The sequence below is a fragment of the Microbacterium tenebrionis genome (genome assembly GCF_903645325.1).
Classification (GTDB): Bacteria; Actinomycetota; Actinomycetes; order Actinomycetales; family Microbacteriaceae; genus Microbacterium; species Microbacterium tenebrionis.
Genome location: NZ_CAHJXQ010000001.1, coordinates 618354 through 675535 on the forward strand (window position 1 = coordinate 618354; position 57182 = coordinate 675535).

Consider the following 57182-nt stretch of genomic DNA (forward strand, 5'->3'; position numbering starts at 1 on the left):
GCGGGCACAGCCCCGGAGACGGTCGTCGCGCTGGCCGGCGACATCGACAACTTCGACCCGCACACGAATCAGCTCAACATCTACGAGTACGCGATCAGGGAGCTGGTCTTCAGTTCCCTCGTCGACTACGACGTAGATCTCAACCTGCAGCCCGACCTAGCCGAGTATGAGGTCAACGAGGACGCGACGCAGTTCACGTTCTCCCTCGACGCCGACGCCGTCTTCCAGGACGGCACCGACGTCGACGCCGCAGCGGTCGTCTCCTCACTGGAGCGGGCGGCCGACGCCTCGAACTCGATCTGGTCGGGCCGACTGGCCGACGTCAAGAGCTACGAGACTCCCGATGACGACACCGTCGTGATCACACTGAACAGCCCGAATGCCGCGTTCCTGGCGGGCCTCGCCTCGATCGCGATCATCGCCCCGGACGCGACCGCCGACGTGGCCAAGAAGCCGGTCGGCTCCGGCCCGTACTCGTTCGTGAGCTGGACACCCAACAGCGAGATCGTGCTGGAGCGGTTCGACGACTACTTCGGCACCCAGGGTGCCAGTGAGAGGATCGTCTACAGGCCGGTCTCCGATCAGCAGGTCGCGCTGAACAACCTGTACAGCGGCGACATCGACATCATCAGCTCGATCACGTCGGCCACGAAGGGGCAGTTCGACGCCACCCGGGCTCAGCTCGTCGAGCCGAGCGCGAGCAACTCCATGTCGCTCATCGAGTTCAACTCGTCCGGTGCGCTGGCGGACGTGCGCGTGCGGCAGGCCCTCGCCTATGCGCTCGACAAGGACGCGATCCGCGAGATCGCGTACGGGGGTGCGGGCGCGAGCACGTGGAGCCCGCTGCCGGAGTCGAGCTGGGCGTACGCGGAGCAGACCGGTTATCCGTACGACCTCGACAAGGCCGAGGCGCTGCTCGTGGAGGCGGGGGCCGAGGGACTCAGTTTCACGTTGGAGATCCCGTCCGGGTTCCCCGACGCCGAGCAGATCGCACGCGTCTGGCAGTCGTCGTTGGCCGAGATCGGCGTCACACTGACGCCGAACGTGACCGAGCTCTCCGTCTGGCTGGACGCATACGTGTCCCGGTCCTACGACGCGACCTGGAACACGTTCAATGTAGGCGCCGACCCGAACTCGTACTTCGACATCATCATGCAGCCGCACCTCGCCGATGACTATCCGAACGCCCAGGTGCAGCAGCTCGTGTCCGACGCCGTCGCCGTCTCCGACGAGTCGGAGCGGGCGGAGATCTACGCGCAGCTGCAGAAGATCCTCGTCGACGAGCTGCCGGTCATGACCGTGCAGTCGACGCCGATCTACTCGGCGGCCGCGAACGGCGTGTCGGGATATGCCGTGAACCCCCTCGGCTGGTCGCTGCTGGCCGGGGCGTCGGTCTCCGAGTGATCCGGGGAGGGCGAGGAATATGAAACTGGCGAGACGCGCGGCGGTCGAGGCCGCCAAGCTCCTGGTCGTGCTCTGGCTCGTATCGGTGCTGGTGTTCCTCGCCCTCCGTCTCACACCCGGGGACCCCGCGGTCCTGCTGCTCGGCCCGCAGGCAGGGCGCCCGGACGCGGCGGCGACATTGGAGCGGCTTCGGCAGGAGATGGGGCTGGACCAGCCCTGGCCCGTGCAGTACGCCATCTGGCTTGGCAACATCCTGGGGGGAGACTTCGGGGAGTCGGCGCGTAGCGGCGAGCCAGTCGTCGCTCTCATCCTGCAGGCGTTGCCGTCGACGCTCTGGCTGATCGGGCTCACCGTCCTCGTGTCGGTCCCGATCGCGGTGCTCCTCGGGATGAGGGCCGCCTACCGGCCGACGGGGTGGCTCGCCCGGGTCGTCCGCGGCGGCACGACGGTCGCGATCGCCGTGCCGGGTGTCTGGCTCGGCCTGCTCCTCATCATCCTGTTCTCCGTGACTCTCCGCGCGCTCCCCTCCGGCGGCTTCGTTGATCCGTTCGACGACCTCGGCGGCTTCCTGTCGCATATGGTGCTGCCCGTGCTCACCCTCGCGGTCTTCCTCGCCGCCGTGCTCACGCGCTTCGTGTACGCGGAGGCCGTCGACGTGTTCCGCCAGGACTACATGCGCACGGCCCTGGCGATGGGGCTGTCCGAACGGAGACGCGTCTTCGTGTACGCGACGCGCAACGCCGTGCTTCCGATGATCACCATCGTCGGCGTGCAGATCGGTGCGCTGATCGGCGGGGGAGTCCTCGTCGAGGCGGTCTTCGGCCTCGGAGGACTCGGGCAGCTGCTGCTCAGCAGCGTCTTGAACAGGGACTATCTCGTCGTACAGGGCGCGGTGCTCCTGACGACGGTCTTCGTCCTACTGATCGGCTACCTCGCCGACATCGCGTACCGTCTCGTCGACCCGAGGATCAGCAAATGAGCACATCGACCCTTCGCGTCCCCGTCCGCGAGCGCGGCGGCATCTGGGCGCCCGTGCGTCGTCTTGGCCCCGCCCGCCTCGTCATGATCGTCTTCGGGGTGGTCGTGCTCCTCATGGCGCTGTGGCCGGGCCTCTTCTCGCCGCACTCGCCGACGGCCATCGATGCCACGGCGATCCTGCAGCCGCCGAGCCTGGCGCATCCGATGGGCACCGACGAGGCGGGTGCGGACATCTGGGCGCGGATCGTGCACGCCGTCCGGCTCGAGATCCTCATCGCGGCGGGCAGCGTGCTGATCGCCCTCCTCATCGGCGTGCCCACCGGTCTCATCGCCGGCAGCTCACGCCGCTGGCCGGACTGGGCCCTCTCCAGCACAGCCTCGGCGACGCTGGCCTTCCCCCTCATCCTCTTCGCCATCCTCATGGTCGCGAGCTTCGGGGCGAGCGGGACAAGCCTGACGGCGATCATCGGCTTCCTGTTCTTCCCCCGTGTCTTCCTTCTCGTCCGGGCTCAGACCAGGTCGCTGCGGGAGCGCGATTTCATCACCGCCGTCCGCGTGGTGGGGGCGGGCCCCGTCCGCACGCTCGTGCGTCACATCCTGCCGAACGCCGCCGGCCCTCTCGCCACCCTCGTGCCGCAGCTCATGTCGGAGGCCATCCTCATCGAGGCCGGTCTCAGCTACCTCGGCCTGGGCGTACCGCTTCCTCAAGCGACCTGGGGGACGATCCTCGAGTCGTCGAAGGACTACTACATGACGGCGCCGTACTATGCGGTCGCCGCCGGCGTCGCGATCACTCTCGTCGCCGCGGCGCTCATGTACGCGGGCGAGCTCATTGCGGAGTCCACCAATCCGCTGCGCCGGAGGAGGACCGCATGACCGGGTTCACGATCCGCGGAGCGCGTGTGGTCGACGGCACCGGTGCACCCGCCGTCACCGCCGACGTCGTCGTCCGTGACGGGCGCATCGCGACGATCGGCGAGGGTGAGTCCTCCGGCCGTCGCGTCGACGCCGACGGCCTCGTCCTGGCGCCGGGGTTCATCGACATGCACGCGCACTCCGACCTCTCCCGGTTCGCCTATCCCGGCGGGGAGACGAGGGCGCTCCAGGGGATCACCACGGAGGTGGTCGGCAACTGCGGCATGAGCCCGGCGCCGGCGTCCGACCCGGGCTTCCGCGACACGATCGGCACGATCGACGTCGCGCCCCTCGGGGACTTCGCCTGGAGCACCCCGGTCGAGTACCTCGACGCGGTGGCCGAGGTGGAGGCCTCGACGAACATCGTCGCGCTCCTCGGCCATGGGGGAGTCCGTCGCGCCGTCCTCGGCGCGGACACGGCCCCCGCGGGGGAACGGGAGCGGGCGCAGATGGCGGCGATCGTCGACGATGCGATGGCCGCGGGCTACGCGGGGCTGAGCCTCGGACTGATGTACGCCCCGGGGGAACTGAGCGACGCGGCAGAGCTCGTCGCCCTCGCGGAGGTCGTCGCCAGGCGCGGAGGGTTCCTCGCGACCCACATGCGCGCGTACGACGCCGCAGAGTTGCCCGCCGCGATGCGCGAGGTCCTGGAGATCACCGCCGCCGCGCACGTGCCGTTGCAGATCTCGCACCTCCGTTCGATCGCAGACCCGTCCGGGGCGGGGCTGGACGAGGCTCTCGCACTGCTGGACGACGCCGGTGCCGACGTGGAGGCCGACGCCTATCCCTATCTCGCCGGGCACACCACGGGACTGCAGCTGCTGCCGTCGCGTCTGCGCGCGCTCGGACCGGGAGAGGCGCTCCGGCGACTCCGCGAGGAACGCGCCGACGTCCTCGCCAGCTCTGCTCGGAGCGGGCCTTCGGCGCCGACGCCATCACGGTGGCACGCACCGGCGTGCGCCCGACGGCGGACGTCGGGCGCACGCTCGCGGAGATCGTCGCGGCGGACCCCGGGCGCGGGGACTGGGCCGGCATCCTGCTCGATCTTCTCCTCCTGCACGACGGACTCGTCGACGTCATCGTCGTCGGGACCCGCCCGGAGGATGCGAGGCGGGTCATGCAGCATCCGCGGGTCGGCATCGCCTCGGACGGTGTCGCACTCGGGCTCGACCACGACCTCAATCGCCCCCATCCCCGTTCCATCGGCACGTTCCCGCGCGCGATGCGGGAGCTCCTCGACGACGGCATGGGCATCGAGGAGATCGTCTGGAAGATGACGGGGAAGGCGGCGCGGCGGCTCGGGCTGGTCGATCGCGGGAGGATCGAGGTCGGCGCGGTCGCGGACCTGGTTCTGTTCGACCCCGACCGCGTTCACGATCGCGCGACCTATGCGGATCCGCTCGTCGTCCCCGCCGGCATCGAACGCGTGTGGGTCGGCGGCCAGGTCATCGCCGAGGACGGCCACATCACCGGGCGGCTGCCCGGGGGACTGCTGAGGAGGCAACGGTGACAGGTGCACTGCTGGAAGTCGACGGACTCGCCATTGACTACGGGACCGGGCGCAACATCGTCGAGGGCGTGTCCTTCGCGATCGAAGCCGGACGCACCCTCGGCATCGTCGGAGAATCCGGATCGGGGAAGTCCTCGGTGGCTCGCGCCGTGCTGGGACTGACCCCCTACGCGGGGTCGGCACGGTTCGACGGACGCGAGCTCGCCGCCCAGTCGAGGACGGTCTGGCGGGCCACGCGTGCCCGGCTGCAGATGGTCTTCCAGGACCCCTACTCGACGCTGGATCCGCGGATGCGCGTCGGCGCCCAGATCGCCGAGCCGCTGCTCGTGCACGGTGCCGCCGACGCACGAGCGGCCCGCCTGCGCGTGGGGGAGCTACTCGAGCGCGTCGGGCTCGACCCGGCGATGGCGACTCGGTATCCGCACGAGTTCTCCGGGGGACAGCGTCAGCGCATCGCGATCGCTCGGGCCGTGGCCCTCAACCCGGATCTCATCGTGTGCGACGAGCCCACCAGCGCGCTCGACGTCTCGGTCCAGTCGCAGGTTCTCGATCTGCTCCAGGACCTGCAGTCCGAGTTCGGCATCGCCTACCTGTTCATCGCGCACAACCTCGGCGTCGTGCGCCGCATGTCCCACGACGTCGCCGTGATGAGCCAGGGGCGCGTCGTGGAAGCCGGCGCGGTCGACGAGGTCTTCGACCATCCCACGGATCCGTACACGCGTGCGTTGCTGGACGCGGTCCTCGAACCGGACCCGGTGGAGCGGCACCGGGCGCCGTCGATCCCCGAGGGGCTGACCAGCCCCCTGCACACCCTTTCTTCCGAGGAGGGGGAGGAGCGATGACCCTGCTGTCGATCGAGAACCTGAGCATCACGTTCGAGGGAGCGCCCGCACCGGCGGTCACCAGCGTGTCCATCGAGGTCGAGCCCGGAGCGCGCGTCGGCATCATCGGCGAGTCCGGGTCTGGGAAGTCTGTCACCGCGATGAGCGTGCTGAGGCTCAACGACGAGTCGATTATGGTGTACGGAGACGCGTCGCGTGTGATGTTCGACGGCAAGGACCTGCTGCGCGCAGACGACCGTGCACTGCGAGAGATCAGGGGTCGGCGCATCTCGATGATCTTCCAGGACCCGATGTCCGTCCTCAACCCCGTGTTCACGGTGGGTGCCCAGATCGTCGACGTGCTGCGCGCGCACTCCTCGACGACCAGGAAGGCGGCGCGCAGTGCCGTCGTCCGCAGCCTCGCCGAGGTCGGCATCCGCGATCCCGACCGCGTCTTCGATCAGTACCCGCACGAGCTGAGCGGCGGGATGCGGCAGCGCGTGATGATCGCGATGGCCATCGCGTCCCGTCCGCGGCTCCTGATCGCGGACGAGGCGACCAGCGCCCTCGATGTGACGGTCCAAGCTGCCGTGCTCGGCACGCTGGATCGCCTGGCCGTCGAGCGCGACATGGCGGTCCTGATGATCACGCACGACATGGGCGTGGTGGCCAGGTTCTGCGACGTCGTCTACGTGATGTATCGCGGGGACGTGGTTGAGCACGGTCCCGTCAGCCAGATCCTGCTCGCGCCGCAGCACGAGTACACCCGACGTCTGCTGACCGCCGTCCCTCGCCTTCGGGGATGACGGTGCGGACATGACAAACAAGAGAGAGGACCCCATGATCTCCAACGTCTCCAGCCCGGATGCTCCGCCTCCCGCCGGACCCTACGCGCAGGCCGCCCTCTCGGGGGGATTCGCCTTCCTCGCGGGCCAAGGGCCCTTCGATGAGAACGGGCAGCGGGTCGGTGCGACCTTCGCAGATCAGGTGCGACGGACCTTCGCGAACCTCGAGACAGTCGCGCAGGCCGCCGGCTCGAGCCTCGCCAACGCGGGGCGCTACGGCGTGTATCTGCGCAACCCCGACGACTTTGCCGAGTTCAACGAGATCGCGCGCGAGTTCCTCAGCGAGCCGCTGCCGGCCCGGACGACGATCGAGGCCGCGCTGCGCGGATTCGACATCGAGATCGACGCGATCGTCGTCGTTCCTGGTGATCGCTGATGCGCCTGTGCGTGCTCGACGGCCGCTCCACGCTACTCACGGCTGAGGGTGAGGTCGACGTCGAGACGGCGAGCGGCGGGCGGTTCTCCCGCGATGTCGCGCGCCTCTACACCGAGTGGACGGTCTTCCGTCTCTGGGCGGATGGATTCGAGGACGCACCGGGGGACGCCCAGCCCGAGCTCGACCGTCTCGGCGCGCTCTCTCCGTCGCCCTCACAGGTGCTCGCGATCGGCCTCAATTACGTCGACCACGCCGCGGAGTCCGGTTTCGCCGTCCCCGAGGTCCCGATCGTCTTCACCAAGTTCCCGTCGTCCGTCGCCGGGCCGGGGGAGGACGTGCGTCTCACGGGCGACGAGGTCGACTGGGAGATCGAGATCGTCGCCGTGATCGGTACCGGCGGGCGGTCGATCCCCGCCGAGCGGGCGTGGGAGGCGATCGCGGGTCTCACGATCGGGCAGGACTACTCCGATCGGGCCGTGCAGTTCGCGGGCGCACCGGTGCAGTTCTCGCTCGGCAAGTCGTTCGCCGGCTTCGCGCCGATCGGTCCTGTGCTGGTGACCCCCGACGCGCTTCCCGATCCCGCGGAGGTTGTCCTCGAATGCGCGGTGGCGGGGGAGATCATGCAACGTGCGCCCCTCGCCGACCTCATCTTGCCGATCCCCGCACTGATCGAGTTCCTGTCGGACGTCGTCGAACTGCGACCGGGCGACCTCGTGTTCACGGGGACGCCGCCGGGCGTGGGCTTCGGGCGTGAGCCTCGGCGATACCTCGCCGCAGGCGAGACTGTGCGCTCGAGCGCGACCGGGATCGGCTGGATGAGTCAGACGTTCCGCTGAGGGCCGTCGTCGGCTTCCTGGCCGAGGGACGGGCAGGTGGAGGCCGATCCGTGCGGAAGGCGGGACTTGAACCCGCACGCCCTGAGGCACAGGAACCTAAATCCTGCGTGTCTACCGATTTCACCACTCCCGCGCAGGGTTCAGTCTAGATGCCCGCCGGCAACCGCCGCAGACGGGAAGCCGTCGCGATCGTGACGGGGATCCTGACGCCGCCTGTGGATAACTTTCACGGCCGATTCGGGATTCTTGCGAGGATGCCGGGGTGAGCCAGCCGTCCCTCGTCGTCGCCGAACGCGTGCGCCGTCGTCTGCGCGCCGAACGCACCGATCCCGCGCTCGCCCCCGACGAGGCCAGACGCATCGCGCAGGCCGAGGTCCGCCGCTACAACGACCTCGCCCTGTCGCGCGGCGACGCGATGATCGACGACGAATCGGCGCTGGTGCGCGACGTGCTGGCGTCGGTCAGCGGATTCGGCGTTCTGCAGCCGCTGCTGGACGATCCGACGATCGAGGAGGTCTGGCTCAACGGCCCCGATCGCGTCTACGTGGCTCGGGGCGGCGTCTCGGAGCGCATCGAGCTAGGGCTCACCGATGCCGTGCTGCGCGACCTCGTCGAGCGGATGCTGCAGTCCACGGGCCGACGCGTCGACATCAGCCAGCCGTTCGTCGACGCGTCGCTGCCGGACGGGTCAAGACTCCACGTCGCGATCGCGGATGTCGTCCGCGGGTCGTGGGCCGTGAACATCCGCAAGTTCCTGCCCGGCTACCGCACCCTGGAGGCGCTCGTCGAGCTCGGCACGATGCCGGCCGACGTCGCCGAGCTGCTGCGGCGGGCGATGCGCGACGGATCCAGCATCATCGTCTCGGGCGCGACCCACGCGGGCAATACCACATGGAATCTCTGACGCCACTACTGAGTACGCGCAGCGCGAAGCGTACGGCGGGCGAACGCTCATGAGAGCGACTACGAAGTAGGGTCCACCTGCATCTGCGATCTAAGCTCTTGCCCGATTGGTGCCCGAGCTAGCGAGGGCCACACTGCTTGTCCCAATGCCGCCGTGGCGCTCCAGTTCTCCGGTCCGAGCGCCCCTAGCGAGATTTCGAGGGCGGTCCCGACCTCGCCGTCTCGTAGCCCTGCGGTCGTGAGAGGCAGCGCTGCTGGCAGTGTTGCGAGTAGTCGCTGTCGTCCGGCGTCCCAAGCGGCCGTGAGAGCCGTATCGCGAAGCTCGTTGACGATGCTGTCCAGCGATTGGCGAGCGGTGCCCGACAGTCCGAGCTCGGATAGCTGGGGCTCAATGAGGTCGGCCAACAGGGCGTTCGACCCGGTGGTCTTGACGCCGGACTGCTTCTCGCGGGAGGTTTGTGCCTCCGGTATGGGTGCGCCGAACTGGCCTATGGTCAAGATGGAGTGCGCGATCGTGCGCGCGATGGGGGTTCCCGCGAACGCAGTTTTGAGCGCGTTTCGGATGTACATCAGGTCATTCCCCACGCTGGCATTTGAGAGGCCTATTGCGACGGCGCGATTGTCTTGGGGGACCGGACCTGAGAGCGCTCTTAGCGCGACGTCGATGAGCCGTCGCTGCCATCGGGGAGTTCGCGCCGCTAGGCCATCGTCGAGGAGGTAAGCCGCCAGTTCCGGTCCGATTGCGCATAGCCAGCCTGGCCAGTTAGCGCTCTTGTCCACGTTCTCCACGACTTCGGTGACGAGGTTCCGGCGATGGTCAGGGCCTTCGGCGAATGTCCGTCCCGCCACGAACACCCATGTATTGCGCCAGTGTGGGCTAGGAGCGGTTGTTGAGAGGTGGGCGTGTAGTTGCTCGTCGGTGACGTTGCTCAACGCGCGGGCAGCCATTAGTTCCTGAAGGCTGCGTATTTCAAACGAGACGCCGTCGTCTTCTGCGGGCACCAACAGCACCAGACGTTCGGTAGTTGCCTGCACAATCCGATCGGCGATCCTGTCCACCTCTGGGCCGAGCTGGTGACCGACCTGAACGAGACGTTGGACGGCAAGTTGGCGGAGTTCAGCTTTGGTAAGGATCGAGCGCGCATCGGTCGAGGTTTCGGCATGGATCTGTAGCGAGAGCCCGACGGATTCGTGCAAGTCTGTGATCGCTGGTCGATGTTCCGTGAGGAATGGTGCGAGGTTTGTGGGCTTTGCTGACTCTCGCTGATAAATGGTTTCGAAGTAGCGCCAGAAGAGTTGATATCGGTCGGCGGGGAGGACGCCGAACTGTTCAAGAATCAGGGTCATGATGAGGACTTGTAGAGGCGTCTTCATGAGTCGCAGCATGGTCGCGTCGGAGGCCTGCTTCTCGAAGCGGCTAATCACCTGATCCCGCCGATCCAGGTCATCGGACAGGCGGCGAGACGTGATGTGGCGCCCGTAGCTGATTGCGGTCGGAGCATCCAGGTACTTCAAATCGAGCTGGGTGAAGAGCTCGGGCATGATCTGTTCCGTGTAGCCCATAGGCCGCGTAGTGACGACCACGAGAAGGTCTGCATCGTCCTGGTGCGCTTCCTCGACGAACGTTCTGATCTCGTCCAGGACGCGGGGGCGTACTTCTGGCGCGGTGACTTCATCGAGCCCATCAAAGACTACAAGGCAGGGCCAGTGTTGAATCCACCTCTTCAACGTGTGCGGCTTGATATCTAACTCGGCGCGCGCGGTCACGCGTTCGCTAAGCCATCTCAAAAGGCTCTTGTCGCCACTTGGACCAAGCTCGTCGGCATAATGCGCGAGGTTCACCCGAATCGGCCAGCGATGGTTCTTTGGTGGTCGTACGTTGATGCGTTTCAGAGCGGCCGCGGTCCCATCGACGATGGCGGACGTCGTTGGGGTCAGCGATTCGTCGGCAGCGAATCCGGACCGATACATCTGGGTCAAGAACGACGTCGTTGTGCTCTTGCCGCTGCCCGGCTGTCCTGTTAGGACGAGATGGGGTGGCGTGGGATGGAAAGATGGCTTCAATACTGAGTCGCCGCGATCAATCACCTCGTGCATCAGCGTCATGTTCTCGGCACGAGTGCCATCAGCCTTGAGATCGATGATGACCTCGTCAACGGACTGTCGAGTTGTTCCGCCCGCATCGCTGAAGTTCACCCATCGTTCCACACCCAGAGTTCTCATTGCGTGAGCCTTCAGTACAGGCTCGAACTGAGAAGGCTCAAGTAACCCGCCAAGCGCACCGAGTCGAGTGAGGATATCTCCGACCGTCAGCATTCCCTTGAACGCGTTTCGGATTCCGTCGTTCACAGTCAGCAGGCCGTTGAGTTGGTCACGATGCCAGACCTTTGCGGCGCGAAGGCCGCGGGCTGCGAGCGAGTCTTTACCGTCTGAGCCCGGCACTGGCGCGCTGATTCGCTGCCGGATGCTGGCATTGATCTGGTCGATTCCTCCAGCGTCCGCGACGCTGCTTAGCCTCGCGTTCGTCACGAAGACTATGTATTGAGGAAGCCGGCCTCGCTTGCTGTCATTGGCCAACCAGGAGTCGAACTCTTCGGAAACCTGCTTCAGCAGCCAAGAGGCGTTCTGCGCCGGAGTGCCGAGGGTTTCCTTCTGCTTCGCTTGAAGGACGACATACCCGTCCCACGAGTCGGCACCGAACCCCGTTGTCGCGGACCAATTCACTGGGCCCGTGTACGTCGCTTCGCGGCCGCCATCCGGACCCGACCCGAAGGCCTCGACTCCATGCCCGAGTACCTTAAGAGCCAACGCGACCGTGAGTTGTTCGAACGCACGCGGACTGAGTTCTTCCAACGGGTAGTCCTGCGCCATCGAGCCGCCTCCCGTGAGTAGTCCTTCTACATAATCCCATCGGGCGCGGGCATCGACGCAGAGGCCGCCCGCGTGGCCTCGATCTGGAGTGTCCGGCTGCCTGCCCGGCGTGAGCCATTCGCAAGCGGAGTGCGTCGATATGCTGATACCACGACGACGTGAGGGGGCAGAGTGACGGATCAAGCTCCGGTGCAGTTCTCCGAGGACCGCCGCCAACATCTGGCCTTCATTCAGACGGCGATTGGGCGGATGTCCTCCGCATCGGCCGTTGCCAAGGGATGGGCGCTGACAATCGCGACCGCTGCATACGGCTACGCCGGCACGAACTCATCGGCTGTGGTGGCGTTGTTGGGTATGTTCGCGGTGCTGCTGTTCGCCGCCGTTGACGCCCGTTATCTTCGCGAGGAACGCAAGTATCGGTTGCTGTTCGACGCGGCCCGAGATGAGGCCGTTGACGTCTACGAGATGAACGCGACCCGGTACTGCGGAACCCTCACTCGCGCCCAATGCGAGTCGATCGGATGGGGCAAGGTGGTGTGGTCATGGTCCGTGCGTGACTACTACGGCATCATCCTGCTGGTGGGCCTGGCTGTCTTGGTGTGGCTTCACTGCCGATAGCCCGACAAGCCGCCCGCAACACCTCCCAGGCATCGTCTTTCTGCGCCTCGCTGTAGTTACTCTCCGGGGGCCAAATCCGTCCGATGCGATCACCCTCGGTGCGCGGCACCAGGTGCACATGCACGTGCAGAACACTCTGGCTGGCCGCCTCACCGTTTGACTGGATGACGTTCAACCCGTCCGGGTGCAGGCTGTCGCGGATCGCGGTCGCGATCCGCAGTGCGGTCACGCTGAGCTGCTGGGCCTGGACGTCTGTGAGATGCCAGATGTCGGGAACATGTGCACGGGGGATGACCATAATGTGGCCTAGTACGGCTGGCTCGGTGGGGAAGAAGGCGACCGTGTGCTCATCCCGGTAAACCTCGCGGGCGTCCGGATCGTCACGGTCAACAATCTCGCAGAACGGGCACTCTTCCTCCCCGCCGGCCGTGCTCATGAGCGGGCGTACGCCTGGTCGACCCAGCTGGACAGATTTGCTTTGATGCTTGCGTGAACCTCTTTGCTGGTCGAACCGCCGGGAGTGATGACCTTCACATAGTCGGAAATCTTGGTTCCATCCTTCAACGAAACCTTCTCGAAGGGGTTCACGCCTGCGGTGGCGGTGTTGCCAGACGAATCGGCGAGGCCATTGATGCGGATGCCAATGAGCGGCTTCTTCGCATTCCACGCCTTACGAATCTCGTAGTCCACCCACGGGCGGTCGGCCGTCTCTGACCCGATCAACACGACCACGGCCTTCTTGTAGGCCATCTGGTCGTCTATCCACTTCTCAATCGCGGCCTTGCCCTTCTTCTTCACCTCCTCCCATTCCTGGGAGTTCAGCAGCGGCTGACCCTCGACAACACCCATGTTGATGATCTGCTGAACCCGCCACGCATCGTTGTCGTAGTGGAAGCTGTAGAACACTGACTTGGCCATTTCGTCCTCTCTATGCGACCTCGTTGGCGCCCTTCCAGGCTACCGGCGGGAAGTGACATGCGAAGGGGGCAATGCGTCGTCGGTGGCTGGCCGTCGAACTCTGATGCGCGCAGAACGGTGCGTGACCAGCGATGTCCTGCCCCTGCCCCTGCCCCTGTCCATGCCTACGCCGCAGATAGATGCAGCGTGAGTCGGTAGCGTCGTGTTCATGACGATCGCTCCGTGCCCCTTCTGCGGTTCGCTGGGCCGCAAGTCCAAGGAGCATCGCATCCCGGAGTCGTGGAAGCCTTACTTTCACCTCGTGTCCGAGGTCGTCCACAGCACGTCGATTGCGGGCGAGGTGCAACCTCCGCGTTCAAGTAGTCGCACTCAACTCGACTTCCAGTACGGAGGTATCTGCGAAGCCTGCAACAACGGGTGGATGCGTGAGATTGATGAGGCTGCAATGGTCCGTCTGGTCAATCTGGCGTGGGCGAAGACGACGGAGATTCCATCGTCTGAGGTCTTGACGGTGATGCGGTCCGTCGTGCGTGCGGCGCTGGTCACGGCGTGGGGCAAGCGGCGGATCGGTGGTCATCCGGAGGCCTCAGCGGAGGAGTTCTATCGGACTCGCCTGCCGCCGCCCGGAACCCATGTGTTCATGGGTTTCTCCGACTGGATCTTCCTACACGCGGCCGGGCATCACGCGGTCTGGCCTGTCGATCCAGATGTCGTCGGAGGCGTTCACATCGTGGCGTGGGGCCTTGAACGTCTTTACACGATCGTGGTGTTTCCGAAGGACGGCGACCTGGTGATGGCCGGGCAGACTGCCGCCGCGATCCGTCGTACAAGCAAGGGGGTTCTTCGCGAAGTATGGCCGCACGCGCCTGGTCGGCCGATTGTTGTCCCCCTTGCTCGATCTGGGGAACTTGATCGAGTATTCGCCGCCCGTGTAACCCAGGCGCGGCCGCTGTTGCTGAACGAGGCGCCTGTGATCCCTTCCGAAGACCCTCCGAACATCGTGGCTCGGAATGAGGGCCGTGATCCGATGGACTTGCTTGCTGAGTATGTTCGCCCGCCGACGAAGGCCCCGCCGTCGCTTCCGACATGACGATTCACCGAGTGTCGGCGAACGGGTCCACGACGGTGTGGACTCCGTGGGCGGGACAGATGAATGAGACCCGGATGCCAGCACCGGCGCTGTCGAATGGTGCGGGCTCGCAGTCGAGCCCGCATTGAGGGCAGATGCGGTAGTCGTCTCCATCGGGGATGAACACGCTTCGAGCGTACTGACCCGCCCGAAGACGGGCCTTCTCATGCGGGCTTCTATGCCCCGATAGTTGCGTAGCGTGCGGACTTCATCGCGTCGCTTTGCCGGCGGACACGGCGGCGTTCGGCGGCTTCGTGGATGCGGGCGCGGATCAGGTGGGTGAGGCTGACGGGCCCGATGAGGATGAACTTGAGTGCGTTCCAGATGAACAGGATCACGAGGAGGTTGAGCCAGCCGGGTCCGCCGTCTGCGATGAGGTTGGTGCAGATGTTCGCGGCGAGCAGGTAGGGGGCGGCGAGGAGCATCGCGGGCAGGCCCCATTTGAGGCCGCGGCGGGTGCGGATGCGGTCGAGCAGGATGTTGGTGGGCATGTAGCGGCGCAGGAAGTAGCGGGTGCGGACGCTGGCCGCCCAGAGCAGTCGGAACATGGTCGGGCCTCTCATCAGGACGTGTTTCTCCGTCGAGGAGGCAGGAACTGTGATGAGTGGCCCCGAAGGGACTGTCCCGAAGGACCCGCAGAGATGTGAAACGCTGCCTCCCTTCCAGGGTACGACTTCCCGGCGACATTCGTAAGGGCAGTCGCGGGTTCCGTCCGATGGCAGGGCGCTACAGTCTCGGCCCGAGCGGTCGCGTCGCGGTGCGTCGAGGCTGTTCGCGTTCGGTTCGGCCGGTGCCGGCCAGCGCGAGGGCCCGGTCGAGTGCCGCCCGGGCGCGGGCGGCGTCGATCTTCTGCGCGTCGTCCTCGGCCGGCGCGCCCAACGGTGAGGCATCCGTGATGCCGTAGCGGTCGCGGTACGCGGTGACGGTGCGGGCGGCCTGCCGCCACGCGGCCGCGGTGCGGGGCTGCTTCGGTGGAGCGCCGAGAGTCTTGGTCCAGCCGTCGTGTTCGGTGAGCGCCGCGTCCAGGAGTGCGTCGGTTCGGGCCTCGATGAGGTCGCGGCGCTCGGTGAGCGCGTGGTGGAACTCGGCGCTCATGGTGCCGGTGGCCTCGGGGATCAGCCCGGCGATCAGCCGCGGTGTCTTCCTGACTCGCCCCGATCCCGCCGGCCGCTGCGCGGCGTGGGCGAGACGGTAGTGGAGGACGGCGGCGATGTCGTCGGCGTCCCGGAACCCGCGCGCTCGCACCAGGCGCGGCACCAGGCTTTCGATGTCGTGATGGTTCGCCTCGGCACGGCGCAGCTCTGCGGTGAGCGCCCCGAACGCCGGGGAATGGATCGCGGCCTCTGTCTCCTCGTCGGTGAGCCCGGAGGAGGAGACGAGCGTGACCCAGCGGTCACGTTGCGCGGCGGCGGCGATCGTCTCGTACTCGGCGGCGAGCTGGCCGATGTTCGCCCAGGCGTCCTGCTCGGCGGTGATGGTCTCGTGGGCGGAGAGCTCGGCACCGACGTGTGAGAGCACTCCGAACAGCACGCTTCGGGCGGTCGCTTCGGTGTTGTCGCCGGGGTGCGGGCCGTCGTGGGAGTCATCGGGCTTGTCGATGGCGACGTAGGCAACATTCGTCTGCCGTCCTCGGGTGAGCGCGACATACAGGTTCTCCCTGGTCATGCTCCCGTCGACCAGCACGTGCGCGGCGTCGACGGTGATGCCCTGCGCCCGGTGAGAGGTCACCGCGTAGCCCAGGTCCAGGTCCTCGGCCACATAGTCGGCGGGGAGGACGACCGATCCGCCCCAGCGGGCCGTGGCGCGGCGCAGCGTGAGCGACCCGTCGTCGCGGACCTCGGTGACCGTCCACCTGTCCCCGTTGCGCACCCACCCGCGTCCCGCGCGCAGGCGGCGGTCGTTGCTGCGGGTGATGACGGAATCGCCGACTGCGGCGCGGGTGCTGTCGTGGAGCTCGACTTCGCGGCGGGGGTTCACGGTGCCGTCGAGGATCAGATCGGTGCGGGCGCGCTGGTTGAGGGCGAGGACGGATTCGTTCGAGTCAGAGACCAGCACTGTCGCCCGGCCCGCTTGCCGGTCAGCCCGCCAGGCGGCGTAGGCGGCATCGACCATCGCCTCAGTCTCCCCGCCCTGGATGCGGTCGTGGTCGAGATAGGTGTCGATGACTTCGGTGCGGCCATGCCGCAGGCCCAGGGAAGCGGTCTTCTCCCACTCGTTGACGAACCTGTGCACGTCGACCAGCTCGGGGGCATCCTCGCGGTCGTGGACGAGCAGCGAGAACGCACCGCCGGCATCGACGGACTGGAGCTGTGCATGGTCGCCGGCCAGCAACACCTTCGCCCCCGCGCCGGCGGCAAGGCTGGTGATGCGGTCGAGGGAGAGGGTGCCGGCGAGGGAGGCTTCGTCCACGATGACGAGCTGCCCCATACCGAACGTGTCGCCGTACATGAGGTGGTTCTGCCACCACTTTGCGGTGTTCTCGGTCTGGATGCCGAGGTCGTCGGCGAGGACCTGCGCGGCGACCGCGGACGGCGCGAGCCCGACCACGGCCCCTCGTCCGTGCTCGTGTTCCCACGCACGCCGCAGCGCGGACATGGCCGTGGTCTTGCCCGCGCCGGCGGGGCCGACGAGGACATCGACGAGTCGGCCGGAGACGGCGACCTTTGCCAGCGCGGCGGCTTGGTCGTCACCGAGGGTGTGGCCCTTCTGGTCCGGCCGCGCCGCGATCTTCTCGACGGTGGAAAGCGGAACGGTCGGGCCGGTGGTCGTGTGGGCACGCTCGAGGAGGCGGTCTTCGGCGGCCAGCAACGAATCGGAGGAGAACACTGCCGAGTGCTTCGGCCGGAACACGCTGGTCCCGTCCGGCCGGCGGAACACGGCCGGGCTCGATGCGAGCTCGGGCGGGGTCAGCCGCAGGGAGGCGGCTTCGGCGGCGTCCACGACCATGCCGACGATCGCTTCCCGATCCGTGGTGGACGCGAACCTGTAGCGCATCGTCTGCCGGGCCGCCTCGGCCGTAAGGTTCCACCGCCGCCACGTCGACCGCTTCTCACCGACGACATCCACGACCGACTGCCCGAGCGTGCCGATCACGTCCAACGGCACGTCATCCGCGCGCAGCAGCAGAGGCGCGTCGTTCGCCGTCACGATGCGCGCCCAAGAAGTTGCGTTCTGCCCGAGGATGTGCCCCGCCCGCTCCCGCCACTCGGCAGTCAGGTCCGCGAGGGAGCGGACCTGCTTCTCCGGGCGGGTGCTGAGCGTGGCCTGCGCGCGCAGTTTGATGATCGTCGCCGCAGACGGCTGCCGACCATGCCGGGCGACATACTCGGCGATCAGCCGATCCTTCTCGACCTCGATGTGCCGGGACCGGGACGAGAACTCCGCGACCAGCTCCTCCGGCACCGAGGCGACCGCCCAGGCCGGGTTGCGGTCGCGACCCATCTCCCGCGCCTCCCACTCCACACCAAACGTCCGGGTCAGGTGGTCGGCGAACACCGCCTCGTGCAGCTCGGAGAGCGCGACGGTGGCGGCGTGCATTGGACGCCCGTCGAGAGAGCGCCATTTGCCGTCGAGGACGGTCTGCACCTTGTTCGAGATGACGACGTGCGTGTGCAGGTGCGGGTCACCGGCTCGGGAGTCGTAGTGGTCGAACGCGGTGGCGATCAGCCCGTGGACATCGACCTGCGCAACCGCGCCGGCGCGGCCGGTTGCACCGGAGCGGGTGGCTGCAACCTCCCGCTCCATGAACGCAACCACCTCTGCAACCGCCGCATGGTGCGCGTCCGCGATCAGCGCTTGCGTCCCGGCGTCGGCAACCGCCCACAACACGGAGGCGGACTTCGGCACTGAGAACGTGAAGTCGTATCCCGCGACCGCGCGGCGCGTCCCGCGCGCCGCCTCCTCGGCCTGGATCGCTGCGACCGCCTCGGTCCGGGTGGCCGGCCCGATCGTCGGATCGAGGGCCGAGACACGCTCCGCGACGCGCTCGGCCACCGGCCGGTACTCGGGGTAGGCGCGACCCAACGGTGCCCCGGTGATCGGGTCACGGCCCATGCCGACCAAGAGCTGGAGCTGGGCTTCGGAGACCTGATCGCCCTGGGCGATCTGCCCGCCACCGAGAGTCCCCACGCCGGAACCGAGCCAGAAACCGGGCGGGCTTCCCTCCTCGGCGTAGTAGCGCGTCAACGGCGTCGAGAGCGACCTGTCCCCGTCGCCCGCCGCGACGGTGCGCAGCAGGTACTTATAGCCGTCACCCGCCGACATCACACGCATCGAGACCGTCACTCAGGCCGCCTCCCTCCCGCTCGATGAGGAGGTGGGCGGAGGCGGTCTGTCGCATCAGATTTGACGCGGCGAATCGCGCGACGCCCTTGATCTGCAAGACGCGTGGCAGCTCAGAAGCGGAGACGTAAGCGACGGCGCCGGGATTAGACGGCAGGCGGGGTGACGGGGTCCGGGGAGCGCGGTGAGCACCTGGCAGATGACCAGCCCGGCGTTGAACTCGTGTGCAGAAGATCGCCAGGATCACCCGATCGGCGGAGTCCGTATGTCAGAAGTCGAGAACACCAACGACGGTCGCCTACGGGTAGGGTCGCTGTTCTCCGGCTACGGCGGGCTCGACCTCGCCGTCGAGGAAATCTTCGACGCCCGCACCATCTGGTTCTCCGAAATCAACCAGCCCATCGCCCGCGTCTTCTCCCACCACTGGCCCGACGCCCCCAATCTCGGCGACATCACCACCATCAACTGGAATACCGTCCCGCCGGTGGACATCCTCTGCGGCGGCTTTCCTTGCCAGGACGTGTCGACGGTCGGGAAGATGGCCGGCCTCAAGCCCGGCACTCGCTCCGGACTCTGGTCTCACATGGCCGCAGCAATCGATGCTCTGCAACCGGAGTGGGTCGTGATCGAGAACGTCCGCGGGCTGCTATCTGCACCCGCGATCCGCACGATCCCCGAAGGAGACAACGATGAGCAACGCAACCCCAGAGGTGCAACTCCCAGCGGCGCAACCCCTCGCGGTGTGGAATCCGACTCGTGGCATTTGGGAGAAACCGCAGCTCGACCTCTTCGGGCAGCAGGAGCAGTTCTGGGAGACCTGGCCGACCTCCGGTATGACGCGCAATGGATCGGTCTACCCGCTTCCCACGTCGGCGCACCCCATCCCCGATACCGGGTCTTCATCCTCGCCCACCGCACTCTTCCGAACCCCACTGGCGTCGGACGCTTCACGCGGCGGGGAGAGCTTGCAGCAGGTGAAAGCGCGCCGTGGCACGATTGCACTGAGCCATCAGATCATCGACCTCGCCCTCCACGGGCCGAACGGCTACCCGCGCCCGGAAGAGTCCGAGAGCCTGTGGTCGTTGATCGGGCAGCTCTTCGACGCTGGGGACGATACGCCGAAGCTGTGACCCGCTGGGAGCAGATCAGTCGCCGCGCTGCTCCGTCACCGGCGATTCTGAGCGACGAGACCGGCCCGCGTCCAGCACCCCTATTCGTCGAATGGCTTATGGGGCTACCGTCCGGATGGGTGACCGATGCGTGTCATGCGCTGACCACCAACCAACAACTTGCTTCGCTCGGGAATGGTGTTCTCCCGAGGCAAGCTGTCGCGGCTTTGAGAACGGCCTGGGAGATGCTCAATTCCTGACAGACTCCAGCACTGCAAGGACCCGCTCGTTGCCCGCATGCTCACCAAGGCTGAGCGCGGCTAAGCTGCTCCCGGTGCCGCATTCGATCGAGACGCGACAGTCAATGGATGGAAACAAGTAGTGGCTCCTGCTGCCTCCGGCGGCGCGGTGCTCGGGCTTTGGTGTTGGGAATGCGTTAGGAACCCGCGACGATCTGCGGGCTTGCTGCATGAGCTCCGTATGGCGCTCTCGCGGTGGCCTCGTGATCGGGTGAGCATCAGTGCATGTCTCTTGTAAGTTCCACACCCGGCCGGGCGCCACAGCCCAGCGGCTCTCGGCTGCCACGACCCGTGCGCTGGGGCTCCATATATCACGCTGTTGCGCGTCACGGGGTAGGAACGTCCCGGCTCATCGTTTATTCGCCGGTGTCGTCGGAGCATGAACGGTTCTGGGCACGGTCGGCGAGTGCTTTCGCGCCGATGTCCCTGAGCGTGGGTCTGCTGCTGTGGCTTCTGCTTGTCGCGATTGGCGCGTCTCCTGAGGCGTCGGCGGTCGGGATCGTGCTGGTGGGGGTGTCGACCGGAGCGTTCCTGTGGTGGAAGGCACGTCCCCTTCGTGGACGCGTGGCAACGGCGTGGTCGAGCCGGTTCGTGCTCTGGCCTCATCGTGATGATGAGGATCGTGAAGAGATGATCACCACGCTGTCGTTGCTGATGGAGCGCGCAACACAGGATCTTCGCCACGGGAGAATCACGCGAAGCGTGTACGACCATGTGTGGATGGCCGTCTACGAGGAGACGCATGCACTGTCTCCCGGGCGAGATAAGTAAGCACCCGGATTCGCGCTGGGAGCCCCCACCCGTGACCATCGATGGCTCCACGGGTAGGGGCTTCCACGACGCTAAAGAAGTGCTTCTGCGGCGGCGGCGGCAATGGATCTGTGTGCGATCTGATCCCAGGAGGTCGCGTAGTGGCTCTCGAGAGGTGTGGTGGTAACCCTCTGGTGTACGCGTTCGGTGAGTGCTGCGGGGTCGGTGCGGCAGGTGGTGACGATTCCGGTGATGCAGATGTCTCGACCGTGGCGCATTTCGATCTCGGCGTGGTGTGCGCAGATTGCTGCGGACAATGCGTTGACGGCGCGGTCAGGGGTCGGTGAGTCAGACGGGACTTCGACGATGTAGAAGATGTGCCGCACCAGGGGGTGCGTGCGCAGCGGTTTCGCGAGGATGTCATGCGCTGCCCGGAGCTGACTCCGGAGCGCTTGCCGAGGGTGGTTCGTGTCGGGCACGCGGACTCCCACAATCATGGTTCGCGCCCTCCGATCGTCGAGTGCGCCGTGATTGTGAGGAGCGGCCGCGGCAAGATACGCGAGGCTGTCGAGCGAGTCGCCGTAAAGGAGCAAACGAGCCTGCCCAGGCTGCGGGCCTACCGGAGACGAGCGGATGGTGTGTCGGGTGGTGTCCATTATTTGAGGCACCTGCCTTGCCACTGCTCGCCGTCACTGCCGGGGTGGATACGGGTGGGGTGGCTGGTGATCTGCCCGAGTGTGATCGTGCCATCGCAGGTGAGGGCGAGGAGGTCACCGGGGGCGCAGGTCTGCGGAAGCAGCACCCTGATGGCGGTCTGCGTGTGCGGGGAGCGCAGCAGGGTCGTCTTACGGCGCCGCGCGTTCGGGCACTGCACGGGCAGGACGTCAAGGACGCGGGAATCGAGGGCGGACAGGTCGCAGTCGACCGTCAGTTCCATGGGGTGTCGGAGCCCGCGGCGCGGTGTGCGGGCGAGGATTGCCGTAATGACGACGCTGCGGTAATCCTCTCCTCGCGCCGACGCGTTGCTGGGCGCGATCAGGAGGCAGGGGGTGCCGCGTTGTGCGGCGAGGGTGGAGAGTGATTGCGCGCCGATGCTGATGTCGCGGTCGGCGAACGTCGTGTCTGCGGGCCAGGGTGGGCAGTCCTCGTACAGGGCAGCAAGCGCCATCGCACGGGAAGAGATCAAGGTGTGCATGATGCTCATCTGGCCACCGCGAGTTCCCGTGCCTGTTCTGCGGGTACGAAGGCTTCCTGCGGACGCGGGCGCACATCGCTGAGTGTGACCGCTCCGGCGCAGGGGACGGTGAGAAGGTCGCCTTGGTGGATGTCTGCGGGAAGGGTGACGATCGGGTACGGCCAGGGCGCAGACCCGGTTTCGCCCGGGATGAGTTCTATGGTGGTGTTCTTCGCCGTCGAGGTGCGGCCGATGAGTCGGCACTCGTCCCAGTACGGTGTTACCCGGTCAAATCCGCAGTCGGTGAGGGCAACGCGTTTATCGCTGTCAGTGTCGATGCGGAGGGTGACCTGGAAGACGAGGACGGTGACATCGTTGCCGATCCCCTGGGCGCGCGCCTGGGCCGGTTTCGGGTGCGGCAGGTCCCCGGTGAGGAGCGCCGGCGTGCCGCTGATCTCCACCAGTCGCCTCAGGGACACTCCGCCGATCACGACATCCGAGACCGTGGGGACGGTGTGCTCGGGCCAATGCCGGGGTTGGAGAGGGTCGGGGATGGCGTCTGAGGGTGGGGAGAATGGCGGTGAGGGTCATGCCTCCACTTCTACGCGGCAACCACCGGGCAGGGAACAGCCCCTCACGGAACTCATGCGCCTTCCCGGCCTGCCGCTAACAGCACCACGCAGAGGAGGGTAGCGACCCGCGTCCGTGCCCGCGGCGCGCTTTGCGGGCCCGTCGTGTTAGCGGCGCGTCAGAGTCCGCCCGATCCTCGTATGGGTTCTGTTAGGACGCCTGTTTCGGTGGTGTGGGTGGGTGTTTGATCGTGAGTTGCGCCCGCTGTTTCGGGTTGCGCGGCTAGTGGTCCTGCTGTCGCTTGTTATCCGAATGGAGCTTGTTGTGCTTGACATCGTCTACGTGCTCGGCGTGATCGCCTTGTTCGTCGTCGTCGGGCTGCTGGGGAAGGCGGTGGAGAAGCTGTGATCGTTTTTGAACTTCTCGCCGCCGGTCTCGGGGTCGCGGCGATCGTGTATCTCGTGTTCGCTCTCGTGAAGCCGGAGCGTTTCTGATGGAGTGGTGGATGCTGATCGCGAGCGTCGCAACGCTCGCCCTCGCCCTGGGTCTGCTGTACCGGCCCGTCGGCGATTACATGGCCTGGGTGTTCACGACCCGGAAGAACTGGAAGGTCGAACGCGGGATCTATAAGGTCATCGGCGTTGACCCGTCGAAGGAGCAGTCCTGGCAGGTCTATCTGCGGTCGGTGCTGTACTTCTCGGTCGTCGGCGTGCTGCTGCTGTTCCTGTTGCAGCGCACGCAGCAGTGGTTGCCGTATTCCCTGGGGAACGAGAACATCGACTCGGGGGTGGCTTTCAACACGGCTATCTCGTTCGTCACCAACACCAACTGGCAGGCGTACTCCGGTGAGGACCTGTCGTACACCGTGCAGTTCGCCGGCCTGGCGGTGCAGAACTTCGTCTCTGCGGCGACGGGTATCGCCGTGGCCGTGGCACTGGTGCGCGGGTTTGCGTACCGCCGCTCGGGCACCATCGGCAACTTCTGGGTCGACCTGGTCCGTGGCACGTTCCGTATTCTTCTTCCGCTCTCGATCGTCGGGGCGATCGTCCTGATCGCCGGCGGCGTCGTGCAGAACTTCAACGGCTACGTCGATGTCACCACCATCACCGGGGGCACGCAGACGATTCCGGGTGGGCCGGTAGCGTCCCAGGAAGTCATCAAGGAGCTCGGCACGAACGGCGGTGGCTTCTACAACGCGAACGCGTCACACCCGTTTGAGAACCCGACCGGGTGGATCAGCCTCTTCCAGTGCTTCTTGATCCTGCTGATTCCGTTCTCGCTGCCACGTACCTTCGGCAAGATGGTCGGCGATAACCGGCAGGGGTACGCCATCCTCGCTGCGATGGGCACGCTTTACCTGGCCTCGGTCGCGGCGCTTGCGGCGTTCGAGTTCGCCGGCGACGGCACCGCCCCGCAGTTGGCGGGCGCCGCCATGGAAGGCAAGGAGGCCCGTTTCGGGCTCGCGCAGTCCGTGATCTACGCCGGCACGACCACCCTCACCTCCACCGGGTCGGTGAATTCCATGCACGACTCGTACACGGCTCTGGGCGGGATGATGCCCATGGTCAACATGCTGTTGGGCGAGATCGCTCCAGGTGGTGTCGGTGCGGGTCTGTACGGGATGCTGATCATCGCGGTAATCGCCGTGTTCGTCGCGGGACTGCTCGTGGGACGCACTCCCGAGTACCTGGGCAAGAAGATCGGCCCGCGGGAGATGAAGCTGGCGAGCCTGTACATCCTGGTGATGCCGCTGCTCGTCCTCGGTGGTGTCGCGCTCAGCTTCGCGATCCCCGCGCTGCGAGACAGTATCGTCAACGAGTCGCTCACGAACACCGGATCGCACGGCCTGTCCGAGGTGATCTACGCGTTCGCGTCGGGCGCGAACAACAACGGGTCCGCGTTCGCGGGACTGACCGCCAGTACCCCGTGGCTGACGGCCGCGATCGGTGTCGCGATGTTGTTCGGCCGGTTCATCCCGATCGCGCTGGTCCTCGCCCTGGCAGGCTCCCTCGCCGCGCAGGACAAGATCCCCGCGACCGCAGGAACCTTGCCCACGCACCGGCCGCTGTTCGTCGGGCTCACTGTCGGCACCGCAGTCCTGGTGACCGCACTCGTTTTCTTCCCCGTTCTCACGCTGGGTCCCCTGGCGGAAGGGCTGCTGTAAACCATGTCAACTCTCACACACACCCCTGTTCCCGAGGCGCCGAAATCGTCGGCGCCCGCACGGCGCAAGACCCTGACCTGGGCGCAGATCCAGGCCGCGCTCCCCGGTGCGCTCCGCAAGCTCGACCCTCGCGCCCAGTGGCGCAACCCGGTGATGTTCATCGTGTGGGTCGGCGCCGCGCTCACCACGCGCCGCCGTCGTCGAGCCCTTCCTCGGCGGCCCCGCGGAGTCGGGTGGCACGAGCGTGCCCTGGTCATTCACCTGGATCATCGCCGTTTGGCTGTGGTTGACGGTGCTGTTCGCGAACCTCGCCGAGTCGATCGCCGAAGGCCGCGGCAAGGCGCAAGCCGACACGCTGCGTAAGACCCGCACCAGCACCACCGCGCACCGGGTGGTCAGCTACCACCCCGGCACCGATCCGGCAGCGGAGCAGACCCCGGCGGCGGACGTGTCCTCGGCGGATCTGCGGCTGGGCGACATCGTCGTGGTGTCCGCCGGGGAGCTCATCCCCGGCGATGGGGACATCGTATGGGGCATTGCGAGCGTGGACGAGTCCGCGATCACCGGTGAGTCGGCCCCTGTGGTGCGTGAGTCCGGCGGTGACCGGTCCGCCGTCACCGGCGGCACCCGGGTGCTCTCGGACCGGATCGTCGTGCGGATCACGTCCAAGCCGGGCGAGACGTTCGTGGACCGGATGATCGCGCTCGTGGAAGGCGCGGCCCGCCAGCGCACCCCGAACGAGATCGCGCTGAACATCCTCCTCGCGTCGCTGTCGATCGTGTTCGTCGTCGTCGCGCTGACGCTGAACCCGATCGCCTCCTACCCGGCGAGCCCGGCGAGTATCACCGTTCTGGTGGCGCTGCTGGTCTGCCTCATCCCCACCACGATCGGAGCGTTGCTGTCCGCGATCGGCATCGCGGGCATGGACCGTCTCGTGCAACGCAACGTCCTGGCCATGTCCGGGCGGGCGGTGGAAGCGGCCGGAGATGTGACCACGCTGCTGCTGGACAAGACCGGTACCATCACCTACGGCAACCGCCGCGCGACCGCGTTCGTCCGGTTGGACGGCGTCCGCGAGCGGGAGCTCATCGAGGCCGCCGCACTCTCGTCCCTGGCCGACCCGACCCCGGAGGGCAAGTCGATCGTCGATCTTGCCCACGTAGAGGGAGTCGACGCGGAAGCCGCAGGGAACGGGGAGATCGTGCCGTTCACCGCGCAGACCCGCATGTCCGGGCTGGACATGCCCGACGGGTCTCAGATCCGAAAGGGCGCCGGCTCGGCGATCACCGCCTGGCTGGAAGAGGACGGCACGCGCCTTCCCAGCAGTGTGCTCGCCGAGTTGGATGAGCACGTCGAGCACATCTCCTCCTCCGGCGGCACCCCGCTGGTGGTGGCGGTCAAGACCGGGACAGGACAGCGACGGGTGCTTGGAGTGGTCCACCTCAAAGACATCGTCAAGGAGGGCCTGACCGCGCGGTTCGCGGAACTGCGCGCCATGGGCATCCGCACCGTGATGGTCACCGGCGACAACCCGCTCACCGCAGCGGCGATCGCGAAGGAGGCCGGCGTGGACGACTTCCTCGCCGAGGCCACCCCCGAGCAGAAGCTCGCCTACATCCGCAAGGAGCAGGAGGGCGGCAGCCTGGTCGCGATGACCGGTGACGGCACCAACGACGCGCCCGCGCTCGCGCAGGCCGACGTGGGCGTCGCGATGAACACCGGCACGTCGGCGGCGAAAGAGGCCGGAAACATGGTCGACCTGGACTCCGACCCGACCAAGCTCATCGACATCGTCGCGATCGGCAAGCAGTTGCTGATCACCCGCGGCGCGCTGACCACGTTCTCGATTGCGAACGATATCGCGAAGTACTTCGCGATCATCCCGGCGATCTTCATGGGCGTGTTCCCGGGCCTGTCGGTGCTGAACGTCATGGGGTTGCACTCGCCCGCATCGGCGGTGCTGTCGGCGGTGATCTTCAACGCGATCGTGATCGTGTTCCTCGTGCCCCTCGCCCTGCGCGGCGTGAAGTACCGGCCGATGAACGCGTCGAAGATCCTCGGCCGCAACCTCGCCGTCTACGGCCTGGGCGGCATCATCACCCCCTTCATCGGCATCTGGCTCATCGATCTCCTCGTGCGCCTGATCCCCGGATTCTGACCTGCGAAAAGGAACACACCCCATGAACACTGCAACACGCAGCAGCGGACGGACCCTGTGGGTCGCTACCCGTGCGCTGCTGATGTTCACCGTCGTCCTCGGCATCGGCTACACCCTGCTGATCACCGGGATCGGACAACTCGCCTTCCCCGCCCAGGCCAACGGATCATCCCTCACGAACAATGAGGGCGACGTCGTCGGGTCTTCGCTCATCGGCCAGTCCTTCACCGACTCCGACGGCAACCCGTTGCCGGAGTACTTCCAGAGCAGGCCCTCCGCTGCCGGAGACGGCTACGACGGGCGCTCCTCGTCGGGAACGAACTGGGGCCCGGAGAACGAAGACCTGATCGCGGCGATCACCGAGCGTAAGGCTCAGATCGCGGAGTTCAACGGCGTCACCGAGGCCGACGTGCCCGCGGACGCGGTGACCGCGTCGTCGTCGGGACTGGACCCGCACATCAGCCCCGCCTACGCGCAGATCCAGATCGACCGGGTCGCCGACGTGCGCGGGATCCCCGCCGAGCAGGTGCGGGAACTCGTCGCGGCACACACCCAGGGCCCCGACGCCGGGTATTTGGGAGAATCGAGGGTGAACGTTCTGGAACTGAACCTCGCCCTGGACGAGTTGGAGGACTGATCATGCCGAAACGGGGGCAGCTTCGGGTGTTGCTCGGCGCTGCCCCCGGCGTCGGCAAGACCTTCACCATGCTGGAAGAAGGGCGACGCCTCCTCGGGAACGGGAAAGATGTCGTCGTCGGGATCGTGGAAACCCACGGCCGCGCAGCAACAGCGGCGATGACCGCGGGAATCCCGGCCGTACCGCGCACACGCATCGAACATCGCGGGGTTGCCCTCGAGGAGATGGACCTGCAGGCGGTGCTGGACCGTGGCCCCGAGATCGCGCTCGTCGACGAGCTCGCGCACACCAACGCGCCCGGCTCGAAGAACGACAAACGCTGGCAAGACGTCGAAGAACTCCTCGCCGCAGGCATCGACGTCATCTCCACCCTCAACATCCAGCACATCGAATCCCTCAACGACGTCGTCGAACAGATCACCGGCGTCCCGCAACGAGAGACCGTCCCCGACAGCTTCCTCCGCGGTGCGGAACAGATCGAGGTCGTCGACCTCGCCCCGCAAGCGCTCCGCGACCGGCTCAGCGGCGGATTCGTGTACCCGGCCGAACGCATCGACGCGGCCCTGTCGAACTACTTCCGCCTCGGGAACCTCACCGCGCTACGCGAGCTCGCCCTCATTTGGCTCGCGGACGAGGTCGACCAGGCGCTGAAGGGATACCGCAAAGACCACGGCATCGACAGCACCTGGGAAGCCCGCGAACGCGTCGTCGTCGCCCTCACCGGCGGCCCCGAAGGCGAGACGCTGCTGCGCCGCGGCGCGCGGATCGCGGCCCGCTCCGCCGGCGGCGAGCTCATCGCCGTGCACATCACCAGCCAAGACGGGCTCCGCACCGGGAACCCGGCGACCCTTGCCGAACAGCGTGCGCTCGTCGAAAAACTCAACGGCACCTACCATCAGGTCATCGGGGAAGACATCCCCACCGCCCTGGTCGAGTTCGCCCGCTCCGTCAACGCCACCCAGCTCGTCCTCGGCGCCAGCCGCCGCGGACGCGTCACCGCCGCGTTCACCGGACCCGGAATCGGCGCCACCGTCGTCCGCGAATCCGGCGACATCGACGTGCACATGGTCAACCACGCCGCCGCCGGCAAACGCTTCACCCTGCCCCCTCTGACCGGAGCGCTCACCCGCAAACGACGCATCCTCGGCTTCGTCGTCGCGCTCCTGGGCGGGCCCGCGCTTACCGCACTGCTAAGCCTGTTCCGCAGCGAAGACTCGATCACCACCGACGTCCTCAGCTACCAGCTCCTCGTCGTCATCGTCGCGCTCGTCGGCGGCATCTGGCCAGCCCTGTTCGCCGCCGTCCTGTCGGGCATCACACTCGACTTCCTATTCATCGAACCGCTGTACACGATCCACATCCACCAGCCGCATCATCTGCTGTCCCTGATCCTGTACGTCCTCATCGCGAGCCTGGTGAGCTTCGTCGTCGACCGGGCCGCCCGTTACACCCGAGCTGCCCGACGCTCCGCCGCCGAATCCGAACTCATCCAGACCATCGCCGGCAGCGTCCTGCGCGGAGACAACGCGATCCAAGCACTCATCGACCGCACCCGCGAAGCCTTCCAACTCCCCGGCGTGCGGCTAATGCGCGGCGAAGACGTCCTCGCCCGGTCCGGGGAACCGCTGCCCGACAACCATCACGCCAGCCTCCGGATCACCGACGACACCACCCTGGAACTGCACGGCCCCGACCTCGCCGCATCCGAGCAACGCCTCCTTGCCGTCGTCACCGCACAACTCGCCGCAACCCTCGAACACGAGCACCTCACCGAGACAGCGAAACAGATCGAACCGATCGCGGCATCGGACCGGGTGCGCGGTGCGCTCCTGTCCGCGCTCAGTCATGATCTGCGTCGCCCGCTCGCGGCTGCATCCGCCGCGGTCGGTGGGCTGAAAGCGGCGGGACCCGACCTGGCGTCCGCGCAGAAGAGGGAACTGCTCGACACCGCCGAGGAGAGCCTGGGTGCACTCGCGACCCTGGTCACCGATCTCCTCGACGTCAGCAGGCTGCAGGCGGGCGTTCTCACTATCGCGGAGGTCCCGACCGATCCCGCCGAGACCATCGCGCCCGCCCTCGACGAACTCCACCTCGGCCCCACCGACGTGACTCTCGCGCTGAATCACGGTGACGCGGTGGCGCACGCCGACCCGGTCCTCCTCCAACGTGTGCTCGTCAACCTCCTCACCAATGCGCACCGCTACAGCGCGGCCGGCACCCCCATCCACGTCAGCACCAGCACCTTCGGAGACCGTCTCGAAATCCGCATCGTCGACCGCGGACCCGGCATCCCACCCGAGAAACTGGACGATATCTTCCTGCCGTTCCAACGCCTCGGCGACACCGACAACACCACCGGCCTGGGCCTCGGCCTTGCCCTATCTCGCGGATTCATCGAAGCCATGCACGGCACCCTCAACCCCGAAGACACCCCCGGTGGCGGACTCACCATGGTCATCTCCCTCCCCACCATTTCCACGAGCCAGGAGCCGTCATGAAGATCCTCATCGCCGACGATGACCCCCAGATCCTCCGCGCCCTGCGCATCACTCTCACCGCCAAGGGGTACGAGATCTTCACCGCCGCCGACGGCGCCCAAGCGATTACGGCAGCCATCGACCATCACCCGGACATCTTCCTCATCGACCTCGGCATGCCTGAACTCGACGGCATCGAAGTCATCCACGGCATCCGCGGGTGGTCCCAGGCCCCCATCCTTGTCGTGTCCGGCCGCGCCGGCGCCGGCGACAAGGTCGAAGCCCTCGATGCCGGCGCCGACGACTACATCACCAAACCCTTCGCCGTCGAAGAACTCCTCGCTCGCATCCGCGCCCTTACACGGCGTGTTCCCCAAGACGATGCCACGCCCGTGGTGCACCTCGGCAACGTCACCATCGATCTCGCCGCCCACAGCGTCACTCGCGACACCTCCGATGGGCGGAAACAGATCCGACTCACCCCCACCGAGTGGCAGTTCATCGACATCCTCATCCGCAACGCCGGGAAACTCGTCACCCGCCAAACCATCCTCACCACCATCTGGGGCACCGAACACGCCGAAGACACCGGCTATCTTCGCCTCTACATCTCCCAGCTCCGCCGCAAACTCGAAGAAGACCCCAGCAACCCCGCCCACCTGCTCACCGAACCCGGCATGGGCTACCGGCTCGACGGCATGACCACCTAGCTTCAACCCACCCCGCAGCGATGAGCATCACCGACATCATCGGAATCGTCGGCGAAATGCTGTCCTGGATCGGTGCAATCATCGGCATCCCCTTCCTGATCGCAGCGCTCATCATCGCCGCCATCGACGGTCCGCGCACCCCAACGAACGTCACCATCGTCGAGGACCTCGAACAGCAGCAGATCGCGATATGGAGCGCGAAGGAACGCACCTATACGCGCCCCCTCACACCCCGCGATGATCTTCGCGACCACGATTCGACCACCGTCACCGGATACGTTCCCGAACGCCGGCCCGACCGACTCCACCTGCACAAACGCTCCCACCCGGAACGTCTCTGCCGCACCCTCGCAATCACCATGCTCTGCACCGCAGCAGTAGGATTCCTCGCATCTCTCCTCCCGATGGTCTGGTGACCTTACCTCGGCGCAAACTGCACGCAAACTGTTCAACGTGAGGTAGCCGTTAGGGTTCTGGCAAGCGTCATATGAGTACCGTTAGGGGTACTCGATTCTCAGACGCGAGTGCCCTTCGATTGCCAACTATGACTGGCGATGTTCGGTGGGAGGGGCCTACGGAGTCTGCTGGTGTGCCGGTGGCGCCGGTGGCCGCGTTCTCGCCGTTGCTCGCCCGAACGCAAGTCGCGCACGCGCCGGTTGAGCCGATCGCTTTCGATTGCGTCAAGTTCATTGTCATACGGGCGGGTCGGGCTCGACTCTTCAGCGAGTTTGGCGCGCACTTTGTCAGCGTCGGTGATGTTGTTGTTCTGGCGGCGAACACTCTCTGTGGTGCTGAGCCCGATGGGTGGGTAGCGACCACGACGCTCTATCTCGACCGAGACTATGTCATTGATCAAGTGTTTTGGCAGTATGCTTCACGGTTCCAGGAGCGGCTCGACGCGAGCCAGTTCCTCGATACGCATTATGCGGAACCCACCCAGGTTCTGCGCATCGGTAAGCACCGGGCGGGGCTGATGATGCCGTGGCTTGACGAGTTGGCTGCCTTGAGTGTTGAGGGTGTTCCTCCTGATCGTTTCTATCGGGCGCAATCGCTCGTCTCTGCCGTATTCGATGTCTTGGTTCCGTTTCTCGTGGTCGCCAATGAGGGAACCGCTGTCGCGCGGCGAAACGCGTCGGTTCCCACCGTGCCACGTCATCGCCTCTTCCGCCCTGTACGTCCTGAGGTGCTGGATATTGCAAAGTCCTTGCGTGTGGAGTTGGATCGCCACTGGACGGTGACCGAGCTCGCGGCGCGAGCGCATTTGTCGGTGTCTCAGCTGCGTCGAGTTTTCGTCGACGCGTTTGGGAAGTCACCGATCTCGTACCTGACGATGCTCCGTGCCGAACGAATGGCCCACCTCCTGCGCGTGGAGGATGCACCTATCTCGGACATCGCCGCCAGGGTGGGTTGGAACGATCCTGACTTCGCTGCACGTCAGTTCCGCAGGAGCATCGGCGTGTCCCCGTCGGAGTATCGGAGAATCAGCAGTGGTGCTCCGGCACGCTCAAACCCTGACTGAACGCGCGTATGCCCAGGCGAAACGCTCATGTTTTGGTGCTCAGATCGCCAGGGCGCCAGCGGATGATGTAGACCGAGTTTGACCACGTCGGGTTCAGCGCTGCGCCTGGCGGTCGCCAACTTTGCCCGTCGTCCGTCTCGACCTTCGCTGTTCCTCTTGGCGCACCTTCTGGTCGCAGGAGTCATCCGCCGTGTGCGGTGTGACACGCCGGGAGGAGGACACCGATGGCCGCGACCGAAGATCAGCGGGCCGCGCGGGATGCGAAGCTCGACGCGCTGCATGAACGGCTGGCGGCTGCGGTCGGTCAGCTTTCCTCCGGGGACGACTGGCGTCGCGCGCTCGAGTTCGCAGCCCGGTTCCGGTCGCGGTCGTTTGGGAACACGCTGCTGATCTGGGCTCAGCATCTCGACGCTTTCGAGCAGGGGCGGGTGTCGGCGCCGGAGCCGTCGTATGTCGCCGGGTACAAGCAGTGGCAGACACTCGGCCGTCAGGTGGAGAAGGGCCAGCCGGGGTACATGATCTTCGCCCCGGTGACGGGCCGGTTCGCGTCCTCGACCCCGCAGGACTCGTTGTCGTGGCGCCGGCTGGGGCGGTTCGAGAAGCCGAAGCCGGGCGAGGCGGTGCGCTCCCGGATGGTCGGCGCGAAGCCGGCCTATGTCTGGGACGTGTCGCAGACGACGGGTGATCCGATCCCTGAGCGCGCTGCGCCGGTGCTGCTGGAAGGCGCCGCGCCCGAAGGGCTATGGGAGGGCTTGGCCGGCCTGGTGGAAGCGGAAGGATTCGCGGTGCTGCGGGTCGAGCACGCCGGGCTGATCCACGGCGCGAACGGCCTGACCGACTACACGAATCGCACGGTCTCGGTGCGGATGGACATGGACGATGCCGCGCAGGTGAAGACCCTCGCGCACGAGCTCGCGCATGTGCGCCTGCACGGCCCCGACAACCCGGATGCGACACGGCATCGCGGGATCGGGGAGGTGGAGGCGGAGTCGGTGGCATTGATGATCGGCGCCGCGCACGGCATGGACACCAGCTCGTACACGATCCCGTATGTGTCGGGGTGGGCCGGGACGGTGAAGGACAAGGACCCCGCCGAGGTGGTGCAGGCCACAGGCGAGCGGGTCCGCAAGACCGCCGGGGCGATCCTCGATGCCCTCCCGACCGTGCAGCTCGGCGGAGGCGACCCGCCCGGCCTGAACCGCGACGCCCCGCGTACCGAACGCCCTGCGCGGGCGGAGCGGCCTGCGACGGCGGCGCGGGTGGAGCCGGCGCGGGCGTCTCGGGCGGCGGATACCGCGGTGAGGGGCTTGTGATGCGGGCCGCGTCGCTGTTCACCGAGGCCGCGGGCCTGCCGTTGCTTGCGGCCGCGGCACGGTTCGCGGACGCTGGGGTGCCGGTGTTCCCGTGCGTGCCGGACGGCAAGCGCCCCCTGACCGGGCACGGGTTCCACGACGCGAGCACCGATCCCGCCCAGGTGTCGGCGTGGTGGCGACGCTGGCCGGGCGCGAGCATCGCCGTCCCGACGGGTGCACCGTCTGGGCTGGTGGTGGTGGATGTGGACGTGCACGGCCCGGTCGACGGGCGGGCGAGCTTCCGCCGTGCCCGCGACGCCGGACTGGTTGAGGGGTGGGAGTTGCTGGTGCGCACCCCCACGGGTGGCATGCACGCCTACTACCCGGCGACACCGGGCGCCGCACAACGATCCTGGCAGGCTGGGCGCGCGGGAGTCGATTTCCGTGGTGACGGCGGCTACATCATCGTCCCGCCCTCGACCCGACCCATCGGCGGCGCCACGACCGGATACCGCATCGTCCAGGCGGCCCCTGAGCCCGGACGCGAGCTGGACGCGGGCAAGTTGCGGGACTTCCTCGACCCCCGCCCTCCGATCCGCCCTCGTCCGTTCGGCGGGCAGCGGGTGGGTCGGGAGGATGCGGAGCGGTTGGCGCGGTGGCTGGACCGGCAGGACACCGACCGCAATCTCAAACTGTTCTGGGCCTCCTGCCGGTTGGCCGAGGGCGGCGTCCCCCTCGCTGATGCGCTCGATGCGGTACTGACCGCCGCGAAATCGGACTTCGGGCCGCGGGAGATCACCGCGACCGTGCGCTCCGCCTACCGCGCCGTCCACCCCGACCCCTCCCGGCGCGCGACGGCCTCCGCGACGCAGGGCGCGTTACCGGCAGGGGCCGGCTGGTTCGACCGCCGGCCTGGGCCGGCTCGCCCGGCCGTGCCGGGGAGGGGGTTGTGATGGCGACGCAGGCAGGGAGGCGGTGGGCGGTGGTGACCGCGGCGGGCGGGACGGTGTTCATCGCCGCGGGAGCGTTCTGGCTGTCGTTCACCGCTCTGGCGGACCTGGCCCGGCGTTCCGGGATCGAGGCGGGGCAGGCGTGGGCGTGGCCACTGATCGTGGACGGCATCATCGTCGTCGCAACCGTCGCCGTGGTCGCCCTGGCCGGGCACCGGCAGGCCTGGTACCCGTGGGGGCTGCTGGCCGCCGGCGCGGTGGTGTCGGTGACAGCGAACGCGATCCATGCCGTCGTCGCCGCCGACGCCGACGTGCCGGCCGTGCTCGCCGCGTCCGTCGCGGCGGTGCCCCCGCTGGTGCTGCTGGCGATCACCCACCTCACCGTCATCCTCACCCGCCCCACCCGGACGCCTGTATCCGATCTGTCTACCGAGCGGCCGACAGCGCCTGTGGCCGACTCGGGCCAGGCGGTGGTGGCGTCCGTCCCTGTGGCGACGGTGGCGGTCTCGCGGGGTGCGGGGCGTGAGGCGGCGGTGCTGCTGCGGGAGGCGGAGGGGTGGTCGAACAAGCAGATCGCCCGGCACTTGGGCGTGCACCCGTCCACGGTGGGCCGGTGGTTCGCCCGGCCGGCGCTGACCGGCCCCGACTCGGAGGAGGAGACATGAACGACGACAACCAGAACCTCGCCACGCACGATCAGCCCCCTGCGCTCTTCCGCGACGGTCACCGGGATGAGTCTGCGGCGGCGACCGAGGAGCCGCGTCGAGGAGGGGACGGGGAGGTGTCGGAGCTGGCCCGGCACGGCGACCCGTCCGTGACGAAGCCGAAGGCCGACGTGGAGGCGGGGAGGCGACGGTCGGGGGTGGAGTGGGTGCGGCCCACTGATCTGCTGGCTGCGCGGACGGGCAGAGTGGCCGGGCAGGGCATCGACTTCCATGCCGAGCTCGCCCGCCGCACCCGCCAAGCACCCGGACAGGCCTACCCGGGGGTGCGCACCGTCGCCCGCTCCGGGGCACGGGCGGTCAGCGAGCGGGCGCGTCGCCTGCCGCCGGTGACCGTTCGGTCGCGGCGGGAGCGCCCGGCACTCGTGGGTGTCGCGGTCCGGAATCGGGTTGGGGTGAGCCGGCGATGCACAAATCCCGAAAACCGAGGTACCCGATCACGGGTGGGAGTCCCGTGCACCTGCTGTGCAGGAGGTGCTGTGATGACACCGGAAAGCACCCGCGAACAGCGGGCGAGATTCGAGGACTCGGAGGCGCTGCGCGCGCTCTTGAACCGGCTGCACGAGGCGGGCACGGGCGCGTGGCGGCACGACCCGGAGGCCGCCTTGCTGATGCGGCATGCCGCCGACAAGTACGCCGCGCTCGCGAAGAAGCACGGCCTGGACCCGTGGGAGGCTGCCTCGGCCGCGTTCGAGGCCATGCGGGGAGCGGCGACCCGCCGGGCGGATGACCCGTGGGCGGTGGTCACCCGCGCGGTGCAGGTGACCTGCATCGGCGAGGAACGCGGTGATCGGGAGAACCCGCTGCCCGACTACCACCCCGCCTTCCATATCGCCCCCTTCGCCGACACCGACGAGGAGCAGGACGGCGATGAGGTGGTACCGGAGCGTACGGTGAACGTCACCGTCGCGGTGGAGGACACCATCGCGCTGCTTTCCTGGGTGGGCTGGGAGCCGGTGACGGCGCGGGCGGCGGTGGAGTACATCACCGGCCGGCTTGCGGAGTCTGTCTCGCGGGCGTCGGCGTTCGAGACGCTGCGCCGTGACCGGCAGGCCCGCGCCCTGCTGGATATTCCCGGCTCGTCGTGGACGACGCTGCTGCGGATCGTGCTCGGCCACCCCGACCCTGCCCTGTCCGGCACCAACACCGGGCGCGGCCTGTTGCTGCGGCTGCTGAACGGCGAACCCCTCCGCGCGCTGCTGCGCGACGACGACCTCGTGCTCACCGCAGGGCTTGCCGCCCCCGACACCGGGGGCGATCTGCCATGAGCACCCCGCCGGGCGGCCACATCGAGCTGGAACGGGCCGTGGATTCCATCGGCGTCGGGTCCCGGCACCGGCAGGACTACGGCGACCTGGCACCGCTGGTCGAGTCGATCCGCCGCAATGGGCTGCTGCAACCGATCACGATCACCCTCGGCGGGCACCTGATCTGCGGTGCCCGCCGCCTGGCGGCGATCCGGCAGCTCGGGTGGAAGACCGTCAACGTGTGGGTCCGGTCCGGGGTGTCCGACCGGCTCGGGCAGCTTCTGGCCGAGCAGGACGACAACCTGCTGCACAAACCGCTCACCCAGCTCGAAGCCGCCGCCCTCTACCGGGAGCTCAAAGTCCTCCTGACCGAAGGGGCCACGCTGCGACAGGAGGCCACCCGGTTCCAGGCCGCCGACGCAGGCGGGGAGGACGGTGCCGTTAACTTAACGGCACCGTGGGAGGGTTCCGGGGAGGCGGCGGTGCAAGCCGCGCAGATGGTCACCGGCCGCGACTCCCACACCACGATGGAACGCATCGTGCGCCTCGAAGACCTCGCCGCCGACCCCGCCCAGCCCGACGCTGTCCGGCAGCGTGCGGCGGAGGAAGTGGAGCGGATCAGAGCCGGCGGGAAGGTCTACCCCGCCCACCTGCGCATGAACGCGGAACTGTCCCTCGCCGAGCTCGACCAGCTCGCCGCCGACCCCACCCAGCCGTCCGAGCTGCGCGAGCAGGCACGGGCGGAGGCCGCCGGCGTCCGGGCAGCGGAACGGGACGCTCGCGCCGTGGAGCTGGAGCACCTCGCCAAAGACGCGCTCGCCCGCGTGCAAGCGGCGAAGAAGACCGGCCGCAACCCCCGCCCCCGACTGACGGCGGTCGAACCGGGCGAGGCGGTGCCATACCCGCTGACCGTCTTCCTCGCGATCTGGGACGACCTCGCGAACTGGTGGGCGCACCACGACCCCGCCGAGGTCGGCCCGGCGCTCACCGACGAGCAATGGTCGCGGTTCGAGGACACCATCGCCGGGACCGTCGCGTTCGCCGACGCCGCACGCGCGTCCCGGCAGGCCGAGCGCCGCGCGAACACATCGCCTAACCGTCGCCGCCCTGGCCGGCGCCGATGTGATCGGCCTTCGGGGTGGCGGGGTGCACCTTCCTGGCGACCACTTCTGTCGCCTTCTGGGAGGAGCCCGCATGGACCCCACCGCCCCTGCCGATGATCGTCGCCGCCGCCGTGTGCTGATCGCCCTGATCGCCGCAGGGCTCGTCCTCGCCCTGCTGGTCGGTGTCGGCATCTACGGGCTGCTGCGCGGCCCCGCACCCCGCACCGAACCCGCCCCCACCGGCACACAGGCCCCGACCATCACGGCCCCGCCAACCGGAACCTCCCCGGCCGGGCCAGCGCCCGTGTCACAGCTCGGCGGGCCGGAGGCGTTCGCCCGGCAGGTCGCCCAGGCACTGTTCGGCTGGGACACCACCAGCGGGTACGGGCCGGCCGACTACGCCCAGGTCATCGTGGATGTCGCCGCCGGCGAGGAGGCGGACGCGCTGGCCGGCGATGTCCGCGCCTACCTGCCCGGCGCGGAGGCGTGGGCGCAGCTCCGGCAGCACCAGACCCGCCAGTGGCTGACCATCGACACCGCCACGATCCCGGAGGCGTGGGTGACCGCGACCTCGCAGGCAGCACCCGGCCAGATTCCCGAAGGCGCCGTTGCATACACCATCGAGGGGACCCGGCACCGGGACGGCACCTGGGGCACCGAACCCGTCGAGGCCTCCCGCCCGGTCGTCTTCACGGTGTTCATCGTCTGTACCCCGGTCGTCGCCAACCGAGGGATCACCGGCACGCACTGTGAGCTGCTGCGGCTGTCCCAGCTCGACAACCCCCTGCGATAGACGGCGGTGTCCTGATGTGGAAGAAACTCGCCGCCGCCGCGGTGGCCCTGCTGTTCCTGGCCCCCTCGGTCGTGCTCGTCGGGGTCGCCGCGGTGGTCAACCCGGCGATGACCGCCTGCGCGCCGGGATCGCTGATCGTCGGCCCGATCCCGGACTCCCTGACCGCCACCACCCGCAACGGGGAGACCGTCACCCTGAACAAGACGCAGCTCACTCACGCGGCGACGATCATCGCCACAGGCTCCCAGACCGCCGGGGTGGGCCGGCCCGGCGTGGTGATCGCGCTGATGGCCGCGCTTACCGAATCGCACCTGCGGATGCTCGCCAATACCGGCACCTACCCCGAATCGGCGGACTACCCGAACGACGGCAACGGCAGTGACCACGACAGCCTGGGTCTGTTCCAGATGCGCCCGCAATCCGGCTGGGGCACCGTCGCCGACCTCATGGACCCGACCTATCAGGCGCGCGCTTTCTATGGCGGACCCACCGGCCCCAACTACCCGAGCCCCAGAGGGCTGCTCGACATCCCCGGCTGGCAGCAACTCGACCCCGGTGAGGCCGCGCAGGCCGTCGAGGTCTCCGCGTACCCGGACAGGTATCAGAACTATCAGCCGGTCGCCGAAGCGATCCTCGCCGCACTCACCCGCCCCGCACCCACCGGGGCCGGCGGTGATCCGGTGGTGCCGGAGACCACCCGCATCGTGTTTTCACTGCCCGAAGGGACGTGGGTGGACACCGGCAGTTTCGGGTGGCGCACCGACCCGTTCACCGGGGAACGCGCCTTCCACGCAGGCTCCGACCTCGCCGCCGCAGACGGCACCCCGATCCTCGCCATCGCCGACGGGGTGGTCGTGCACGCAGGGTTCAGTGGCGGGTTCGGCGGGCTGGTCATCATCGAGCACACCGTGCGAGGTGAGCGGGTCGCGTCGTACTACGCGCACATGTGGGAGACCGGCATCCACGTCGCCGAAGGGCAGAGCGTGACCGCGGGACAGCACATCGGCGATGTCGGCTCCTCCGGCCGCTCCACCGGACCCCACCTGCACCTGGAAATGCACCCCGGCGGGCGCGGTTCCGACCCGGTGGACGCCACCGCCTGGCTCGCCGAGCACGGCGCAGAAGGCGTCACCGGCGGGGACACCGCCCTCGCCGGCTGCACCACGACAGGGGGTGCGTGATGGATGTGTTCCCCGATTTCGGCGGCGTCGGTGGCGCCTCAGACCTGCGCGCCATCGTGGGCGCCCTGTTGATGTTCGTGCTGATCGTTGCGGTGCTGATGCTGATCGTCTGCGCCATCGTGTGGGCGATCGCATCCAGCAGTGGCAACTACCAGGCCGCCACCAAAGCCCGCACCGGCCTGTTCGTCTCCCTCGGCGCCGCTGCCCTGGCCGGTGCCGGGGTTGCGTGGGTCAACTTCCTCCTCGGCGTCGGCGAACAGCTCTGACCGCGATGCGGCCGATCAGTCCGAGGCGGGCCGGGTTCGGCGGGCGATGATCGCCCCGTGCGGCCGGGCGCCGGGGTCCGTGCGCGTGTGCCGCGCGGTCACTGTGAACCCGGCCTCCTCGACCCTTTCTGCGAGCGCGTCGACGGGCCAGACGTACGCGGTGGTCACCGTGTGATCGAACGTCGCGACCACCGGGCCGTCGAAGAATCCGAGCGTGAGCGATCCGTCCAGGGTGAGGGCGCGGGCGAACCCGCCGAGCACGGCCGGGACACGGGCGGGGTCGGTGTGGATGAGTGAGTACCAGGCCAGGATGCCGCCGAGACCGGCGTCCGCGACGTGCAGATGCTCGGCCTGTCCGACACGGAACGGGACACCCGGATAGGTCGCCGTGGCGTGGTCGATGAACGCCGGCACCGGGTCGACGCCCTCGATGTCGTGACCTCGTTGGTGCAGCCAGGCCGTCCAGTGTCCCGGCCCGCACCCGACATCGAGGATCAGGCCGGGGACGTCCTCCGCCCATGCGCCGATTAGTTTCCGGTCCTGCTCGGCCGTGGCCTCGATGAACCCCAGGGCGTCGATGTACTCGCCCGCACGCTTCGCATACGCGGCCACCACTCGACTCACCACCACCTCTCCACGATACGAGCCACCGGCCGCGCTGCACGGATGCCGCCACGGGGTGATCGGGCGCACCTGACCGTCGAGAACACGTCCCCGTGAACAGTCAGGAGCATCCTCGTGATCGACATCGACCCCAACAGCTCAGGTCTCCCCGGTATCGAGCAACTGCGCATCATCGTCGGTGCGGTGATGACCGTGGGCCTGATCCTCTCCGTCCTCGCGCTGATCGTCTCGGCGATCGTGTGGGGCTTCGGCGCCAACTCCTCTAACCCGCACCTCGCCAGCCGGGGCAAGGTCGGTGTGCTCGTGTCGTGTGGGGCGGCGATCATATGCGGTGCCGCGGTGACCCTCATCAACTTCTTCTGGGGCGTCGGGCAGGCCGTCTGATGACCACTCCGACAACGCGCCGCCTGTGGGGGTGGGTGCGGTGAGTATCTGCGATGTCCCGGTCATCTCCTCCGTGTGCGACGCGGTCGGTGAGGGCACCGCGTCGCTGATCGCGGCGCCGTTCGACTGGCTCGGGCAGGCGATGGCCGGTGCTGCGGCGTGGCTGTTCGAGGCGGTGTGGTGGGTGTTCGACACCACCACGCTCGTCGATGTCACCAGCCCGGAGTACATCGGTGTCTATAACGTGCTGTTCGGCGTCGCGATCTTCGTGATGCTCGTGTTCTTCTGCCTCCAGCTCATCACCGGCCTCATCCACCGCGACCCGACCGCCCTGTCCCGTGCCGCGCTGGGCCTCGCCAAGAGCGTGCTCGGGTCGTTCCTGGTCATCACGCTGACCGCGCTACTGCTGGAAATCACCGACCAGCTCGCGGTCGGGATCGTTCAGGCCACCGGGAACACGATGGAAGGAATGGGAACCCAGATCGGGCTCCTCGCCACCGGGCTCGCCGGGATCAACATCGCCGCCCCCGGCGTCGGCGCGATCCTGACCATCTTCCTCGCCGGTCTCGCCATCAGCGCAGCCGCGATCGTGTGGTTCTCCCTGCTGATCCGCAAAGCCCTCCTGCTGGTCGCGATCGTGTTCGGACCCATCGCCCTCGCCGGGGCGACCTGGGATGCGACCAAGGGATGGTTCGCCAAGTGGGCGGCCTTCGTGATCGCCCTCATCTTCAGCAAGCTGGTGCTGGTCGTCATCTTCCTCGTCGCCATCGGCCAGGTGTCCGCCCCGATCGAGGCAGACCTCGCCTCGATCAGTGATCCGATCGCGGGGGTGGTGCTGATGTTCATCGCCGCGTTCGCCCCGTACATCACCTACAAGTTCCTCTCGTTCGTCGGCTTCGACATGTACCACGCCATGTCCAGCGAGCAGGAGGCGAAGTCGGCGCTGAACCGGCCCGTCCCCGTCCCATCCGCCCCGCAGGGCGACACCGCCAAGAAAGTCCTCGACGGCGGCAACACCGGCACCAGCGCCAGCGGTGCCGGTGGAGGTGGAGGCGGAGCGGCCCCGAAGGGTGCCGCCGGGACCACGGCCGGCGCGGGAACGGCCGGGACCGCCGCAGGCACAACCGCCGCATCGGGCGGAGCAAGTGCCGGAGCCGGCGCGGGCGCCGGCACTGCGGGTGCGGGTGCTGCGGGGCTGGGGCGGCGGCCGGTCCGGTCGGTGCGGCCGTGGTCGTCGGGGGCGCGGTTGTCAAGGGCGCCGCGACCGCCGGGCCGAAGGCCGGGACCGCCGTCGGCGGAGCCGCCGAGGGCCACGCCGGGGCAGCGAGCGGAGCAGGCCGCCCCTCCGCCGGTCCCTCCCGCCACCGCGAACCCCGCCCCGACCGTCCCGGCGGCAGTCCCCGTCGGGGTCGGTGCCGCGCCGTTCCCAGCCGGCCCCGCCGCCGTCGACCAAGCCTGCCGCTTCTGGGAAGGAGTGACCCCTGATGGTCACCACGACGCATGCTGATTACCCGCTCGCTCCGGTGCAGTTCTCTCGTCTCGCTCGCCGCGGAATCTTGCTGGGACTGTCGTTGCCGCAACTGATCGTCCTCGGCATCGCGATTCTCACCGTCGTTGCCTCTCTCTACGCGGCAGGCGGTATGGGTATGGCCTGGACCTCCCCGGTCTGGGCCGGCGCTGCGCTTCTCGCGGTCATCCCCGCCGGCGGGCGGAAGGTGATCGAGTGGGTGCCCATCCTTGCCCGCTGGGCGGCGCGGACCTATCTCGGACAACTCATCCACCGCCGCCGAGTCATCGCCCCGCGCCCAGCCGGAACCCTCGCCCTGCCCGGAGATGCCGCGTCCCTGCGGGAGTGGGAGGACCCGGAGACCGGGGCGGGCATGATCCACGACCCCCACGCCCAGACATTGACGGTGATCCTCGGCGTCTCCCATCCCGCGTTCGTGCTCCTGGACCCCGGAGAGCAGCAGCACCGCGTTGCCGGGTGGGGGCGCGTGCTGGCCGCCGCGTGTCGGTCGGGGCGGATCGCGCGGATTCAGGTGTCCGAACGGACCCTGCCCGACTCCGGGACGGGGCTGGCGGAGTGGTGGGCCACGCACGGCACCGACGACGGGTCGTGGGCTGCGACCACCTACGCCGAGCTCATCGACCGGGCCGGTCCCGCCGGGGAACGCCACGCCACCACCATCAGCCTCGCCCTGGACATGAAAGCGGCTGCCCGGCAGATCAGGACCGCCGGCGGCGGGATACGCGGAGCCGCCGCGGTGCTGCGGCAGGAGATGACCACGCTGACCACGGCACTGCGGGCCGCGGAGCTGTCCAGCACGGGGTGGCTCACCCCGGGCGAGGTCGCTGTCATCCTCCGCTCCGCGTACGACCCCGCCGCCGCTCCCGCCCTGGAACGCCACGGCACTCTGGGTCGTGACCTCGCCACGGCCGGCCCGGTCGCGGTCACCGAGACGTGGGAGCGGCTGCGGTCGGACAGCGCCCACCATGCGGTGCTGTGGATCACCGAGTGGCCCCGCTCCCAGGTCTATCCGGGTTTCCTGGCCCCGCTCGTGCTCACCGGCGGCATCCTGCGCACCCTCTCCCTGCACTACACCCCGGTCCGCGCCGATCAGGCCGCCCGGGACCTGCGGAAGAAGAAGACCGAACTCATCAGCGATGCCGCCCAGCGTCGCAAGATCGGGCAGATCGAAGACGCGGGCGCGTCCGCCGAGTTGGACGACGTGCTCCAGCAGGAGGCCGACCTGACCGCCGGACATGGCGTCCTGCGTGTCACCGGCCTCATCAGCATCTCTGCACCCACCGTCGATGAGCTCGACGCCGCGGTCGCCGCGGTCGAGCAGTCCGCGATCCAAGCGTCCTGCGAGACCCGCCGACTTGTCGGCCAGCAAGCCCAGGCGTTCACCGCCGCCGCGCTGCCGCTGTGCCGAAACGTCTGACCACACCCACCATCCGCCCGCACTTGCGAGGAGATTCCGATCATGCCGACCTTCACCCATCCCGTAGACGACGCCGCCGAAGCATCCCAGGCGCTGCGGGGCCTTGCCCACGCGACCCGCACGTTCCCCGACCCGGCCGACACCTACTCGGTGCTCGGTGATCTGCTGGCGGGGGTGCGGTCGCTGCGGCAGGTGCTCGACCAGCTCGCCGCCGCCCACATCGGAGGTCGGTCCCGCGCGCACGACGACGCCGGCAACCAGACGGCCGGCGCGACCGCGGCGCTGGCGGCGGCCGACGAGCTGCACCAGGCCGGCACCCTGCTGGACGCGGTACACGACCGGGTGAACGCCGCGATGTCGCAATCCGGGCGGATCGCCTGGCGCCCCGCACCCGAACCGCTCGACACCTCCGGTGCTGTGCGGGCCACGGTGCAGGCCGGGAAGCTGACGTTGACGGTGTGGCCGGATGCCCCCTTGGGTGAGCATCAGCGGTACGCGTACCTGATCGAGCACCCCGCCACCGGGCAGAGCATCGAAGGGCGGGACCTGTTCACCGGGACCGGGGCCCCGGTGTCCCCAGCTCGGGCGCTGCGAGAGCTCGCGGTGTTCCTGTCCGCCGCCGGCGAGTCCCGACAGTACGCCCTCGACCACCCCGGCGACCACACCGACCACGACGGGGCGTTCCCCGAATGGGTGGCCGACGCCGCCCGCCGCGACCCCGACAGCCTGGCCGAGCTGATCGACCACGACCCCGACCTGCCCCACACGCCCGACCGGCGATGGGTGAGTGTCGTGTTCCTCCAAGGGGAGGACGCGGACCGGGTGCTCGACATCATCGACCGAGACGGCACGGACGCCGCGATCGACCACCTCACCGGGCACGACTTCGGGGAGGAGACGACCCAGGCCGCGCTCGAGAACGGGTACGTCTACGACACGCCCCCTGTCGGGACCCTGGACCGCACCGCGACCCACGGCTCCTACACCCTCACCTACAGTCCCTTCCTCAGCCACGTCTCCCTGCTGCGTGCCCACCACGCTGCCCCAGACCCGGAGCTGCGCGCGATCCACACACCGGCCCCCGCCTCGGCGTCGGCGTCGGCCGCGGGGACGGCGGAGCGTGCGCGGCGATCCGAGGGGAAGGACTGGTTCGCTCGCCGGCCGGGTGCGTCCGTGTCGCAGGGGCGGGGGCTGGCGCTGTGAGCGGGCAGGAGGAGGGCCGGCTGCATACGGCGGTGCTGGTCGGACCGGAAGGCGAACGCCGCCAGCACCGTAAGGCCCGCAGGCGGGCCGCGACCCGGATCGAGACCACCGCCCGCGAGAGGCGGAAGGCGCAGGCGAAAGCCCGCTGGCAGGCCGAGCAGGCCGAGAAACGCGCGACGAGGTACCTGCCCGCCGCGGGTGAGCCGGGACCTGCGGCGCTGCGGACGCCGGGCAGGTTCCGGCTCCCCAAGCATCAGGACACCTCCGCGACCCTCGCCGGCCAGTACCCGTTCCTCGCCGAAGGCGGCCTCGGCAGCCAGGGCGTGTTCGTCGGCCAGGACCTCTACAGTGGCGGGTCGTTCGTGTACGACCCGTGGGTGCTGTACCAGCGGGGCCTCATTACCGCGCCGAATGTCGTGCTGGCCGGGATCGTCGGGTCGGGGAAGTCGTCACTGGCGAAGTCCCTCTACACCCGCTCCCTCCCGTTCGGGCGCCGCGTGTACGTCCCCGGCGATCCGAAAGGCGAGCACACGCCGGTTGCCGAAGCCGTCGGCGGACGCGCGATCGTGCTCGGCCACGGCCTGTCGAACCGGCTCAACCCGCTCGATGAGGGGCATCGGCCGTCCTCGGTGTCGGATGCGGAGTGGGCGATGCAGGTCGCCTCCCGCCGTCGCGACCTGATCGGCGCGCTCGCGGAGACGGTGCTGGACCGGCCTCTGTCGCCGCTGGAGCACACCGCCATCGACCTCGCCCTGAGGGACGCTGTGAGGTCGGCGGAGGTGCCGATCCTGCCAATGGTCGTCGACCGCATCCTGGCCCCGGGCCCCGCAGACGACAAAGACGGCCGCCTCGCCGAAGACGGCCGCCTCGCCGGGCACGCTCTGCGCCGCCTCGTCGCCGGAGACCTCCAAGGACTCTTCGACGGCCCCTCGACGGTCCGGTTCGACCCGTCCCTACCGATGGTGTCCCTTGACCTGTCGAGAGTGGCGGAGAACGCCACGCTCATCTCCGTGCTGATGACCTGCTCCTCGGCGTGGATGGAATCGGCGCTGTCGGACCCGGACGGCGGCCAACGGTGGGTGATCTACGACGAAGCCTGGCGACTCATGCAATACCCCGCCCTGCTGCGCCGCATGGACGCGCAATGGCGGCTCGCCCGGCATTTCGGGATCGCGAACATGCTGATCTTCCACAAACTCACCGACCTCGACAACGTCGGCGACCAAGGTTCCGCCATGCGCGCCCTCGCCTCGTCCCTGTTGGCGAACGCCGAGACCAGGATCATCTACCGGCAAGAGCCCGACCAACTCGGCGCAACCGCCCACGCCCTCGGACTGACCGGCACCGAGCAGAAGCTGCTCCCCGGGCTCGGCACCGGGCAGGGCCTGTGGCGGATCAAGGACAGGTCGTTCGTCGTCCAGCACCAGCTCCACCCCGCCGAACTCGCCGCGTTCGACACCACCGGACGCATGACCGGGGAAAGTAACGGGTTCCGCGGAACTCGGTCGGAAATCTCGGGAACCTGAGTGCTCTCGGCCGCTATTCAAGCTGGTGGAGCGTGCGGGTTCACGGAACCTAGGCTTCCTCGTGGGCTGCGAAGACGTCGCAGCCCGCCTTCCCCGGGCTTCGTGGCGCTCGCGCTCGCAGGGCTGGTGTGCGTCAGTTGGTCGCGGCCCCGGGTCGGCCGCTGATGCACGTAAACCACGCGTGGTCTATGAGCGCTGATACACGTCGGGAATACCGTCTCCGTCCTCGTCAACGACTTCGGCCTGCGCGATCCGGCGGTAGCGGCGATTCCGGCTGGTGAGCAGGATCGACGCGATCGCGGCGGCAAGCACGGAGGCGAGCAGGATCGCGACCTTGGCGTGATCGTGGTGTGGATCGGCCGCGGTGAAGCTGAGCTCGGTGACCAGCAGCGACACCGTGAAGCCGATACCTGCGAGCAGACCCACGCCGACCAGGTCGATCCATCGCAGGGCCGGGTCGAGGCGGATGCCCCGGATGCGGGTGGTCAGCCAGGTGACCGCCACAATGCCGACCGGCTTCCCAACGACCAGCGCGAGAACGATGCCGATCGTGACCGGGTCAGTCAGTGCCGACAGGAACCCCGCGAGGCCGCCGAGGGCGACGCCGGCGGAGAAGAACGCGAACACCGGGACCGCGAACCCGGCCGACAGCGGCCGGAACCGGTGCTCGAACACCTCGGCCAGTCCCGGCTCGGTGTCGGCGACACCGTCGCGGCGGCGGTGCAGGACGGGGATCGTGAAGCCGAGCAGAACCCCGGCGATGGTCGCGTGGATGCCCGAGGCGTGGACGAACGCCCAGGCGACACCACCGAGCGGCAGCAGGATCAGCCACGCCGCGGCGGGCTTGAGGCGGAAGAACTGCCGATACCGCTGGGCGAGCACCGCGTACACCGCGACCGTGAGAAGGCCCAACAGTATCGGGACGATCTCGATCGTGTCGGTGTAGAAGACGGCGATGATCGTGATCGCGATCAGGTCATCCACGACGGCGAGAGTGAGCAGAAAGATCCGCAACGAGCTCGGCAGGTGCGAGCCGATCAGCGCGAGCACCGCGACGGCGAACGCGATGTCCGTCGCCGTGGGAATCGCCCATCCACGCATCAGCGCCGGGTCCTGCCCGACGACCGCGAGGTAGAACAGCGCCGGCACGGCCACCCCGCCGGCCGCGGCCGCGACGGGGACGATCGCGGTGGAGAAGCGGCGCAGGTCGCCGGCGACGAACTCTCGTTTGAGTTCGAGGCCGACGAGGAAGAAGAAGATCGCGAGCAGCCCGTCCGCCGCCCACGCGCCTAGGCTGAGCTGCAGGTGCCAGGGCTCGTACCCGATCTCCAGGTCGCGCAGCGCGAAGTACCCGTCCGCCCAGGGCGAGTTCGCCCAGACGATACCGATCACGGCCATGAGCACGAGCAGCCCACCGCCAACGGTCTCCTTGCGCAGCAAGGACGCGATGCGCCGAGCCTCAGTGTAGGTTCCGCGGGCGGGGAATGTGGCACGCTGCGGCGTGCGGCGGGCAGGTCGACGAGAAGTCATAGGCAGGTCCGATCAGGGTCGACAAGAGACAGAATGTGTCGACCAGACTTCCCGACGCGCCACACCCAGCCTACCGTGCTGTGGTCCACCGCACCTTGGGCGGCCACTCAGATGTACTCGCTGCTCGCCGCGTTGCGAATGCTCTCGTTGCGGATGTCGTTCCAGCCCAGAGCGGCCGCTCCGGCGAGCCCAGCCGGTTGCCGCGACATCTCCTCCAGACGTTCCCGCAGAAGTTCCTGGTCGTCGAGATCAGAGATGTCGAGAAGAACGACATCGACATCACGTCCCACCCGTAGCTCGATCTTCGTGTGCAGCCGTATCGCGACCGCCCGCGCAAGACGCTGCAAGGCCAGGCTCATGGCCGGCTCGGCCCGGTACGCCAGAAGCAGGTGGCGGATGCCCGGTCGGCCCCGGCAGGCATCGAACGCCACGTGGGCTGCGGTCTTCAACGCCGCCCGTGCGGCACGTCTGCCGGCCGTGTCGCGGAGATCGCTCACCCACACGATCGTTCGGGCCGGCTCCGAACGCGAAGGTTTGACGACGGGCGGTGGGAGGAACGAATCACCCAGAAACAGAACGGCGCCCGTCACGACCCACCCGTACTAGCCGTGATCCGGGCAATGACGGCGGCGGCTGTGGCTGGGCCGTTCTCGGCGCGCATCCGCTCGGCGACACGGTCGACCGCTGGTCGACGATCGGCCGCATCGGCGATCGCCGCGTGCACCCGGTCCGCGGTGAGGCGATCTCGATCAAGTGGTGGACCAGTGAGCCCGGATCGGTGCAGGAGCCGAGCCCAGAACGGCTGGTCCGCGAGAAACGGGACCAGAACCGAGGGTGTGCCGGCGCGGGCGGCAGCGTGGACGGTGCCGGCTCCACCGTGGTGGATCGCGACCGCCGCCCGAGGAAGCACCACGTCATGCGGTACCGACGACACGACCAGCACGTCGCCCCCCAGACACCGCTGCGGAGGCTCCAAGCCACCCCAGCCCGTCGCCAGCAGAACCCTCAGCCCTGCCCGCCGTCCGCCGTCGACGATCGCTTCGGCGCGTGTCGCAGCGTCCCCGCCCCGCATCGACCCGAACCCGGCATACAGGTACGGGGCCTCACCGGCGGCGAAGTCCCGTACCGCCGTATCCAGGTTGCCCTCGGGCGACGGCTGGCGTGACCAGTCGCCCGTGAGATGGGCCGTGGCCGGCCAGTCCGCCGGACGCGGCAGGAGCGTCGGGCTCACCGCGACCAGCGACCCCGAAGGCGGAGCGAGGTTCTGCGTGCCGGAGAGGCCAAGGCGCTGCCGCGCCGCGCGGATGTCCGCCCTGAACATGCGCTCGCCCACCGCGGCGGCCCGGTAGCTGAGCCGGTTGATCGCCGGTCCGAAGGAGCGGTTCAGAACCCCGGCGGCAGGGAACTCACTCGTCGGAGTCAACACAGGGGTCAGCTCAACCGTGAGATACGGGACTCCCAAATGCTCGGCCACGACGGGCACCGTGAGGAGCTTTGGGTGGGCGACAATCACATCCGGCTGCCAGTTGACAGCCTCATCCACCACGCGCCCCAGCATCGTGCGCATCGCCGGACGGATGTGCTCCCGAAACGCCCGCATCCCGCCGATATCGGCAACAGCCCGCCCGAGTTCAGCGAAGCTCACCCCGAGACTCACCACGTCAACATCGCGCCCCGCGTCCGGGTCCTCGGGCGCGGCGACCCGCACAACGTGCCCGGCTTCACGCAACGCCGACGCCAGCGAGAAGAAGGGCTCCACATCACCACGACTGCCGGCCGTCGCCAGGAGAACGCGCATTGACCGTCCCTCTACCAGCGCCTCAGCCATCGCAGTTCTCTCTGAGGCACCGAGCTGCCACGCGCTTCGTCCATCCTCCGGAGGAGGAGCGAAGACAATGCGGTTCTACAGCGGTCTTGCACGTCATGGTTCTCCTCTGGAAGTACCGCCGACCCGACAGGCCGGCGTCGATGTCGACCAGACTTCCCGACGCGCCGCCGCCAGCCTACGCCAACAGCACCCCAGATTCGGAAGCCGTCTTCACGGCGAGTCGAGCCCGAGGGCACGACGGACCGGTATCTCGTCGCAGAACGCGGGTCGGCCGAGGGTGGCGGTGTAGCGCATCGCAGTTTCGATGCCAACGCCGAACAGATCGCAGATGCGGCGGCCGTCGCCGCCGGTGGCGTGGCTCTCCGCAAGGATGCGGTCGGCGCGCAGGGACTGCGGGTTCAGGCCAGCTTTCCTCCAAGGGAAGGAATGGCCGGGGCGGCGAGGCGGCGCGCGGTGTCCTGGAACGCGCGGGTCTGCGCGTTGTTAAGGACGCGAAGCATCGACACTCGATCTTCCCAGCCTCACGAACCCATCAGCCTGGTGGCACGGCGCACCTACCCCACATGAGGACGCCGGAAGAATTCGTAGCCGTGGAGACAGAACCGCGAAAGGTCGGTGAGGCTGACGAACAGTCACCCTCACCGACGGTTCCAGCGACGGATGGTGAGGCATGATGGCCCGCCCCCGCTACAAGCGCACCACCCCCGACCCCGGCCGCGGAGCGAGACACCGCCGGTCCCGGTCGTCTGCCGCAGGTGGTCATCACCGTTGCGCCTACCGGGACCATGACGGTCACCGTGGACGGGGAGCAGGTTGCGCCGGAGCCGTTCGCGCCAGCGTGGCGGCGGGAGGACTTCGCCCGCGTGCTCGACCAGCTCACCGAGGCGCACCGTTCGGCGGTGCGGGTCGAGGTCCGTGAGGCGGACGGGACCGTCACCGACATCATCACCCCCGGCAGCCGCCGCCGGCCCGCACCCGACCCCGCCTCGGATCGCCCCGCACCGCGGGTGATGCCGGAACTGGTCGTCCTGCGCGGGGAGGGGTTCGTGCCCGGTGAGGATGTCACCATAGCGGTGGTGATCGCGCACGGCGATGCTGCCCCGGACGGCACCATGCGCGCCCTGCTCACCGGCGAGCAGGCTGGCGCGAGTCCGACCCGCGAGGTGATCCTGCTCGGCCGCGTCTCCGGCACCCTCACGATCGGGCACCCCGGATGAGCACCCCCAGGCCTTCCGGGGCGCTCGGGGACGAGCTCAGCAACCTCGGCATCGGCATCCTCATCTCAGCCGCGATCCTCTCCGCCATCCTCCGCGGCGCCGGGTCCGTCGCCGCCTGGATCACCGGCACCACCCAACCTGCCGGCGGTGTCGAGGCCGGCTTGGGCGTGCTGCTGAACCCCGGCGACCCGGCCACCGCACTCGACGCCCCAGGGCTCGGCGCGGTCGCGTACTGGATCACCGCGAGCGTCCTCATCCTTGCCACCGGGTCGGCCGGATGGTGGGTGTGGCGACTGCTGCGCGATCACGGCCGGCAGGTGAAGACCGACCCGTACCGGATCGCCGGGATCGCCACCCGCACCGAGGTCGCACGCGCTGCGTCCGAGAAGGCGCTGTTGCGCCGTGCCGGGCACATGCGTCCCTCCCTGGACGCGCCCCATCCCGCGGACGTGGGGTACCGGATCGGGGCGTCCCGCGGGCATGGGGTATGGGCCTCGGTGGAGGACTCGATCCTGCTCCTCGGGCCGCCGCGTTCCGGGAAAGGCGCAGGGGTGGTTATCAACATGCTGCTGGACGCGCCGGGCGCGGTGGTGACCACCAGCACCCGCCCGGACAATCTCACCGCGACCCTCCGCGCCCGCCAACGCACTGGCGGGCCGGTGGCGGTGTTCGACCCTCAGCACCTCGCCGAAGGCGTCCCCGCCGGGCTGCGCTGGTCACCCATCCGCGGATGCGAGGACCCGCTGACCGCGATGATCCGCGCCACCGGACTCGCCGCAGGCACCGGCCTGTCCGCCGGCGGTGTCGAAGGCGGCGGATTCTGGGAAGGCAAAACCCGCACCGCCCTCCAAGCCCTCCTCCACGCTGCCGCTCTCGACCACCGTCCGCCGGGCGAGCTGTTCCGGTGGACGCTGGACCCCTCCGCGGCGGCGGACGCGGTGGCGATCCTGACCGCGAACCCGAACGCCGCTGTCGGGTGGGCGGAGGGCTTGCAAGCGATGATCGACTCCGACCCGAGAACCCGCGACTCCATCTGGCAAGGCGTCTCCCTCGCCCTCGCCGCCCTCGCAGACCCCCGCGTCCTCGACGCCGTATCCCCGCGGGAAGGGGAAGACTTCGACCCCGAAGCGTTCCTCCGCGCCAAAGGCACCCTCTACCTCCTCGCGACCGGCGCAGGGGCGAACAACTCCGCCGCACTCGTCGCGGCGTTCGTGGAAGACGTGGTCGAGGCCGGACGCCGGATCGCCGCGACCAGCCCCGGCGCGCGCTTGGACCCGCCGCTGCTGCTCGCGCTGGATGAGGTCGGCAACCTCGCCCCGCTGCCGTCGCTGCCGACCCTGATGGCCGAGGGCGGCGGCACCGGGATCACCACCATGCCCGTCCTCCAAAGCCTCGCCCAAGCTCGCGAGAAGTGGTCCGAGAACGCCGCCGGCGCCATCTGGGACGCCAGCATCGTGAAGATCATCCTCGGCGGCGCATCGAACTCGAAAGACCTCCACGACCTCACCACCCTCATCGGCGAGCGGGACGAGGTGACCGACTCCACCACCGTCGGCGACCACGGCTCCCGCACCGCGCAACGCTCCATCCGGCGGGTGCCGATCATGCCACCCGACGCGATCCGCACCCTCCCGTTCGGCACCGCCCTCGTCCTACTCCGATCCGCCCCGCCCATCGTCACCAGGCTCCGCACCTGGACCCAGCGGCCCGACGCGGCCAGGCTGCGCGCGGACCGGTCAGAGGTCGAGGCGTTGCTGCAACAGCAACCGTAGGGACGGGTGAGCGCACCTGCCTGGCATGGAGGCTCCGGATTTGCGGGGTCGTTGATGTCAGGAGGAACTCTGATGGCTGTTCGCACTCACCAGTCCTTGTCGGGGTATGTCGCCACGGAGCCGTCCACGGACCCGACCCGTGACGGCACGCTCCGCTTCTATGCCCGCGCCGGTCAGCGGCAGGGCCGCCGCGAACCGGACGGCACCTACACGAAGCTGCCCACCGAGTACGTCCCCATCGTCGCCTATGGTGACGCCGCCGAGGAAGCCGCCGCGCTGCTGTCCAAGGGGGCCGGGTTCGTCGCCGAGGGGCGGTTCCGCCCGGTCCGGGACCGCACCGACCCAGCCACGGTCATCGGGCAGGAGTTCGAGATGTGGAAGGTCGGACGCCGCCCCACCGCCACCGAGCAGGCCGCCGCCGTCCACGACGCCCCGACCAACCAGCCCGCCCGGCACCGGGACCTGTCGGCGCAGTTCACCGCACCGCGCAGCACCCGCCCGTCCACGCCTGCCCCGGCACTGTGAGGATGTGATGACCGAGCACACCGCCGCCGCGCCCGCACCCGACGCCGCCGCCCCAGAGCCTCCCACCGACATCGACATCGACACCGAAACCGAGGACGCCGAGGAGGATTCGGGCGTGAGCGGCGAGGGCGAGGGGCTGCCGGAGCCGCCGCATCCGGTCAACTGGAACCTGCTCACCGCCGACGAGGCCAAGGTCGAGTGGCGGGAGCTGAACAAGTGGGTGAACTGGTTGCGTCGCACCTACGGGCTTCCCGCCAGCGTCCTCCCGCCGTTCTGGCACCGGCACCCCGAGTTGGTGTGGGAGCTGAGCGCGTTGCATCTGCACTGGCTGTGCGCGTATGACCCGGAGGAGAACGGGTCCGCGCCGCTGGGCTGGCACCGCGACTTCGCTGAGGCCCGAGGACGACTGCGGGAGTGGGTCGCGGCGTCAGGTACCCGCTTGGACCGCGACCGTCCCACCCGGCAGACCGCTTGGCCCGGCGAGAAGCCCGCCCCGTCCGTCGAGGACATCGTCATCGCGAACCGCGATACGGACTTCGCAGAGTTCACGGGAGAAGATGTCGCCGCCCGACGTCAGGCCGAGGACGAGTTCTACGCCGGCCTCAACCCGGACACCGGAGAACTGCCATGACCACCACACCACGGCCCGAACGCCGCCCGGACACTGTGCCGGAGGCTGGTGCAGCGCCGCACAAGCAGGCGCTGCTCGGGGACTTCGATGTCCGGGAGTGGACGCGGCAGGCGTGCGAGGCATCCGGGGTGTCCTTCGCGGTCACCGATCCGGTGGCACTCGACCGGCTCCGCGCGCTCGTTGCCCACCCCGGATGATGCCCGCCCGCCCCTGTGCGGGCGGCTGCGGGTCAGGCTTTGAAGGTGAGCTGGACCCGTTCGGGCCGGAACCGGGAGCCGCAGTTCGGGTCCGGGAGGACGACGAGCGTGTCGATCAGCGCGTTCAGGATCGCCCGCTTCTGACAGACCGTCCATTCCTCGTACCAGGCGTGCCGCAGAGCGGCCTCGTCGCCGATGGGGAGCCCTTTGAGGGCGTCGCCGCGGTTCAGGGTGCCGAGGGTGGTTTCGGCGTCTCTTACGGCGTTCTGCGCTGCGACACGGCCCGCGTGGTACTCGCTGCGGGCCAGCAGTCCCGCGCCGTAGTCGCGGGCGAGGTCTTCCATCCGGTGCCGTGCCGCCATGATCCGCCCCATCGCCTCCGCGACCGCGCCGCCTGTCTTGCCGTCATCGGCGGGCAGGGTCGTCGCCGCGAGCCTGGCGATCACCGCCTCAGACACCACCGTCTCCAACCCGGTCGCCGTCACCGACAGGCCGCCGCGTTCCGGGTGGCCGGGGACGGGCATGCACCGGTAGTAGCGGCGCTTCGCATCCGAGGGGCCGCGGCGGTTCTTGCCCGACACCAGCCCGGAGCCGCACTTCCCGCACGTCGCGATCGCCGACAGCAGGTTGATCGAGGAGGCACCGACCCTGCGGTCCGGGTGGGAAGCATCGCCCGGATACGGGTCGTCTCCTCCGGGGTGATGATCGCCTCCCAGTTCCCCGGCCCCAGAATCTCCCGCCCCGCCGGAGCATCCCCAGACTTGCGGGCCGGCTCATAGGCGCGCTGCCCCGAGATACGCGCGGACACAAGGATTGACTTCACCGTCGTCGCGTGCCACACCCCGAGTGTCTTGCCCGTGTGCGCCTGCGGGGAAGGGAACCCTGACTCCTCGTTCAGCCACGCGGTGATCGACCGCAGCGACTGGCCGGCCAGGAACCTGTCGGCCATTTCACGGATCACCGCCGCTTGTTCCGGGATCAGGACCCCGCCGGTGCCGTACCCGAACTTCGCCGCGCCGTGCCAGTCGCCCCGCTCGGCCTTCTGCCGGTTCGCGCGCCTGATCCGGTCGGCCTTGTGCCCGGACTCGTACGCGGCCATCGCGACGAGCTGGCGGGCCATCAACCGGCCCTCGTGCGTGTTGAGATCGAAAGCGCCACCCATCACCGCCTCGATGCGGATCGGGTGCGACTCCACCAAGTCGATCAGGTCTTCCAACTCGCGCGGACGGCGGTAGAGGCGATCCACATGCCACACCACGACCCGCGAAGGATCCTGCCGCACCCGGGCCAGCATCTTCTCGAACTCGGGACGCTTCTTGTTCAGATACGCCGACGTGTCGTTATCCATGAACACGTCCCCGGCGGCCACATCCAGGCCAAGGCGACTGCACAGCGCCAAGCAGTCATCGCGTTGCCGCTCCACGCCGGCCTCCTCGCCCGTCCGGTCCTCGCTGATCCGCAGATACACCAGCACTTGCTCCGCGACACCAGCAACTTCGCCCGTCCGCGGCCTCTCCAACGCACTCATCGCCATCTCGACACCTCCACTCGATAGGTGCGTCATTCGCACCAAGTGGAGAAGACGACGCTCCTGGGAGCGCTGCTGGCCTCGTGCGCCGACGCGCAGCGCATCGTCACGGTGGAGGAGACCTTCGAGCTCGCCGTCGACGGCCCGGATCTCGTCGCCCTTCAGGGGCGTCAGGCGAGCCTGGAGGGAACGGGCGAGATCACCCTGCGCCGACTGGTCAAGGAGGCGCTGCGCATGCGGCCCGACCGGCTCGTGGTCGGCGAGGTGCGCGACGCCGAGGCGCTCGACCTCGTCCTCGCACTGAACACGGGCGTGCCCGGCGCGGGGACGGTGCACGCGAACTCGGCGGTCGAGGCGCTCGAGAAGCTCACCCTTCTGCCGCTGCTGGCCGGGCGCAACATCGATCGCTCCTTCATCGCTCCCGCGCTGGCGACCTCGGTCTCGCTGGTCGTGCACTGCGCTCGGGACGCCGCCGGCGCCCGATTCGTGCAGGAGGTCGTCGCACCCACGGGCGCGGTGGTCGAGGGGCGGATCATCACGCGGTCCGTCTACCGCCGGGAGCCGGGGGCATGACACTGCTGATGGGAGCGCTGCTGGCGGCGGGCGTCCTGCTGTGCGCGTCGCCCTGGCTGTGGCCGGCGCGCGAGCGGGTCGAGCGGACCGGACGCCGCGACGACCACCTGACCCGTCTCATCGAGGAGGCGGGGCTGGCGTCCGTTGAGCGGCACAAGGTGCTCGCGGTCATCGTCACGCTCGCACTGATCGCCGCCGCGGCCGTGTGGCTGCTCACCGGCATCCCGGTACTGGCGCTGCTCGCGGCGATCGCTGCCGGTGCCGCCCCGGTCGCGTACCTCCGAGCCCGACGCCTGCGCCTGCTGAAGGCGCGCAGGCAGATGTGGCCGGACGTGTGCGATCTGCTCGTGGCGGCGATCAGGGTCGGGCTCTCGCTCCCCGACGCCGTCGCGAGCCTTGCCGAGTCCGCGCCCACCGCGGTCCGGCCCGCGTTCGTCGTCTTCGCCAGGGACCTCCGAGCGACCGGTCGATTCGAGAGCAGCATCGAACGGCTCAAGACGACGCTCGCCGATCCCATAGCCGACCGCATCATCGAGGCGCTGAAGATGACGAGGCAGGTCGGCGGAACCGAGCTCACCGGCGTGCTAAGAGCGCTGTCGTCCTCGGTGCGCGCAGATGCCGCGCTGCGCGGCGAGGTCGAGGCGAAGCAGTCGTGGATCCGCGGGGCCGCCGTGCTCGGCGTGATCGCGCCCTGGGTCATCCTGCTCCTGCTCGCGCTGCGCCCGGAAGGCGCCCAGGCATATGCGAGTCCGGAGGGCGTCATGGTCATCGTCGCCGGGGCGGTCGTCTCGGTCATCGCCTTCCGCATCATGATCCGGATCGGGCGTCTGCCTGAGCCACGGCGGTGGTTCGCATGAGCATCGTGACGGATGCCGCGACGGCGATCCTGCTCGGGGGTCTGCTGGGCGCAGGGATCATCTGCATCCTCATGGCGGCCCCGCGCTGGCGAGCCGCTTCGCTGACCGCGCGCATCGCTCCCTACGTGCGCGACGCGGTGGACGACGCCGCTCTGCCCGCGGGTGTCCTTCCCGTCGCCGGCATCCTGCCGGTCGGCGGGACGGGGACCATCGGTCAGCGGCTGCGCACCCGCCTCCTGCACGGCATCGGCGACACCGAGGCGCTCGCGCACCGGCTGGCGCAGGCGGGCTCCGACGCTCAGCCCGCGTTGTTCCG

55 protein-coding genes, 1 tRNA gene and 3 pseudogenes (1 of these 59 only partly in view) are annotated in these 57182 nt (G+C 68.5%); 44 read left to right on the plus strand and 15 right to left on the minus strand.

Annotated features, from left to right (window positions below; genetic code table 11):
* From HWX58_RS03115 to HWX58_RS03155, 9 genes and pseudogenes are all read left to right on the plus strand, one after another.
* Positions 1-1404, plus strand: partial view of an ABC transporter substrate-binding protein gene (locus HWX58_RS03115; RefSeq protein WP_175985585.1) — the 3' portion only. Its footprint begins 105 nt before the window's first position; the window shows 1404 of its 1509 coding nt (coding positions 106-1509); its start codon lies beyond the left edge, outside the window; the stop codon is at positions 1402-1404.
* Between the two features lie 19 nt (positions 1405-1423).
* Positions 1424-2383 carry an ABC transporter permease gene (locus HWX58_RS03120; RefSeq protein ID WP_175985586.1) on the plus strand — a complete coding sequence of 320 codons (960 nt, stop codon included), beginning with the start codon at positions 1424-1426 and terminating at the stop codon, positions 2381-2383.
* Positions 2380-3258, plus strand: coding sequence for an ABC transporter permease (locus HWX58_RS03125; RefSeq protein ID WP_175985587.1), 879 nt, complete (start codon positions 2380-2382; stop codon positions 3256-3258). Before HWX58_RS03120 ends, HWX58_RS03125 begins: the two co-directional genes overlap by 4 nt.
* Positions 3255-4043: pseudogene (locus tag HWX58_RS14990) on the plus strand (amidohydrolase family protein); the annotation flags it as partial. The gene HWX58_RS03125 and the pseudogene HWX58_RS14990, both read left to right, overlap by 4 nt.
* Before the next feature lie 371 nt (positions 4044-4414).
* Complete coding sequence (locus HWX58_RS03135) at positions 4415-4807, plus strand: amidohydrolase family protein (RefSeq protein ID WP_250646059.1); 393 nt, start codon at positions 4415-4417, stop codon at positions 4805-4807.
* Positions 4804-5649: an ATP-binding cassette domain-containing protein gene (locus HWX58_RS03140; RefSeq protein WP_217702935.1), complete on the plus strand. Its 846-nt coding sequence runs from the start codon at positions 4804-4806 to the stop codon at positions 5647-5649. Before HWX58_RS03135 ends, HWX58_RS03140 begins: the two co-directional genes overlap by 4 nt.
* Entirely contained in the window at positions 5646-6434 is a 789-nt protein-coding gene (locus HWX58_RS03145) for an ABC transporter ATP-binding protein (RefSeq protein ID WP_175985590.1), read from the plus strand. The genes HWX58_RS03140 and HWX58_RS03145 overlap by 4 nt, the downstream gene beginning before the upstream one ends.
* 10 nt (positions 6435-6444) lie before the next feature.
* Positions 6445-6849: a RidA family protein gene (locus HWX58_RS03150; RefSeq protein WP_217702936.1), complete on the plus strand. Its 405-nt coding sequence runs from the start codon at positions 6445-6447 to the stop codon at positions 6847-6849.
* A complete protein-coding gene (locus HWX58_RS03155; protein ID WP_175985591.1) occupies positions 6849-7685 on the plus strand; it encodes a fumarylacetoacetate hydrolase family protein in 837 nt (278 codons plus the stop codon). Before HWX58_RS03150 ends, HWX58_RS03155 begins: the two co-directional genes overlap by 1 nt.
* 51 nt (positions 7686-7736) lie before the next feature.
* Here HWX58_RS03155 and HWX58_RS03160 read toward each other — a convergent pair.
* Positions 7737-7818: transfer RNA gene (locus HWX58_RS03160), tRNA-Leu, on the minus strand.
* Between the two features lie 129 nt (positions 7819-7947).
* Here HWX58_RS03160 and HWX58_RS03165 point away from each other — a divergent pair.
* Positions 7948-8589, plus strand: a complete 642-nt coding sequence (locus HWX58_RS03165; protein WP_175985592.1) for an ATPase, T2SS/T4P/T4SS family — start codon at positions 7948-7950, stop codon at positions 8587-8589.
* A 59-nt stretch (positions 8590-8648) separates the two neighbouring features.
* Here HWX58_RS03165 and HWX58_RS03170 read toward each other — a convergent pair whose 3' ends face one another.
* The gene (locus HWX58_RS03170) at positions 8649-11459 is read right to left on the minus strand and encodes an NACHT domain-containing protein (protein WP_157544365.1); all 2811 of its coding nucleotides are present in this window, start codon (positions 11457-11459) and stop codon (positions 8649-8651) included.
* A gap of 171 nt (positions 11460-11630) precedes the next feature.
* Between HWX58_RS03170 and HWX58_RS03175 the strand changes: the two genes are divergently transcribed.
* Entirely contained in the window at positions 11631-12077 is a 447-nt protein-coding gene (locus HWX58_RS03175) for a hypothetical protein (protein ID WP_175985593.1), read from the plus strand.
* Here HWX58_RS03175 and HWX58_RS03180 read toward each other — a convergent pair.
* Positions 12028-12513, minus strand: a complete 486-nt coding sequence (locus HWX58_RS03180) for an HIT family protein (protein WP_082758361.1) — start codon at positions 12511-12513, stop codon at positions 12028-12030. The two genes, HWX58_RS03175 and HWX58_RS03180, sit on opposite strands and share 50 nt — an antisense overlap.
* Entirely contained in the window at positions 12510-12995 is a 486-nt protein-coding gene (locus tag HWX58_RS03185; protein WP_062764939.1) for a TIR domain-containing protein, read from the minus strand. The genes HWX58_RS03180 and HWX58_RS03185 overlap by 4 nt, the downstream gene beginning before the upstream one ends.
* 208 nt (positions 12996-13203) lie before the next feature.
* Here HWX58_RS03185 and HWX58_RS03190 point away from each other — a divergent pair, with 208 nt between their 5' ends.
* On the plus strand, positions 13204-14085 hold the full coding sequence (locus HWX58_RS03190; protein ID WP_157544363.1) for a hypothetical protein: 882 nt from the start codon (positions 13204-13206) through the stop codon (positions 14083-14085).
* Between the two features lie 215 nt (positions 14086-14300).
* Here the strand turns inward: HWX58_RS03190 and HWX58_RS03195 are convergent, their stop codons facing one another.
* Entirely contained in the window at positions 14301-14672 is a 372-nt protein-coding gene (locus tag HWX58_RS03195; RefSeq protein WP_062764936.1) for a hypothetical protein, read from the minus strand.
* Positions 14673-14850: 178 nt separating this feature from the next.
* Positions 14851-18396: a MobF family relaxase gene (gene mobF, locus HWX58_RS03200; RefSeq protein WP_250646076.1), complete on the minus strand. Its 3546-nt coding sequence runs from the start codon at positions 18394-18396 to the stop codon at positions 14851-14853.
* Positions 18397-18589: 193 nt separating this feature from the next.
* Between mobF and HWX58_RS03205 the strand changes: the two genes are divergently transcribed.
* Positions 18590-19774 carry a DNA cytosine methyltransferase gene (locus tag HWX58_RS03205; RefSeq protein ID WP_250646060.1) on the plus strand — a complete coding sequence of 395 codons (1185 nt, stop codon included), beginning with the start codon at positions 18590-18592 and terminating at the stop codon, positions 19772-19774.
* 264 nt (positions 19775-20038) lie between these two features.
* A complete protein-coding gene (locus HWX58_RS15345) occupies positions 20039-20584 on the plus strand; it encodes a DUF6611 family protein (protein WP_335339179.1) in 546 nt (181 codons plus the stop codon).
* Between the two features lie 71 nt (positions 20585-20655).
* On the opposite strand, the gene HWX58_RS03215 is transcribed toward HWX58_RS15345, so the two are convergent.
* The 3 genes from HWX58_RS03215 to HWX58_RS03225 all read right to left on the minus strand — a co-directional run bounded on the left by HWX58_RS03215 (position 20656) and on the right by HWX58_RS03225 (position 22198).
* A complete protein-coding gene (locus tag HWX58_RS03215; protein WP_175985594.1) occupies positions 20656-21042 on the minus strand; it encodes a hypothetical protein in 387 nt (128 codons plus the stop codon).
* A 176-nt stretch (positions 21043-21218) separates the two neighbouring features.
* Positions 21219-21749: a hypothetical protein gene (locus HWX58_RS03220; protein ID WP_175985595.1), complete on the minus strand. Its 531-nt coding sequence runs from the start codon at positions 21747-21749 to the stop codon at positions 21219-21221.
* 14 nt (positions 21750-21763) lie between these two features.
* Positions 21764-22198 (minus strand): hypothetical protein, encoded by a 435-nt coding sequence (locus HWX58_RS03225; protein WP_250646061.1) that lies wholly within the window; start codon positions 22196-22198, stop codon positions 21764-21766.
* A 349-nt stretch (positions 22199-22547) separates the two neighbouring features.
* Between HWX58_RS03225 and HWX58_RS03230 the strand changes: the two genes are divergently transcribed.
* From HWX58_RS03230 to HWX58_RS03310, 17 genes and pseudogenes are all read left to right on the plus strand, one after another.
* A complete protein-coding gene (locus HWX58_RS03230; protein ID WP_156198513.1) occupies positions 22548-22715 on the plus strand; it encodes a hypothetical protein in 168 nt (55 codons plus the stop codon).
* On the plus strand, positions 22712-22801 hold the full coding sequence (locus HWX58_RS03235) for a potassium-transporting ATPase subunit F (RefSeq protein ID WP_035731468.1): 90 nt from the start codon (positions 22712-22714) through the stop codon (positions 22799-22801). Before HWX58_RS03230 ends, HWX58_RS03235 begins: the two co-directional genes overlap by 4 nt.
* Complete coding sequence (gene kdpA, locus HWX58_RS03240; protein ID WP_062764912.1) at positions 22801-24471, plus strand: potassium-transporting ATPase subunit KdpA; 1671 nt, start codon at positions 22801-22803, stop codon at positions 24469-24471. The genes HWX58_RS03235 and kdpA overlap by 1 nt, the downstream gene beginning before the upstream one ends.
* Before the next feature lie 3 nt (positions 24472-24474).
* Positions 24475-26629: pseudogene (gene kdpB / locus HWX58_RS03245) on the plus strand (potassium-transporting ATPase subunit KdpB).
* Positions 26630-26651: 22 nt separating this feature from the next.
* Entirely contained in the window at positions 26652-27266 is a 615-nt protein-coding gene (kdpC, locus tag HWX58_RS03250) for a potassium-transporting ATPase subunit KdpC (RefSeq protein ID WP_062764905.1), read from the plus strand.
* Between the two features lie 2 nt (positions 27267-27268).
* Positions 27269-29764 (plus strand): ATP-binding protein, encoded by a 2496-nt coding sequence (locus tag HWX58_RS03255; RefSeq protein ID WP_062764902.1) that lies wholly within the window; start codon positions 27269-27271, stop codon positions 29762-29764.
* Entirely contained in the window at positions 29761-30453 is a 693-nt protein-coding gene (locus HWX58_RS03260) for a response regulator (RefSeq protein ID WP_062764898.1), read from the plus strand. The genes HWX58_RS03255 and HWX58_RS03260 overlap by 4 nt, the downstream gene beginning before the upstream one ends.
* A gap of 20 nt (positions 30454-30473) precedes the next feature.
* Positions 30474-30869, plus strand: coding sequence for a hypothetical protein (locus HWX58_RS03265; RefSeq protein ID WP_062764895.1), 396 nt, complete (start codon positions 30474-30476; stop codon positions 30867-30869).
* Between the two features lie 173 nt (positions 30870-31042).
* A complete protein-coding gene (locus HWX58_RS03270; RefSeq protein WP_250646062.1) occupies positions 31043-31972 on the plus strand; it encodes a helix-turn-helix transcriptional regulator in 930 nt (309 codons plus the stop codon).
* A gap of 224 nt (positions 31973-32196) precedes the next feature.
* A complete protein-coding gene (locus tag HWX58_RS03275; RefSeq protein ID WP_062764889.1) occupies positions 32197-33285 on the plus strand; it encodes an ArdC-like ssDNA-binding domain-containing protein in 1089 nt (362 codons plus the stop codon).
* Entirely contained in the window at positions 33285-34217 is a 933-nt protein-coding gene (locus HWX58_RS03280) for a bifunctional DNA primase/polymerase (protein WP_062764886.1), read from the plus strand. The genes HWX58_RS03275 and HWX58_RS03280 overlap by 1 nt, the downstream gene beginning before the upstream one ends.
* Entirely contained in the window at positions 34217-34879 is a 663-nt protein-coding gene (locus HWX58_RS03285) for a DUF2637 domain-containing protein (protein ID WP_062764883.1), read from the plus strand. Before HWX58_RS03280 ends, HWX58_RS03285 begins: the two co-directional genes overlap by 1 nt.
* 539 nt (positions 34880-35418) lie before the next feature.
* Positions 35419-36204: a hypothetical protein gene (locus HWX58_RS03290; protein WP_175985651.1), complete on the plus strand. Its 786-nt coding sequence runs from the start codon at positions 35419-35421 to the stop codon at positions 36202-36204.
* Entirely contained in the window at positions 36201-37403 is a 1203-nt protein-coding gene (locus tag HWX58_RS03295) for a ParB/RepB/Spo0J family partition protein (RefSeq protein WP_175985597.1), read from the plus strand. Before HWX58_RS03290 ends, HWX58_RS03295 begins: the two co-directional genes overlap by 4 nt.
* Positions 37378-38079 carry a hypothetical protein gene (locus HWX58_RS03300; protein ID WP_175985598.1) on the plus strand — a complete coding sequence of 234 codons (702 nt, stop codon included), beginning with the start codon at positions 37378-37380 and terminating at the stop codon, positions 38077-38079. Before HWX58_RS03295 ends, HWX58_RS03300 begins: the two co-directional genes overlap by 26 nt.
* A gap of 14 nt (positions 38080-38093) precedes the next feature.
* Positions 38094-39260, plus strand: a complete 1167-nt coding sequence (locus HWX58_RS03305) for a M23 family metallopeptidase (RefSeq protein WP_062764866.1) — start codon at positions 38094-38096, stop codon at positions 39258-39260.
* Positions 39260-39526, plus strand: a complete 267-nt coding sequence (locus HWX58_RS03310) for a DUF6112 family protein (protein ID WP_062764863.1) — start codon at positions 39260-39262, stop codon at positions 39524-39526. Before HWX58_RS03305 ends, HWX58_RS03310 begins: the two co-directional genes overlap by 1 nt.
* A 15-nt stretch (positions 39527-39541) precedes the next feature.
* Here the strand turns inward: HWX58_RS03310 and HWX58_RS03315 are convergent, their stop codons facing one another.
* The gene (locus tag HWX58_RS03315) at positions 39542-40156 is read right to left on the minus strand and encodes a class I SAM-dependent methyltransferase (RefSeq protein WP_082758355.1); all 615 of its coding nucleotides are present in this window, start codon (positions 40154-40156) and stop codon (positions 39542-39544) included.
* Positions 40157-40264: 108 nt separating this feature from the next.
* Here HWX58_RS03315 and HWX58_RS03320 point away from each other — a divergent pair, with 108 nt between their 5' ends.
* Genes HWX58_RS03320 through HWX58_RS03340 form a run of 5 tightly spaced genes read left to right on the plus strand, consistent with a single transcriptional unit; the run spans position 40265 to position 46208 of the window.
* Positions 40265-40534, plus strand: a complete 270-nt coding sequence (locus HWX58_RS03320) for a DUF6112 family protein (protein WP_062764860.1) — start codon at positions 40265-40267, stop codon at positions 40532-40534.
* Positions 40535-40574: 40 nt separating this feature from the next.
* On the plus strand, positions 40575-42041 hold the full coding sequence (locus HWX58_RS03325; protein WP_438268234.1) for a TrbL/VirB6 family protein: 1467 nt from the start codon (positions 40575-40577) through the stop codon (positions 42039-42041).
* On the plus strand, positions 42019-43479 hold the full coding sequence (locus tag HWX58_RS03330) for an SCO6880 family protein (protein WP_062764857.1): 1461 nt from the start codon (positions 42019-42021) through the stop codon (positions 43477-43479). The genes HWX58_RS03325 and HWX58_RS03330 overlap by 23 nt, the downstream gene beginning before the upstream one ends.
* A gap of 42 nt (positions 43480-43521) precedes the next feature.
* Positions 43522-44682, plus strand: a complete 1161-nt coding sequence (locus HWX58_RS15350) for a hypothetical protein (RefSeq protein WP_368356404.1) — start codon at positions 43522-43524, stop codon at positions 44680-44682.
* A complete protein-coding gene (locus tag HWX58_RS03340) occupies positions 44679-46208 on the plus strand; it encodes a VirB4 family type IV secretion system protein (RefSeq protein ID WP_175985599.1) in 1530 nt (509 codons plus the stop codon). The genes HWX58_RS15350 and HWX58_RS03340 overlap by 4 nt, the downstream gene beginning before the upstream one ends.
* Before the next feature lie 186 nt (positions 46209-46394).
* Here the strand turns inward: HWX58_RS03340 and nhaA are convergent, their stop codons facing one another.
* From nhaA to HWX58_RS03355, 3 genes are all read right to left on the minus strand, one after another.
* A complete protein-coding gene (gene nhaA, locus HWX58_RS03345) occupies positions 46395-47738 on the minus strand; it encodes a Na+/H+ antiporter NhaA (protein WP_175985600.1) in 1344 nt (447 codons plus the stop codon).
* A 107-nt stretch (positions 47739-47845) separates the two neighbouring features.
* Positions 47846-48235, minus strand: coding sequence for a hypothetical protein (locus HWX58_RS03350; RefSeq protein WP_062764846.1), 390 nt, complete (start codon positions 48233-48235; stop codon positions 47846-47848).
* An 89-nt stretch (positions 48236-48324) separates the two neighbouring features.
* Positions 48325-49566 carry a glycosyltransferase gene (locus HWX58_RS03355; RefSeq protein WP_062764843.1) on the minus strand — a complete coding sequence of 414 codons (1242 nt, stop codon included), beginning with the start codon at positions 49564-49566 and terminating at the stop codon, positions 48325-48327.
* 785 nt (positions 49567-50351) lie between these two features.
* On the opposite strand from HWX58_RS03355, the gene HWX58_RS03360 reads away from it, so the two are divergent.
* The 5 genes from HWX58_RS03360 to HWX58_RS03380 all read left to right on the plus strand — a co-directional run bounded on the left by HWX58_RS03360 (position 50352) and on the right by HWX58_RS03380 (position 53908).
* Complete coding sequence (locus HWX58_RS03360; protein WP_175985602.1) at positions 50352-50783, plus strand: hypothetical protein; 432 nt, start codon at positions 50352-50354, stop codon at positions 50781-50783.
* Entirely contained in the window at positions 50780-52555 is a 1776-nt protein-coding gene (locus HWX58_RS03365) for a type IV secretory system conjugative DNA transfer family protein (RefSeq protein ID WP_175985603.1), read from the plus strand. Before HWX58_RS03360 ends, HWX58_RS03365 begins: the two co-directional genes overlap by 4 nt.
* A 72-nt stretch (positions 52556-52627) precedes the next feature.
* On the plus strand, positions 52628-53080 hold the full coding sequence (locus HWX58_RS03370) for a single-stranded DNA-binding protein (protein ID WP_157544357.1): 453 nt from the start codon (positions 52628-52630) through the stop codon (positions 53078-53080).
* A 7-nt stretch (positions 53081-53087) separates the two neighbouring features.
* A complete protein-coding gene (locus HWX58_RS03375; RefSeq protein ID WP_197426459.1) occupies positions 53088-53711 on the plus strand; it encodes a hypothetical protein in 624 nt (207 codons plus the stop codon).
* Complete coding sequence (locus HWX58_RS03380) at positions 53708-53908, plus strand: hypothetical protein (RefSeq protein WP_157544355.1); 201 nt, start codon at positions 53708-53710, stop codon at positions 53906-53908. The genes HWX58_RS03375 and HWX58_RS03380 overlap by 4 nt, the downstream gene beginning before the upstream one ends.
* A gap of 32 nt (positions 53909-53940) precedes the next feature.
* Here the strand turns inward: HWX58_RS03380 and HWX58_RS03385 are convergent, their stop codons facing one another.
* Positions 53941-54489, minus strand: coding sequence for a hypothetical protein (locus HWX58_RS03385; protein ID WP_368356405.1), 549 nt, complete (start codon positions 54487-54489; stop codon positions 53941-53943).
* Positions 54390-55472 (minus strand): recombinase family protein, encoded by a 1083-nt coding sequence (locus HWX58_RS03390; RefSeq protein ID WP_508619498.1) that lies wholly within the window; start codon positions 55470-55472, stop codon positions 54390-54392. The genes HWX58_RS03385 and HWX58_RS03390 overlap by 100 nt, the downstream gene beginning before the upstream one ends.
* Between HWX58_RS03390 and HWX58_RS03395 the strand changes: the two genes are divergently transcribed.
* From HWX58_RS03395 to HWX58_RS03405, 3 genes and pseudogenes are all read left to right on the plus strand, one after another.
* Entirely contained in the window at positions 55464-56009 is a 546-nt protein-coding gene (locus HWX58_RS03395) for an ATPase, T2SS/T4P/T4SS family (protein ID WP_175985606.1), read from the plus strand. The genes HWX58_RS03390 and HWX58_RS03395 overlap by 9 nt on opposite strands.
* Entirely contained in the window at positions 56006-56866 is an 861-nt protein-coding gene (locus tag HWX58_RS03400) for a type II secretion system F family protein (protein WP_175985607.1), read from the plus strand. Before HWX58_RS03395 ends, HWX58_RS03400 begins: the two co-directional genes overlap by 4 nt.
* Positions 56863-57182: pseudogene (locus tag HWX58_RS03405) on the plus strand (type II secretion system F family protein); the annotation flags it as partial. The gene HWX58_RS03400 and the pseudogene HWX58_RS03405, both read left to right, overlap by 4 nt.

Coding starts and splice junctions, on each gene's coding strand:
- HWX58_RS03120 (WP_175985586.1), top strand. CDS start 1,424: ATGAAACTGGCGAGACGCGCGGCGGTCGAGGCCGCCAAGCTCCTGGTC.
- HWX58_RS03125 (WP_175985587.1), top strand. CDS start 2,380: ATGAGCACATCGACCCTTCGCGTCCCCGTCCGCGAGCGCGGCGGCATC.
- HWX58_RS03135 (WP_250646059.1), top strand. CDS start 4,415: ATGCAGCATCCGCGGGTCGGCATCGCCTCGGACGGTGTCGCACTCGGG.
- HWX58_RS03145 (WP_175985590.1), top strand. CDS start 5,646: ATGACCCTGCTGTCGATCGAGAACCTGAGCATCACGTTCGAGGGAGCG.
- HWX58_RS03150 (WP_217702936.1), top strand. CDS start 6,445: ATGACAAACAAGAGAGAGGACCCCATGATCTCCAACGTCTCCAGCCCG.
- HWX58_RS03155 (WP_175985591.1), top strand. CDS start 6,849: ATGCGCCTGTGCGTGCTCGACGGCCGCTCCACGCTACTCACGGCTGAG.
- HWX58_RS03170 (WP_157544365.1), bottom strand. CDS start 11,459: ATGGCGCAGGACTACCCGTTGGAAGAACTCAGTCCGCGTGCGTTCGAA.
- HWX58_RS03180 (WP_082758361.1), bottom strand. CDS start 12,513: ATGAGCACGGCCGGCGGGGAGGAAGAGTGCCCGTTCTGCGAGATTGTT.
- HWX58_RS03185 (WP_062764939.1), bottom strand. CDS start 12,995: ATGGCCAAGTCAGTGTTCTACAGCTTCCACTACGACAACGATGCGTGG.
- HWX58_RS03190 (WP_157544363.1), top strand. CDS start 13,204: ATGACGATCGCTCCGTGCCCCTTCTGCGGTTCGCTGGGCCGCAAGTCC.
- HWX58_RS03195 (WP_062764936.1), bottom strand. CDS start 14,672: ATGTTCCGACTGCTCTGGGCGGCCAGCGTCCGCACCCGCTACTTCCTG.
- mobF (WP_250646076.1), bottom strand. CDS start 18,396: ATGCGTGTGATGTCGGCGGGTGACGGCTATAAGTACCTGCTGCGCACC.
- HWX58_RS15345 (WP_335339179.1), top strand. CDS start 20,039: ATGTCTCTTGTAAGTTCCACACCCGGCCGGGCGCCACAGCCCAGCGGC.
- kdpA (WP_062764912.1), top strand. CDS start 22,801: ATGGAGTGGTGGATGCTGATCGCGAGCGTCGCAACGCTCGCCCTCGCC.
- kdpC (WP_062764905.1), top strand. CDS start 26,652: ATGAACACTGCAACACGCAGCAGCGGACGGACCCTGTGGGTCGCTACC.
- HWX58_RS03255 (WP_062764902.1), top strand. CDS start 27,269: ATGCCGAAACGGGGGCAGCTTCGGGTGTTGCTCGGCGCTGCCCCCGGC.
- HWX58_RS03260 (WP_062764898.1), top strand. CDS start 29,761: ATGAAGATCCTCATCGCCGACGATGACCCCCAGATCCTCCGCGCCCTG.
- HWX58_RS03265 (WP_062764895.1), top strand. CDS start 30,474: ATGAGCATCACCGACATCATCGGAATCGTCGGCGAAATGCTGTCCTGG.
- HWX58_RS03275 (WP_062764889.1), top strand. CDS start 32,197: ATGGCCGCGACCGAAGATCAGCGGGCCGCGCGGGATGCGAAGCTCGAC.
- HWX58_RS03280 (WP_062764886.1), top strand. CDS start 33,285: ATGCGGGCCGCGTCGCTGTTCACCGAGGCCGCGGGCCTGCCGTTGCTT.
- HWX58_RS03285 (WP_062764883.1), top strand. CDS start 34,217: ATGGCGACGCAGGCAGGGAGGCGGTGGGCGGTGGTGACCGCGGCGGGC.
- HWX58_RS03290 (WP_175985651.1), top strand. CDS start 35,419: ATGACACCGGAAAGCACCCGCGAACAGCGGGCGAGATTCGAGGACTCG.
- HWX58_RS03295 (WP_175985597.1), top strand. CDS start 36,201: ATGAGCACCCCGCCGGGCGGCCACATCGAGCTGGAACGGGCCGTGGAT.
- HWX58_RS03300 (WP_175985598.1), top strand. CDS start 37,378: ATGGACCCCACCGCCCCTGCCGATGATCGTCGCCGCCGCCGTGTGCTG.
- HWX58_RS03305 (WP_062764866.1), top strand. CDS start 38,094: ATGTGGAAGAAACTCGCCGCCGCCGCGGTGGCCCTGCTGTTCCTGGCC.
- HWX58_RS03310 (WP_062764863.1), top strand. CDS start 39,260: ATGGATGTGTTCCCCGATTTCGGCGGCGTCGGTGGCGCCTCAGACCTG.
- HWX58_RS03330 (WP_062764857.1), top strand. CDS start 42,019: ATGGTCACCACGACGCATGCTGATTACCCGCTCGCTCCGGTGCAGTTC.
- HWX58_RS15350 (WP_368356404.1), top strand. CDS start 43,522: ATGCCGACCTTCACCCATCCCGTAGACGACGCCGCCGAAGCATCCCAG.
- nhaA (WP_175985600.1), bottom strand. CDS start 47,738: ATGACTTCTCGTCGACCTGCCCGCCGCACGCCGCAGCGTGCCACATTC.
- HWX58_RS03355 (WP_062764843.1), bottom strand. CDS start 49,566: ATGGCTGAGGCGCTGGTAGAGGGACGGTCAATGCGCGTTCTCCTGGCG.
- HWX58_RS03360 (WP_175985602.1), top strand. CDS start 50,352: ATGACGGTCACCGTGGACGGGGAGCAGGTTGCGCCGGAGCCGTTCGCG.
- HWX58_RS03365 (WP_175985603.1), top strand. CDS start 50,780: ATGAGCACCCCCAGGCCTTCCGGGGCGCTCGGGGACGAGCTCAGCAAC.
- HWX58_RS03370 (WP_157544357.1), top strand. CDS start 52,628: ATGGCTGTTCGCACTCACCAGTCCTTGTCGGGGTATGTCGCCACGGAG.
- HWX58_RS03375 (WP_197426459.1), top strand. CDS start 53,088: ATGACCGAGCACACCGCCGCCGCGCCCGCACCCGACGCCGCCGCCCCA.
- HWX58_RS03380 (WP_157544355.1), top strand. CDS start 53,708: ATGACCACCACACCACGGCCCGAACGCCGCCCGGACACTGTGCCGGAG.
- HWX58_RS03390 (WP_508619498.1), bottom strand. CDS start 55,472: ATGACGCACCTATCGAGTGGAGGTGTCGAGATGGCGATGAGTGCGTTG.
- HWX58_RS03400 (WP_175985607.1), top strand. CDS start 56,006: ATGACACTGCTGATGGGAGCGCTGCTGGCGGCGGGCGTCCTGCTGTGC.